Origin of the sequence: Micromonospora sp. NPDC005686 (genome assembly GCF_042871665.1) — a bacterium.
In the GTDB taxonomy this organism is placed as follows: Bacteria; Actinomycetota; Actinomycetes; order Mycobacteriales; family Micromonosporaceae; genus Micromonospora.
This window is the reverse complement of the sequence record NZ_JBIAIY010000018.1, coordinates 1-55,963: the sequence shown is the minus strand read 5'-3', so window position 1 is coordinate 55,963 and position 55,963 is coordinate 1. Positions and strand designations below refer to the sequence as shown.

Here is a 55,963-nt window from a genome sequence, read left to right as displayed (position 1 = left end):
TGCAGGCGCTGGAACGCCCGATCTTCGAGCCGGACCGGTCGCTGCTGGTCCGCGACGGCGGCACGGCCGTGGCGCACGCCACCGCGTTCAGCCGCGAGCTCGCCGTGCCGGGCGCGGACGTGCCGGCCGCGCACGTGACGATGGTCGCGGTGGCGCCGACACACCGGCGGCGCGGCCTGCTCACCATGCTGATGCGCCGCCAGCTGCGCGACGTCCGCGACGCCGGCCGGGAACCGGTCGCGGTGCTCTGGGCCAGCGAGGGACGCATCTACCCCCGGTTCGGCTACGGGTCGGCGGCCCCGCGGTACGTGCTGTCCGCGGACACCACCGGGCTGCGCCTGCCCGCCCCGGCGTCCACCGAGGGCAGGCTACGACTGGACCGTCCGGACGCGTACCGCGACGAGCTGGCCCGGCTGTACGAGCGGGTCCGCGCCGGGCGTCCCGGCTGGTCCCGGCGCGACGAGCGCTGGTGGTCGTACCTGCTGGCGGACCTCAAGGCGCACCGGGGCGGCGCCACCGAGCGCCGGGTGCTGCTGCACGAGGGCGCCGACGGCCCCGACGGGTACGCGCTCTACCGGACGAAGGACAGCTCGACGGCCACCGGACCGCAGGCCGAGGTGCAGGTCGGCGAGGTGGTGGCGGCGACGCCGGAGGCGTACACGGCGCTGTGGCGGCTGCTGCTCTCGGTCGATCTGACCCGCCGGCTGTCGTTCCCGATCGCGGCCCTGGACGAGCCGCTGCTGCGGCTGGTGGACGAGCCCCGTCAGCTCTCCCCGCAGCTCGCCGACGCGCTCTGGGTACGGGTGGTTGACGTGCCGGCCGCGCTGGCCGCCCGGCGCTACGCCACCGACGTCGACGTGGTGATCGAGGTCACCGACGAGCTGCTGGAGAACACCGGCCGCTGGCGGCTGGTCGGCGGACGCGACGGCGCGCAGTGCACGCCCACCACCGCCCCGGCCGGGCTGGCATGTGACGTACGCGCTCTCGGTGAGCTGTACCTCGGCGGCGCGAACCCGTACGCGCTGGCCGCCGCCGGCCGCGTCCAGGAGCTGATCCCCGACACCCTGACCACGCTCACCCCCGCCTTCACCTGGCACCGCACCCCCTCCCCCATGGAGGTCTTCTAACCCTCGCCCCGGCCCTCACCCGGTTCCGCGGGCGGACGCGGTGCGCTCGATCAGGGCGTGGGGGCGGTACGGTCGGGAGATGGGTGAGGCGGAGCGACGGCGACGGCGGCTGCGGCATCACGGCGAGGGCGGCGCCCCGGCTGACGCCCCCGCCCCCGGCACCGCTCCCGGCAGCGGCGACACCGCCGAGGCAACCACTGCCAGCACCGCACCCGTACACGATGAGGTGGCGCCCCGGCCCGCGCGCGGTGGACGGCCGGGCGAGCCGGAGCCCCGCGGTCGCCGCGCCGCGCCCGCCGAGGAGGGCGAGCGCGGGCTGCGCGGGCTGGTCGGCTCCGGCTCGTCGCAGGTGAGCGTGACGGCCGCGCTGCGGGCACGCGACGCCGCCCGCCCCAGCGAGGAGGACCTCGCCGAGGCCGAGCGGCGGGTGGTGCTCATCCGCCGTAACTGGGTGCCGCGCGAGGAACTGCCCCGCAACGGGCGCTGAGCCCGCGGAGGTCCGCTCAGGCAGGCAGCTCGGGCAGCTTGCGGCTCTGCTCGTAGGCGGCCACCTGCTCGATGCGCCGGCTGTGCCGGGGGTTGCCGGAGAACGGCGTGGTCAGGAACGCCTCGACCAGCGCGGTCGCCTCGTCGAGCGTGTGCTGCCGGGCGCCGATCGCGACGACGTTGGCGTCGTTGTGCTCGCGGGCGAGCTGGGCGGTGTCGACGTTCCAGGCGAGCGCGGCCCGGACGCCCGCCACCTTGTTCGAGGCGATCTGCTCGCCGTTGCCGGAGCCGCCGATCACCACGCCGAGGCTGCCCGGGTCACCGGCCACCCGGTCGCCGGTGTGCAGGCAGAACGCCGGGTAGTCGTCGTCCGGGTCGAAGACGTGCGGGCCCACGTCGACCACCTCGTAGCCCTGCTTGGCCAGGTGGTTGGTGAGGTGCACCTTCAACTCGAAACCGGCGTGGTCGGATCCCAGGTAGACGCGCATACCGCGCAGTCTGACAGGCCCGCCTCCGGGCCGGCGCGCGGGCGGCGACCCGGAGGCGGTTCGTCACACGGTCAGTGCGGCAGCTCGGCCACCACCAGGCCGGCCCGCGCCTTCGGGGTGAACCAGGTGCTCTTGCGCGGCATCTTCTCCCGGGCCAGGTTCACCGCGACGAAGTCGTCCACGGTCACCGGCGCGACGAGCACCGCCAGCTCGGCCCGGCCGGCGTCGACCTCACCGACGAGCCAGCTCGCCGGGTAGTCGCCGCCCACGTACGTGATCCGCTTGTCGCCCGGGTCGAGACCCAGGGCCTCGCGCAGCAGCAGGCGCTCGACGAGCGCGTGGTCGAGGTTCTCCAGCCGGCCGGCGCCGACGTGCGGCAGCGTCACCGCGTATCCCCGGCCACCGAGGTGGAGGTGCACGACGCCGCCGGTGGCCGGCACGTCGACCGGCCCGTCCGCCGGGGTGACCTCCGCGCCCGCTGCGCGCAGCCGGTCGAGCAGCTCGTCCGGGGTGGCGGTCAGCTCGCTGACCAGCCGGTTGTAGGGCTGGATGGCGACCGACGCGGGCGTGGTGATCACCGAGAGGAAGCGCGGGAACCCACCGGTCTGCGCGGCCAGGCTGCGGTGGTTGCCGTCCGCCACCACCAGCTCCCCGCCACCGGCCAGCGCGGTCAGCTCGTCCTGTGCCGCACCCGGGCCCAGCAGCCAGATCGCATGGGTACGACCGGACTGGTCGACGTCGGTCGCGGCGGGCGCCCCGGCCGCCTCGGTCGCCGCCGCGAGCGCGGCGTGCAGCTCGTCGCCCCGGCCGGTCTGGAGCAGGAGTACGGGCGAGAGCAGGTGACCGAGCGCCTCGGCCAGGGCGACGCGCTCGCGCACCTTGGCGATGAACACGTCCTCGTTGCGGATCACCAGGCCCGGCTCGTCGGCGCGGGTGGAGATCTGGTCGGTGTCGACCATGGCCCACAGCCCGTACGCGCTCTCCTCGCCCGGCGCGCTGATCCGGTAGAGCACCACCACCTGCTCGGCCGGCGTGTAGCTGCCGTCCGCCTTCGCCTCGGCCAGGCGCGCCACCGCGTCGGGCAGCGCGTCGAGGAAGGACTTCCCGAGGCTGCCGGGCGCCCGGTGGGGCATCTCGATGCCCAGGGCGCTGTGCGGATTCGCCTCGACGATGGAGGTGATCTCCGCGTCGTCGGCGAACTCGTCGTAGTTCTGCGCGCCGGTGCCGCCAGTGGTGATCCAGGCCCGGGCGATCGGATGCACGACCGTCATGTCCGCTGACGCTACCCGGGCCCCGATCGCCGCCGCCGTCCGACTCACCCGCTTACCACCAGGTGACAGCGCCGGGCCCCGGGCCGCTCAGGCGGTGGGGTTGCGGTGCCGGCCCGGAGCGGGACGGCGGGTCGGCGGGGCGGTGCGGGAGCCGGCGTTGAGGCGTACCGTCGTCGCACCGACGGCGGCCGGGTGGGCGGCGGCACCGGGCCGCGACGGCGCGCGGCCGGGGCGGCCGGGCTCGACCGGCGGCGTCATCCGCGAGGTGGCCACGACCCGGGCCACGCCGACCACGATCGGCGGGGCCAGCAGGTCGGCCACCTCCGCCGGGCCGGCCGGCCAGTCGCCTTCGGTCACCGACCAGTACGTCGCACCGGGGTCCTCGGTCGCCTGCTGCGGCGCGTCGTCGGACATGCGGCGGTGCTTGGCCATGGGAACGCCTCCAGGAGCTGCCGTGGTACGGCCCCGCACGGGCCGTCGGCTGGGACACCCGGTGAAACGAGCCCCGCACCGGCCCGGTGACGGGCGGTGCGGGGCTCGGGGCGGATCGCCGCGAGGGCGCGGGGGTTGCCAGAGGGCCCTTGCCCACCCCTCAGTCGAAGACGGGGCCCTGCTCGCGGGTGCGCTTCAGCTCGTAGAAGCCGGGGGTGGCGGAGACCAGCAGCACGCCGTCCCAGAGGCGGCCGGCCGCCTCGCCCTTCGGCGCCGGGGTGATCACCGGGCCGAAGAAGGCGACCTGCCCGCCGTCCGGACCCGGCGCGTGGATCACCGGGGTGCCCACGTCGGTGCCGACCGGCCGCATGCCCGCCTCGTGACTGGCGCGCAGCGCGTCGTCGTACTGGGTGGAATCGGCCGCGTCGGCGAGCGCCGGGTCCAGGCCGACGTCGGTGAGCGCGCCCACGATCATCTCCCGGCCCAGCTCCTCCTGGCGGAGGTGGATGCGGTTGCCCATCGCGGTGTAGAGCTTCGCCAGCGCCTCGGCGCCGTGCGCCTGCTCGACGGCGATGCACACCCGCACCGGGCCCCAGCCCTTGACCATCAGGTCCTGGTACTCCTCCGGCAGTTCCCGGCCGTCGTTGAGCACGGACAGGCTCATCACGTGGAAACGGATGTCCACGTCCCGGACCTGCTCGACCTCCAGCAGCCAACGGGAGGTGATCCACGCCCACGGGCACAGCGGGTCGAACCACATGTCCGCGGTGACACGTTCGGTCACTGTGACTTCCCTTCACGACATCGCCGCGCCGGGACCCGGCGCGATCACCTTCGATCCTCACCCGTACCGCACCGACCGGTACCGGAATGAGAGCGTGACCTCGACCACCGGGAGCGGTCCGTACATGGAAGACTCGGTTCGCAGCGCGCCGTCACGAGCGGCCGGGCGATAACCGGCGCCACGGGGCGCGGCGAGACGAGCGGGATGGAGACGAACAGTGCCGGGAGTGCGCAACCTGACCCAGGTCGAGGCTACCGAGCGGGCCCGCCTGCTCGAGGTGACCGGGTACGACATCAGCCTTGACCTGTCGACCGCGGTGCAGCCCACCGGTCGCACGTTCCGCTCGGTGACCGAGGTCCGGTTCCGCTGCGCCGAGCCGGGAGCGACCACGTTCATCGAGACCGCTGCCGAATCGGTGCGCTCGGCCACGCTCAACGGCGAGCCGGTCGACCTGTCCGGCTGGTCCGCCGAGAAGGGACTCACCCTCAGCGGCCTGGCCGCCGAGAACGTGCTGGTGGTCGACGCCGACTTCGGCTACTCCAACAGCGGGCAGGGCCTGCACCGCACCGTCGACCCGGTGGACGGCGAGACCTACCTCTACAGCCAGTTCGAGACCGCTGACGCGCAGAAGGTCTACGCCTGCTTCGACCAGCCCGACCTGAAGAGCGTCTACACCTGGCACGCCACCGTCCCGGAGCACTGGCGGGTCGTGTCGAACATGCCGGTGGCGCGCGAGGAGGCCGCCGGTGAGGGTCTGAAGACGGTGCACTTCACCGTCTCGGAGCGGATGAGCACCTACATCACCGCGCTCTGCGCCGGGCCGTACCACGAGGTGCGCCGCACCCACGACGGCATCGACATGGGCTACTTCTGCCGGGCCAGCATGGCTCCCCACATGGACGCCGACGACCTGCACCTGATCACCACGCAGGGCTTCGACTTCTTCCAGGAGAAGTTCGGCGTGCGCTACCCGCTGCCCAAGTACGACCAGCTCTGGGTGCCGGACTTCAACGCCGGCGCGATGGAGAACTTCGGCTGCGTCACGCACGCCGAGTCGCACTACATCTTCCGCTCGCAGGTCACCGACTTCGAGTACGAGCAGCGTGCCAACACGATCCTGCACGAGCTGGCGCACATGTGGTTCGGTGACCTGGTCACCATGCGCTGGTGGAACGACCTGTGGCTGAACGAGTCGTTCGCCGAGTGGGCCAGCCACTGGTGCAACACGCACGCCACCCGGTTCAACGACGCGTGGACCACGTTCCTGTCGATCCGCAAGAACTGGGGTTACCGGCAGGACCAGCTCTCCTCCACCCACCCCGTCTACTGCGAGATGCCGGACCTGGAGGCCGTCGAGGTCAACTTCGACGGCATCACGTACGCCAAGGGCGCGAGCGTGCTCAAGCAGCTCGTCGCGTACGTGGGCGAGGAACCGTTCCTGGCCGGCCTGCGCGCCTACTTCGGCAAGTACGCCTGGGGCAACGCCACCTTCGACGACCTGCTGTCCGAGTTGGAGGCGGCCTCCGGCCGGGAGCTGCGCAAGTTCGCCGCCCAGTGGCTGGAGACCGCGCAGGTCAACACGCTGCGCCCGGAGGTGACCATCGGCGCCGACGGCACGTACGAGCGGGTGGTGGTCCGGCAGGAGGCGCCGTCGGGCTACCCGACGCTGCGTACCCACCGCATCGGCGTGGGCCTGTACGACCTGACCGACGGCCGGCTGGTACGCCGGGAGCTGATCGAGACGGACGTGACCGGCGAACTGACCGAGCTGTCCGAGCTGCACGGCAGGCCCGCGGCGGACGTGCTGCTGCTGAACGACGAGGACCACACCTACGCCAAGCTGCGGCTGGACGAGCGGTCCATGGCCACCGTGGTGCAGCACATCGCCGGCTTCGACTCGTCGCTGGCCCGGGCGCTGTGCTGGACCGCCGCCTGGGACATGACCCGCGACGCGGAGCTGTCGGCCCGCGACTACGTGGCGCTGGTGCTGGCCGGGGTGACCGCCGAGACGGACATCAACCTCATCACCGCCACGCTGCGGCAGGCGACCACCGCGCTCACCTTCTACGCCGACCCGGCGTGGGCGCCGACCGGCTGGGCCGACCTGGCCCGTACCGCGCGGACCGCGCTGGCGGCGGCCGAGCCGGGCAGCGGCTTCCAGCTCGCCTGGGCCCGCGCGTACGCCTCCTCGGCCCGCTCCGGCGAGGACCTGGCCACGCTGCGCGGCTGGCTGGACGGCAACGGGGTGCCGGAAGGGCTGACCGTCGACACCGAGCTGCGCTGGACGGTGCTCCAGTCGCTGGTCGCCAACGGCGCGGCGGGCGCCGCCGACGTGGACGCGGAGCTGGCCGGCGACCGTACCGCCAGCGGCGAGCGGGAGGCCGCGTACGCGCACGCGCTGGTGCCGACCGTCGAGAACAAGGCGGCGGTGTGGGCGCTGCTCACCGGCCCGGACGCGCTGCCCAACTGGCGCAACCGGGCGCTGCTGCAGGGCTTCACCCACCCGGCGCAGGTCGAGCTGACCGCGCCTTACCGGGAGCGGTACTTCGCCACGGTGGACCAGGTGTGGGCGCAGCGCGACAGCGAGCCGGCGCAGGAGTTCGTGCAGCTCGCCTACCCGGCGTACCTGGTCGAGGAGGACACCGTCGCGGCCACCGACGCGTGGCTGGCCCAGGACGGGCGGCCGGCGTCGTTGCGGCGGCTGGTGGCCGAGGGCCGCGACGGCGTGGTCCGCGCGCTGACGGCCCGGGAGCGGGACGCGCGCACCGCCTGAGTGAGGCATGCCGGCCGGGGCCGGTGCGGGTGGCAGCCCGCGCCGGCCCCGGCTCGGGACCACGAGAAAGCCCGGCCCTGCGTACGCAGGGCCGGGCTTCGTCGTGTGCGGTGGATCAGCCCTTGCCGGCGTGGCTGGCGAGCTGGTCGAGGCCCTGGATGATGCCGCCGGTCAGGTCGCCGCCGCCGAAGGAGGCCACCATGGAGAGCGCGGCCAGCTTGGCGTACGTGTCCGGGATGCGCTTGCGCGCGTACTTGCCGGTGACGATCTCCAGCTGCCGCTGGTTGGGCGACACCGCGATCAGCACCGAGCGGTCCGGCTCACCGAGCTGCCGGTGCAGCCGCTCGGCGTGCTCCCGGATCGGCTCGTCGAGGCCGCCGACGAACACCGAGAAGACGAGGCCGGTGCCCTTGTCGGCGAGGCGCAGCGCCTCGTCGATACGGAGTAGCTGACGGGTCGAGAACGGGCCGTCCAGCACCGCGGGCGGGGTGGCCGTCCCCGTCGTGGTCCGCGCTTCACCAACGGTCACTTGCGCCTCCGGTTCCAGCGGCCGGCGCCTCCCGGCCGGCCTGCTCCTGCTTGCGGCTGGTCAACGCCGGCGCCTGCGCCCCGGCGGCCAGCGCCGTGCCGGCCGAGTCGGCCAGTTGCTCCGGACGGCTCAGGAACCAGACCGGAGTGAAGTCGAAGGGCCGGCCCGGCCGGTAGCGCTTCGCGCCGCCACCGTTGCCACGGCTGCTGGCGGCCGCCAGGGCGGCGATCAGCAGCACCGCGGCGGCCGGGATGCCGACGAAGACCACCAACGTCTCGGTAACAGACAATCCCAACGCCCCCAGGCGGAAAGAGAGACCAGGAATGGCGGGTCGGTTGGCCGGTCAGGACCGGTCGCGCCCCACCTCGGTTGTGATGTTCACGTTAGCGGAGTCGGCGGCCCGCCAGATTGCGGGGTGCTGATCCCATCCGTCACTCCAGTGCTCCAGCTGCGCGGCAGCCGCAAGCAACGTCGCGTCGTCGCCGTAGCGGCCGGTGAGCAGCACCCCCACCGGAAGCCCGTCGGCGGTCCGTCCGACCGGCAGGGAAACGGACGGATCGCCCGTGACGTTGAAGACCGCACAGTACGGCGAGAAGCGCCGCTGCCCGTCGAAGTCCGCTGCCGGTTCGAGGGCGGCGAACGCCCCCACCGGCGCCTGCGGGGCGGCGAGCGTCGGGCAGAGCAGCAGGTCACAACCGGCGGTACGGCGTACGCCACGGCGTACCTCTGCCTGGAGTTCGCCGAGCGCGGCCATCAGCCGGGCCGCGCCGAGCGCCTCGCCGCGTTCGCGCAGGAACCGGGTCAGCGGCAGCAGGTCACCCGCCCGCCCGGCCGGGACGGGGGTGACCGCCAGCGCGTACCAGACGGTCTCGAACAGCGGCCACGCCTCGGGGCCGAGTGGCGCGGGGACGTCGACCACCTCGTGGCCGGCGTCGGTGAGCAGCGCGGCGGTCCGGTCGACGGCGGCTGTGCAATCCGGGTGGACCGGTTCGTCGGCGAGCATCGGCGTGGTGAAACGGCCGACGCGCAGCCGGCCGGGGCCGGCGAAACGGGCGGCGCGGGTGACGCCGAGGTAGCCACCGACGGGCGCGGCCGGCGGCAGGTACGGCTCGCCGGGCACCGGCCGCGCGAGCACGTCGAGCAGCGCCGCCACGTCGGCGACGGTACGGCCGATCGGCCCGTTCACCGGCAGCCCGAAGCCGCCGAAGCCGAGCGGCCCGCCGGAGACCGTGCCCCGGCTCGGTTTGTAGCCGACCAGGCCGCAGAGCGAGGCCGGGATGCGCAGCGACCCGCCGCCGTCGGAGCCCTGCGCCACCGGGACCAGGCCGGCGGCGACAGCTGCCGCCGCGCCGCCGCTGGATCCACCAGCCGTGTACGCGAGGTTCCACGGGTTGCGGGCCGGTGGCGCCACCAGCCCTTCGGAGTAGAGCGAGCAGCCGAGTTCGGAGGTGGTGGTCTTGCCGAGGCTGACCAGACCGGCGTCGGCCAGGAGGCGGACCACGTCGGCGTCGACAGGTGGGACGAAGTCGGCGAAGGCGGCCGAGCCGAAGGTGGTGCGTACCCCGGCGGTGAGTGTGAGGTCCTTGATCGCGGTCGGCACCCCGTGCAGGGGGCCGCGTTCCTCCGCCGCGACGGCGTCGGCGGCGCGGGCGGCGGTCCGGGCCCGTTCGGCGGTGACTGTGACGAACGCGCCGACCGTGTCGCCGAGCGCTTCGACCCGGCGCAGGTGGTGCTCGACGAGTTCCAGGCTGGACAGCTCACCCCGGCGGATCGCGGCGGCCTGTTCCAGCGCGGTCAGGTCGTGCGGCTCGGCCATGCCGCCCATCCTGCCGGTCCGGCGGCCGGACGGCCGGGCGACACGTCCGACCGGCGGCGGCGGGTCCATATCCGGGGTGGCCCGTTCGCGATCACCCAGACCACCGTCTCCGCGTCGAGCGTCAGCGGCTTCCGCGGCGGCACGATCTACTACCCGACGAGCACCGCCGAGGGCACGTTCGGCGCAACCGGCTGGCGGTGATGGGGCACTCGATGGGACACCTGCCCGCACTCCTGAGCAGCGCCGGGTGCGTCCGTCGGCACTAGGGAGACGACGGACGCACCCGCGCCGGTCTTCAGCGCCGGCCGAGGAACCGCAGCGCGTTGCCGCCGAGCAGCGCGTCCCGCTGCGCGTCGGTGAGGAAGTCCGCCCGGTGCACCACCTGGCCGACCGGCCGCTCCCCCAGCGGGTACGGGTAGTCGCTGCCGAGCAGCACCCGCTCGGCGCCCATGGTGTCCACCAGCAGCCGCAGCGCGGCCGGTTCGAAGACCACCGAATCGACGTGGAACCGGTCGACGTAGGAGCTGGGTGGCGCGCTGGACGCGCCGCGTACCAGGTCGCCGCGGCGGTGCCAGGCGTTGTCGGCGCGGCCCAGCCAGAACGGGAAGCTGCCGCCGCCGTGCGCGAAGCAGATCCGCAGCGTCTCCGGCACCCGGTCGAACACGCCGCCGAGGATCAGCGCGAGCACCGACAGGTGCGTCTCGGCCGGCATCCCGGTCAGCCAGCGGGCCATCCACCGGTCCAGCCGAGGGCCGCCGGGCATGTCCCACGGGTGCACGAACACCGGCGCGCCCACCTCGGCGCAGTGGGTCAGGAACTGCACGATGCCCGCGTCGTCCAGATCCCGGTCGCCGACGTGGTTGCCGATCTCCACTCCGGCGTGCCCGGCCGCCAGGCAGCGGTCCAGCTCGGCGCAGGCCGCGTCCGGGTCCTGCAACGGCACCTGGCAGAACGGCACCAGCCGGTCGCCGCCGGCCGCGGTGACCTCCAGCGTGAGGTCGTTGAAGATCCGGGCCACCTTGACCGCCTGGTCGGCCGGGCGGTCGTAGCTGAAGAACACCGGGGTGGGCGAGACGACCTGCACGTCCACGCCGTCGGCGTCCATGTCGGCGAGCCGGGCCGGCGCGTCCCAGCACTGCCCGCCGATCGGGCGGAACTCCGTTTCCCCCACCATGATCATGGCGGCGCGCTCGGAGTCCACCCGCAGCCAGGGCCAGCCGGACCCGCCGCACGCCGCGGCGAGGTCCGGCCACCCCTTCGGTACGACGTGCGTGTGCACGTCCACGACCGGCACGCGTCAGCCCTTGCCCGGGTGCAGCGCGCCGCAGTTGTCGCAGGTGCGGGCCTTCTCGTCGGCGTAGAACGCGGCGAAGACCGGGGGCAGGTCGGCGGCGATGTCGCGGACCTGCAACTCCACCTCGTGCACCTTGTGGTGGCACTCGGCGCAGTACCACTGGAACTTCTCCAGCGTGCCCTCCTCGCGGACCCGCTCGATCACCATGCCGATCGACCCGGCCTCGGGACGCTGCGGCGAGTGCGGGGTGTTGCGCGGCAGCATCCACATCTGCCCCTCGCGCACGTGCACCGTACGCGGGCCCTCGGGCAGCATCAGGTTGATGTGCATGTTGCCCTTGACCTGGTAGAAGAACTCCTCGTACGGGTCGACGTGGAAGTCCGTGCGCTGGTTCGGGCCGCCGACCACCATGACGATGAAGTCGTCGCTGCCGGGCAGCATCTCCCTGTTGCCCACCGGGGGCTTGAGCAGGTGCTGGTTCTCGCCGATCCAGCCGGAGAAGCTGAACGGCTCGGCGATCTCACTCATGGGAACCTCCCGACGGAAGTAGGGCGACGGCCTGCATCTCGATCAGCAGATGCGGGTGCGGAAGCTGGTGCACGGCGACAGTGGTCCGGGTGGGGCCGGTGGCGTCGAAGAACTCCGCCCACACCTCGTTGTAGCCGCCGAAATCGTTCATGTTGACCAGGTAGCTGGTGACCTGCACCAGGTCGCTCAGCTCGGCGCCGACCGAGCGGAGCAGGTCGCGGATGTTCTCCACCACGGCCCGGGTCTGCTCCCGGATGTCGAGGTCGGTGGTGCCGAGCTCGTCCACCGACACCCCGGCGAACGTGTTGTCCGGCCGGCGCGACGACGTACCGGAGACGAAGACGAACCCGCCGGCCACCTTGACGTGCGGGAACGCTCCCCGCGGCACGGCCTTCCCGGCCACCACGCGGGCGGTCGCCGGGCCGCTTTCCGTTCGCGACTGCGGGGCTCGCAGACCCGGCTCACTCCTCGCGCTCACGAGACAGCCTTCAGGGAGGCGGAACCCAGCTTCTCCACAGTGGCGCGCACGTGCGCCCCCGGACGCAGCGGCACCGCCGCGGTGGCCGCGCCGGCCAGGAACACCCAGCCCTTGCGCAGCCGCACGCCGTGCCGGCCGGCCAGCCGCAGCCCCTCGTCCAGCGCGCGACGCGGGTCGCCGAGGATCGCCGCGGTCGAGCCGACCTGCGCCACCCGACCGTCGATCTCCAGCAGCACGCCGAGGTTGTCCAGCCCGTCCGGCACCGGCGACCACGGCCCGACGACGAACGCGGCGGCCGAGGTGTTGTCGGCGATCACGTCCGGCAGCGAGAAGGTGAAGTTCGCGTACCGGGAGTCGATCAGCTCGATCGCCGGGGCGACCGCGCGCACGGCCCGCGTGAACGAGCCGACCGGTTCGCCCGGGTCGGGCAGCCGGTCCAGCAGGAACGCCACCTCCGGCTCGACCCGGGGGTGGATGAAGTCGCCCACGTCCACCGCGCCGCCGTCCGGCACCCGCATCACGTCGGTCAGCCGGCCCCAGATCACCTCGTCCACGCCGACCTGGGCCATCTTGGCCTTGCTGGTCAGCCCCATCTTGAGCCCGACCAGCCGCTCACCCCGGTCGAGGCGGCGCTTCACCAGCGCGGTCTGCACCGCGTATGCGGCGTCGACGTCGAGCCCGGTCTCGGCCGCGAGCTGCGGGATCGCGGTGGCGTCGTCGGCCGCCGCACCCAGCTTCTCCGCGATACCGGCGATGTCCGGCCCGATCATGCTGTGCCACCTTTCGTTCGCGACTGCGGGGCTCGCAAACCCGGCTCACTCCTCGCGCTCACCGGGTCTCCTTAGCCGCCAGGTCCAGTGCCACGTCCACGATCATGTCCTCCTGGCCGCCGACCATCCGGCGGCGGCCCAGCTCGACCAGGATCGAGCGGACGTCCACGCCGTACTTGGCCGAGGCCCGCTCGGCATGGCGCAGGAAGCTGGAGTAGACGCCCGCGTACCCCAGGGAGAGCGTCTCCCGGTCGACCTGGACCGGCCGGTCCTGCAACGGGCGGACCAGGTCGTCGGCGGCGTCCATCAGCGCGAACACGTCGCAGCCGTGCTTCCAGCCGTGCAGCTCGGCGACCGCGACGAAGACCTCCAGCGGCGCGTTGCCCGCGCCCGCGCCCATGCCGGCCAGCGACGCGTCCACCCGGACGGTCCGCCCGGACGGCGAGCCGAGCGGGCCGTCGCCGAGGATCCGGCCGTGCTCGACCGCCAGCACGCTGTTCGCCACACCCAGCGACAGGTTGTGGTGCGCGTGGATGCCGATCTGCGTCTCCGGTTCCAGCACCTGCCGGTACGCGTCGACGCGCTGCGCCACGTCCGACATCAGCAGCCGCCCGCCGGAGTCGGTGACGTAGACGCAGTGCGCGCCGTACGACTCCATGAGCTTTGCCTGCGCGGCCAGCCCGGCCGGGTCGTTGAGGTGCGACATCATCAGGAACCCGGAGACGTCCATGCCGTTCTCCCGGGCCCAGGCGATGTGCTGGGCGGAGATGTCCGCCTCGGTGCAGTGCGTGGCGATCCGTACGCTCGTCACGCCCAGCGCCTTCGCCGCCTTCAGGTCGGCGATGGTGCCGATGCCCGGCAGCAGCAGCGTGGTGAGCCGCGCGGTGGTCAGCACCTCGGCGGCGGCGGCGATCCAGTCCGCGTCTGCGGCCGCGCCGTGCCCGTAGTTGACGCTGGACCCGGCCAGGCCGTCGCCGTGGGCCACCTCGACCGCTGCCACACCGGCCGCGTCGAGCGCGGCGGCGATGGTACGCACCTCATCGACCGTGTAGCGGTGCCCGATGGCGTGCATGCCGTCGCGCAGCGTCACGTCCTGGATGTAGAGGTCGGTCATCGCGCACTCACCTCCGTCGCGCGCAGCGCCACCAGCCGCTCCGCGGTACGCAGCGCGGCCGACGTCATGATGTCCAGGTTCCCGGCGTACGCGGGCAGGTAGTGCCCGGCGCCGGAGACCTCCAGGAACACCGACACCTGCAGGCCGGTGAAGTGCCGGCCGAGCACCGGCGCGTACGTGTCCACCCGGTCGAACTGCACGTCCTGCTTGAGCCGGTAGCCGGGCACGTACTCCTGCACGGCCTTGACCATGTCGGCCACCGAGGCGGCGATCGCGCCCCGGTCGGCGTCGGCGTCCGGGCACAGGCAGTAGACCGTGTCGCGCATGAGCAGCGGCGGATCGGCCGGGTTCAGCACGATGATGGCCTTGCCGCGCTCGGCGCCGCCGACCACCTCGATGGCGCGGGCGGTGGTCTCGGTGAACTCGTCGATGTTGGCCCGGGTGCCCGGACCGGCCGACTTCGAGGCGATCGAGGCGACGATCTCCCCGTACGCCACCGGGGTGACCCGGCCGACCGCGTGCACGATCGGCACCGTCGCCTGCCCGCCGCAGGTCACCATGTTGACGTTCGGCTCGCCCAGGTGCTCGTCGAGGTTCACCGGCGGCACCACGTACGGGCCGATCGCGGCCGGCGTCAGGTCGACGACGGTGCGGCCGTGTGCCCGCAGCACCTCGTCGTGACGCTTGTGCGCGCCCGCCGAGGTGGCGTCGAAGACCAGCTGGACGTCGGCGAACTCGGGCAGCGCGACGAGGCCGTCGACGCCCTCGGCGGTGGTGGTCACGCCGAGCCGGCGGGCCCGGGCCAGACCGTCCGAGGCCGGGTCGATGCCGGCCATCGCCACCATGCGCAGGCTCTCACTGAGCCGCAGCACCTTGATCATCAGGTCGGTGCCGATGTTGCCCGACCCGAGCACCGCCACTCCGACGCTCATGCCGGCCCTCCGCTGCGCTGCGTGCCGCCATGAGGCTCAACGGCCCTGTATCGATGATTCGCTCGCTGACGCTCGCTCATGCGGTTCCCTCCGAGGAGAAACAGGTACGCACCGAGCCGAGCCCGGAGATGCGCGCCTCGTACGCGGCGCCGGGCGTGACCGGCACCATCGGGCCGAGCGCGCCGGAGAGCACCACGTCGCCCGCGCGCAACGGGTCACCTGCGCGGGCCATCGTGGCGGCCAGCCACTGCAACGCGTGCAGCGGATTGCCCAGGCAGGCCGCGCCCGCGCCGACCGAGACCGGCTCACCGGCGTGCTCCAGCACCATGCCGCACAGCCGCAGGTCCACGTCGGCGAGCCGGCGGGGCGCGGTGCCGAGCACGAACAGCCCGCTGGAGGCGTTGTCCGCCACCGTGTCGACGATGGAGATGTCCCAGTCGGCGATCCGCGAGTCGACGATCTCGATGGCCGGCAGCACGTGATCCACCGACCGGATCAGGTCGACAGTGGTGACCCGCTCGTCCGGCAGGTCCGCGCCGAGCACGAAGGCGATCTCCGCCTCCACCCGCGGCTGGAGCAGCCGGTCGATGGGCACCTCGACGCCGTCGCCGACGGCCATGTCGTCGAAGAGCACCCCGAAGTCGGGCTGGAAGACGCCGAAGCTCTCCTGCACGGTCCGCGAGGTCAGGCCGATCTTCGCGCCGACGCGGCGGTGCCCCTTGCCCAGCCGTTGCCGCGTGTAGACCTGCTGCACCTGGTACGCGGCCTCGATGTCGCCCTCGGGCAGCAGCCGGCCGCGCAGCGGCGGGCAGGGTTTCCCCTCCTGCCGGGCCACTGCGAGTTCCCGGTTGGCGGCCTCGATGTCCACGGTCATGGCGGCTCCTCGCTTACGTCGCTGCGGATTCCGGCCATTCTTCCCACCACGCGCGCTCATTGGAGGTCCACACAGACGTTTGTCAGTTCCGAGTAGAAGTCGAGCGAGTGCACGCCGCCCTCGCGGCCCACTCCCGACGCCTTCACCCCGCCGAACGGGGTACGCAGGTCGCGCAGGAACCAGGTGTTCACCCAGACGATGCCCGCGTCGAGCCGGACGCCGGCCCGGTGCGCCCGGCCCACATCCCGCGTCCACACCGTCGCGGCCAGGCCGTAGGCGGTGCCGTTCGCCAGCGCGTACGCCTCGTCCTCGTCGTCGAACGGCGCGACGTGCACCACCGGCCCGAAGATCTCCTCCTGGTTGGTGCGGGCGTCCGCACCGAGCCCGGTGAGCACAGTCGACTGCACGTACGCCCCGCCGTCGCGGGCGTCGCCGAAGCGCGGCACGCCACCCCCGGCGCGCACCTCGGCGCCCTCGGTGCGGGCCAGCGCGTAGTGACCGAGCACCTTGTCCCGGTGGCCGTGCGAGATGAGCGGCATGTTCGCCGTCGCCTCGTCAGCCGGCCAGCCGTACGCCAACTCGTCGGCTCGCTCGGCCAGCCGCGCGGTGAACTCCTCGAACACCGGCCGCTGCACGTAGATGCGCTCGGTGCACAGGCACACCTGGCCGCCGTTCGTGAAGCTGGACCGCACCGAACCGGCGACCGCCGCGTCCAGGTCGGCGTCGGCGAACACCAGGCCGGCGTTCTTGCCGCCCAGCTCGAAGCTGACCGCCTTCACCCCGTCGGCGGCGGCGCGCATGATCGCGCTGCCGGTGGCCGACTCGCCGGTGAACGTGATCGCGTCCACGCCCGGGTGCCGGGTCAGGTGCTCGCCGGCCGAACCGGGCCCGAAGCCGTGCACCAGGTTGAACACGCCGTCCGGCACGCCCGCCGCGGCCATCACCTCGGCCAGCAGTGTGGCCGAGGCGGGAGTTTCCTCGCTGGGCTTGACCACCACGGCGTTGCCGCAGGCCAGGGCCGGGGCGACCTTCCAGGTGAGCAGCAGCAGCGGCAGGTTCCACGGCACGATGACCGCCACCACGCCGACCGGCTTGCGGACCGCGTAGTTGAGCGCCCGGCCACCGGCCGGGGTGACTGTGGTGAACGACTCGGTCGGCGCTGTCGCCACGATCTCGGCGAACGCCCGGAAGTTGGCCGCGCCGCGCGGGATGTCGAGCGTACGGGCCTGCGAGATGGACTTGCCGGTGTCCGCCACCTCGGCGGCGACCAGGTCGTCGAAGCGCCGTTCCAACTCGTCGGCGACCCGGCGGAGCACCTCGGCGCGTTCCCGCTCGCCCATCCGGCCCCACGGGCCGCGCAGCGCCGCCCGCGCCGCGTCGACCGCGTCGTCCACTGTCGACTGCGACGCCTCGACCACCTCGAACACCGGCTCGCCGGTGACCGGGCTGCGCTTGGTGAACCGGGCGCCGGCGTCGACGAACTCACCGCCGACGAAGTTGCGCAGCAGGCCGGGGCCGTCCGGCGCGTGCCCGGTCATCAGCCGGGGATCCCAGAGCGTCATCGCCGCCGCCCCAGCGCCGCACGGACACCACCGGCAAGCAGCGCGACCGCGCCGGCCGCGACCGCGCCGACCACCGCGTACTGCGCGCGCACCCGGCGGCGCACCTGCGCGTACGGGGTGGTGGAGAAGGAGACCAGCTCGTACTGGGAGACGTAGCGGCCGGGCAGCGCGCGTTCCAGCGCGTGCTCGACCTGCTTGCGGGTGCGGAACACCGGTGAGGCGACCTTGTCCCGCATCTCCACGAAGTTCGCCAGCGCCATCCGGGCGATCGCCTCCGCGTTGTCCTGGCGGCGGTGCTGGAACAGCGGCAGCGCGGCGGCCCACTCGTCGTCGCACTCGTCGAGGCAGCGGTCCAGCTCGACCACGTCCTCGAACGCGCAGTTCGCGCCCTGGCCGTAGAACGGCACGATGGCGTGCGCGGCGTCGCCGATCAGGCCGACCGTCCCGGCCACCTGCCACGGCGTGCAGCGCACCGTGCCGAGCACGCCGACCGGGTTGTGCTGGTAGTCGTCGACCAGGTTCGGCGCGAGCGGGACCAGGTCCGGGTAGTGGGTGGCGAAGAACTGCTCGATCGCCGCCGGGCTGCTCAGCGACGCGAAGCTGCGGGTGCCGTGGGTGGGCCAGAACAGCGTGCAGGTGAAGGAGCGGTCCGGGTTCGGCAGCGCGATCATCATCGAGGTGCCGCGCGGCCAGATGTGCAGCGCACCCGGGTCGAGCGCGAACTCCCCGCCCAGCGGCGGGATGGTCAGCTCCTTGTAGCCGTAGTCGAGGAAGTCCAGGCTCTCGGTCAGGCCGCCGTACGCGAGCAGTTGCCCGCGCACCGCGGAGCCGGCGCCGTCGGCGCCGAGGACGACCGAGGCGGTGGCGGTGACCTTGCCCTGCGGCGTCTCGAACGTCATCTCGCCGCCGAGCGGGTCGAGGCCGACCAGCCGGTGGTCGAACGCGACGCGCACGTTCGGCAGCGCGGCGGCGGCGTCGAGCAGCGCGTTGTTCAGCGCGCCCCGGCTGATCGAGTTGATCGCCCGGTCCCCGGAGCCGCTGTACGACTGGAACTCCGGCTCGCCCTCGACCGGGTGGATCATGCGGCCGCGCATCGGCAGCGCGTCCGCCATCACCTCGTCCTCCAGGCCGATGCGGCGCAGCGCGTCCAGGCCGCGCTCGGACAGCGCCAGGTTGATCGACCGGCCCCGCTCGACAATGCCGGTACGCGGGTCGGGCCGCCGCTCGTAGAGGGCCACCGGGTAGCCGCGCCGGGCCAGGTAGCAGGCCAGCAGGCAGCCGGCCAGCCCGGCGCCGACCACCGCGATCTCGTCGCGCTCCCTCATGCGCCTGCCTTCCGTTCGCGACTGTGGGGCTCCCAGAACCGGCTCACTCCTCGCGCTCACGACCCCTCCTCAAACGTTGCCGCCAGCGCCTCGGCGACCCGCCAGCAGTCGTGGTACGTGGAGTAGAGCGGCACCGGGGCGAACCGGACGATGTCCGGCTCCCGGGCGTCCGCGACCACGCCGTGCTCGTGCCGCAGCCGCTTGGTCAGCTCGTTGGCGCTACCCACGCCGATGCGCACCGAGAGCTGGCAACCACGGCGGGCCGGGTCACGCGGGGTGACCACTGTGAGCGGGCGGCCGGGCGTCACCTCGTCCAGCAGCTGCTCCAGCCAGGCGGTCAGCCGCAGGCTGCGCTCGCGCAGCGCCGGCATGCCGACGGAGTCGAACAGCTCCAGCGAGGTCCGCACCGGGCCCATCGCGAAGATCGGCGGATTGGAGATCTGCCACGCCTCGACGGTGGCCGGCGGGCGGGACACCGGAGTCATCTCGAACCGGGTGGCCGCCGCGGTGCTCCACCAGCCCTCGAAGCGCTGGATCGACGGGTCGCCGAGGTGCCGCTCGTGGACGAAGACGCCACCCAGGGCGCCCGGCCCGGAGTTGAGGTACTTGTACGAGCACCAGGCCGCGAAGTCGACGTCCCAGTCGTGCAGCGCCAGCGGCACGTTGCCGGCGGCGTGCGCCAGGTCCCAGCCGACCACGGCGCCCGCGGCGCGGCCGGCGGCGGTGATGGCCGGGATGTCCATCAGCTCGCCGGTCAGGTAGTTCACGCCGCCGAGCATCAGCAGCGCCACCGTGTGCCCCTCGCGGGCCAGGAAGTCCAGCACGTCCTCGGTGCCGAGCGTGTCGGAGCCGGGGCGCGGCTTGAGGCGTACCACTGTGGTGTCCGGGTCCAGGCCGTGGAAGCGGGCCTGGCTGCGCACCGCGTAGCTGTCCGAGGGGAACGCGCTGTCCTCGATGACGATGCGGGTGCGCTCGCCGGCCGGCCGGTAGAAGCTGACCATCAGCAGGTGCAGGTTGACGGTGAGGGAGTTCATCACCACTGTCTCCGCGGGCAGCGCGCCGACCAGGCGGGCGGCCGGTGCGGTCAGCAGCTCGTGGTACGGCAGCCAGGGCCGCTCCGACTCCAGGTGCCCCTCCACGCCGAGGCGCTGCCAGGCGTCCAGGTCGGCGAGGAGTTCGTCCCGGGTGGCCCGGGGTTGCAGGCCCAGCGAGTTGCCGGCGAGGTACGCGGTGTCGGGGTAGCGCCCGCCGTCGGCCGGCGGGATGTGGAACAGGTGCCGGTGGCCGGGGTCGGCGTCGTCGCGGCGGAGGGCTTCGTTCTCGGGGGTGTGCATGCTGTTCTCTCTCGTCACATCGCGGTGCGGGCCGACCACAGCTCCGGGAAGACCACCCGGGCCATGCTGCGCTGCAACCATGCCAGGCCGGCGGAGCCGCCGCTGCCGACCTTGGCGCCCATGGTGCGCTGGACGGCCTTGACGTGGTTCCACCGCCAGTCGCCGAACTCCTCGGCGATCTCGGTCAGCGCGTCACCGAGCAGGCGCAGGTGGTTGTCCGGGCCGTTGTCGCCGTAGATCCGGACCCAGGCCGCCTCGATCGCGGGGTGCGCCTCGTGCTCGGCGTTCACGTCCCGGGACAGCAGCTCGGCGGGCACGTCGAAGCCCTTGCGGGCCAGCAGCGCCACCACCTCGTCCCAGAGACTCGGGGTGGCCAGCGCGGCGGTCAGCTCGTCGTACACCTCGGTCTGCCGGCGGAACGGGCGGATCAGCGCCCGGTCGCGCAGGCCGAGCAGGAACTCCAGTTGCCGGTACATGGCGGACTGGAAGCCGGAGCCCTCGCCGAGCCGGTCGCGGAAGCGGTTGAAGTCGGCCGGGCTCATCCAGCGCAGGCCGTGCCAGGCGGCGTTGAGGCCCTCCAGGTGCAGGGCGGCGCGGCGCAGCGGGGGCAGGGCCTCCCAGATCCGGTCCTCGCGCAGCTCGCGCTTGGCGTGCCGCAGCTCGTGGCAGGTCAGGCCGAAGTACAGCTCCATGATCTGGCTGATCATCAGGAAGGACATCTCGCCCGGGTCGTCGCTGAGCGGCTCCTGGAGCCGGTGCAGCGTGCTGGCCCGTACGTACGCGTCGTACGGCACGCGGTCGGCGAACTCCAGCGTCGGCTCGCCGCCGTTGCGCGCCGCCCGAGCCGCCCGTTCCTGGGGGGTTACCGGGCGCACCGCCGTCGTCTGTTCCACAGTCATTCTCCGTCCGTGCGCGGGGTAGACGTCATGATCCCGCTGGTGGGCGGCCGAATGGAATGCCTGTTCAACGGCGGTATGGTGGTATCACTTGGCGAACCGAAACCATCTCGCGTCACCCTCTTTACGGAAGGAAGGTCCGCGCGTGGACGACATGGACTGGGCGCTGCTGCGCGAGCTCCAGGCCGACGCCCGGCTGTCGTACAGCGAACTGTCCCGCCGGGTCCACCTGTCGCCGCCCGCAGTCGCCGAACGGGTCCGCCGGCTGGAGGAGGCCGGCGTGATCACCGGCTACCACGCCCACGTCGACCTCACCCGGGCCGGGCGCACGGTGCTCGCGCTGATCCGGATGTCCTGCTATGGCGCGCGCTGCATCCTCAACGCCCCGGACGTCGCGGGCTGGCCGGAGATCATGGAGATCCACCGGATCACCGGGGACGCGTGCAGCATGCTCAAGGTCGCCGCGACCAACATGGGCGAGTTCGAGGAGGTCATCGACCGCCTCGCCCCGTACGGGCAGCCGTCCAGCACGATGGTGCTCTCCACTCCGCTGGCCTGGCACCCCGTGGTCAAGGCGCCCCGTTAGCTTCCCCCGCCTCCCGGGAAAGCAGGCGCCGCTGCCCGTCAGTGGTCCGGCGCACCGTCGCGCCGGGAGGGGGGAACCATGCGAGGGCTCGTGTCACACCGTGCGTTGTCGTCACTGCTGGGCCTGCTCGGCCTGGTCGCGGCGTTCGTCCTGACCACCGCGCCACCGGCCCGGGCCGGGGAGAGCGTGTTCATCGAGGTGACGCCGAACAGCGTCCAGGCCGGTTCCCGGGTCAACCTGCGGGCCGGCTGCGACAACAGCAACAACCGTCAGGCGCAGGTCACCTCGGACGCCTTCGGGCGGGTGACGCTGCGGGCGGACAACGGCTTCCTCACCGGCTCGGTCACCGTGCCCGGCAACAAGGCGCCGGGCGACTACCCGGTGAACCTGGACTGCTCCAACGGCAACACCGCCTCGACCATGCTCACCGTGCTCAACATGGCGCAGCCGAGCAAGGGGCCGGCGACCGGTGGCGGTGGCACCGCGGGTAGCCGGGGCACGGGCTCGCTGCTGCTGGTCGGCGGTCTGGTCGCGGTGGCCGTGGTGGCCGGCGTGAGCGCCCGCCGCAAGACCGGCGGCCGCGTCTGACGGGGCGCCGCAATGGCCCGCTCATCGCGCCGCCGGGACCGTGCCGGCCCGGCGGCGGACCGCACCGGCCGTCGCGCCGCCCGCCGGTCGCCGGAACGCGCCGGACGGATCCGGGCCGCGCTGCGGCTGACCGCCGGGGCCGCGCGCCGGTTCGCCCACGTCGCCGGGCACGCGTTCACGGCCAGCGTCACCACGGCGGATCCGCGGTCGCGGCCGGTTCCGGCCCGCGCGACCGGGACCACCCGCCGGTACGCCGCGGGCCGTGGTCCCGGTGTCCCGGTGCTCGTGGTGGCGAGCGTGATGGCGCTGATCGTGGCCATGCTCGGCGTGGAACGGGTGACCGGCGTCAGCGTGCTGCCCGACCGGATCGTCGCCGGCCTGCGTCCGCCGCCGAAGAAGTTCCCGGTGCTGCCGGCCAGCCCACCGACGGACCTGAGCATCGGCAAGCTGGACCTGCGCGCGCCGGTGCACCGGGTCGGCATCGCGCCGGACGGCAGCATCGCGGTACCGGACGTGGAGCGTGCCGGTGAGGTCGGCTGGTACGACCGGGGCCCCACCCCCGGCCAGTACGGCCCGGCGGTGCTCGTCGGGCACGTCGACACCACCACCGGGCCGGCCGTCTTCCACGGGCTGCGGGAACTGGACGACGGCGACCGGATCGAGGTGACCCGCCAGGACCGCTCGGTGGCGGTGTTCGAGGTGACCTCGATCGAGCGGTACGGCAAGGAGAAGCTGCCGGTGCAGGACGTCTACGGCGACTTCAGCCGGCCCGCCCTGCGGCTGATCACCTGCGGTGGGCGCTGGGTCGGCGGCGAGACCGGGTACGCGGACAACCTGGTCGTCTACGCCTCGCTGGTCAAGGCGCGCTGAGCGCCGGTCAGGCCGCCTCGGGCTCGGGCTCGCGCAGGTCGAGCCAGTCCGCCCAGCGCGGGTCGGGGGCGCGGTGCCCGAGCACCCGCCAGGCGGTCCCTTTGGGCGCGGCGGGCAGGCGGTGCAGCCGCCAGCCCAGCTCGGCCGGCGTCTTGTCGCCCTTCGTGTGGTTGCACCGCGCGCAGGCGGCGACCACGTTCTCCCAGGCGTGCCGGCCGCCCCGGCTGCGCGGGAACACGTGGTCGATGGTCTCGGCCGGCCCCCGGCAGTACGCGCACCGCCACCCGTCGCGGGCGAACACGGCCCGCCGGGACAGCCCGATGTGGGTGCGGTACGGCACCCGGACGTAGCGGGTCAGGCGTACCACGGAGGGCACCGGTAACGCGTTGCGCGCGCTGTGCAGGATGCCCTCGCCGTCGGCGACGCAGACCGCCTTGGCGGAGAGGACGAGGATCGCGGCACGACGCACCGACACGACGCACAGGGGCTCGTAGGTGACGTTGAGAACGAGTGCACCGGAGCCCGCCGTGGGTCGTATGTCAGGCATCGCGCTCACCCTCCCGGTCCAGCCGCTCCCGCCCCTGCGCGCCGGAACGGCCCGCGAACAGCGCGGAACGGCTCCGACGCCGGCTGGATCACCGACGTCCGTTGCGCCAATAGTCCCTGATCGCGCCCGCGATTGCACGTACTAATCCCGGCTAACCCCCGGGGCGGCGCCACTTCGCCGAGGTGGCGATGTCGGCCGCTGCCCGCCCGTGCGGTACGAAAGCACTGTGAACGTCTCCGACCTGATCTCCGCCGTGGTGTCCGCCCTCTCCGACCGGCGCCCGGACTGCCAGGGCAGCAGCTCCTGCGAGTTCCTGTACCGGCTCACCGGCTCCGCCTGGTTCGCCGAGAGCAGCTACTGGATCCTGCTGAAACCGCTGCGGGTCGCGTTGATACTGGTCATCGCGGTGGCCGCCCGGTGGGCCCTGCACCGGACCATCAACCGGCTGGTGCGTACCACCACCGAGGGCGCGGTGCCGACCATGCTCCGCCCGCTGCGCGAGCGGATCCCCAGCGCCACGTTCGAGCCGAACCAGTTCGTGCCGGAGCGGCGGCGGCAGCGGGCCGAGGCGATCGGGTCGGTGCTGCGCAGCATGGTCACCGCATTCGTCTTCGGCATCGCGCTGCTGATGGTGCTCAAGGAGTTCAGCTTCGACCTGGCCCCGCTGCTGGCCAGCGCGGGCATCGCCGGCGTGGCGCTCGGCTTCGGCGCGCAGAGCCTGGTCAAGGACCTCATCGCCGGCCTGTTCATGCTCATCGAGGACCAGTACGGCGTCGGCGACACGGTCGACCTGGGCGAGGCGACGGGCGTGGTCGAGGCGGTGGGCCTGCGGGTCACCACCGTCCGGGACGGCCGCGGCGTGCTCTGGTACATCCGCAACGGCGAGATCATCCGGGTCGGGAACAAGAGCCAGGGCTGGGCGCTGGTGGTGGTCGACCTGCCGATCGGGTTCGCCTCCACCGAGGAGGCCACCGCCGTGCTTCGCACCGCGGCGGCGTCGGTGGCGCTGGACCCGGAGCTGGCGCCGAAGATCGTCGAGGAGCCGGAGGTGCTCGGCGTCGAGCAGATCACTGTCGACGGCGCGGTGATCCGTACCGTCGTCAAGACCACCGCGGACGGGCAGTTCGCGGTCGGCCGTGAGCTGCGCCGCCGCCTCGCAGAGGCGCTGGAGAACTCGGGGATCGTCGCGCAGATCGCGGCCGCCCGGCTGTTCCCGGGCCGGCCGGTCCCGCAGCCGGCGTCGGCCGCCACCGAGGGTACGGGCACCGGCGGACCCACCTGAGTCGCCGGACGAGCCGGACTGTTTCCGGGGGTCGCGCGCCGCGCGGCCCCTCGGGTATCGTCCGTTCGGTTCAGTCGGAGATGCGACGATCAATCCGTTCACCCTAGCCAGTTGTCAGACGATCGGGCAGAATCCGGTGCACACGCTCCACCGGGGAGCGTGCTCGTGTCCTCGCTGATCGGTTGATCTGACGACGGTTCCCGGTCGGGCCATCACAAGTGGTCGGCCAGGAACGATGGAGGCGACGGTGTCCGACGCGCGACCCGGCCAGGAGGGTCCGGCCACCTTTCGGGACGTCTTCGGTCAGTCGGAGTTCCGCGTCATCTTCGCCGCCAACACCCTCTCCTGGGTGGGCGACTATCTGGCCCGCGCCGCGGTCGCCGTGCTCGTGCTGCGTGAGACCAATTCGGTCGCGCTCTCCGCCGCCGCGTTCGCCGCCAGTTACCTTCCGTGGCTGGTCGGCGGCCCACTGCTCTCCGCGCTCGCCGAGCGGCACCACTACCGGCGGGTCATGGTGGTCTGCGACCTCCTCCGGATGGCGCTGATGGCGCTGGTCGCGATGCCCCGGATGCCGACCTGGTCGGTCTTCGCGCTGATCTTTCTGGCCACGCTCGCGAACCCGCCCAGCCAGGCGGCGCGGTCGGCGCTGATGCCGCACATCCTGACCGGGGACCGGCTGGTCGTGGGCCTGTCCGCGTTGACCAGCGCCGGCCAGGCCGCCCAGGTCGTCGGCTACCTGATCGGCGCCACCGTGGCGGCGCTCAACCCGAACATCGCGCTGCTCGTCAACGCCGTCACGTTCGCCGTGTCGGCCGTGCTGGTCCGCTTCGGCCTCCGCGAGCGGCCACCGGCGATGGCCGAGGCGCACCGCAGCCATCTGCTGCGGGAGACCGTCCAGGGCTTCCAGATCGTCTTCGAGCGGCCGGTGCTGCGCGCCATCGCGGTGCTGGTGTTCAGCGCGATGCTCTTCTCGATCGTCCCCGAAGGGCTGGCCGCGGGCTGGGCCGCCGACCGCACCGACGGCCGGATGAACACGGGCACCGCCCAAGGGTTGATCATGGCCGCCGTACCGGTCGGATACATCCTCGGGGGGCTGACCATCAGCCGGCTCGTCGGTCCGACCCGGCGGCTGACGCTGATGCGACCGTTGATGATCATCGCACCGGCGACACTCGTACCCGCGCTGTTCAACCCGCCACCGGCGGTGGTGGCGCTGCTCGCGGCCGGATGCGGTTTCGCCGTCGCCGGGCTCGTCCCGATCGCCAACGGCCTGTTCGTGCAGGCGCTGCCGGACGGATTCCGGGCCCGGGCGTTCGGCGTGATGGCCAGTGGCACACAGATCATCCAGGGCGCCGCGGTGCTGGCCACGGGGGCGCTCGCGGAGCGGTTCTCGGTTCCGACGGTGGTCGGCGCCTGGAGCGCGGCCGGGGTGCTGATCATGACCGTGGCGGCGCTCGCCTGGCCCCGGCCACAGGTGATCAACGACGCCATCGAGACCGCCCGCGCCGAGTCGTCGGCCGGCGGCGCCCACGCGCACTCGCCCGGCCCGGCGCCGGGCGACCGCAACCGCGAGCCCGGCCGGCACCGGCACGCGGTGACGTGATTCGCGCCGCCCGGTGGGCGGGCGCGGGTGCGGGGCCGCACCTGGCAGGATGGAAGCGTGACTTCCCCAGGCGAGTCGATGACCCTCTTCGAGGCGATCGGCGGTGAACCGGCCTTCCGCAAGCTGGTGGACGAGTTCTACGCCGGTATCGCCGACGACCCGCTGCTGCGGCCGATGTACCCGGAGGAGGACCTCGGCCCGGCGGCCGATCGGCTGACCCTGTTCCTCATCCAGTACTGGGGCGGCCCGCACACCTACTCGGAGCAGCGCGGCCACCCGCGACTGCGGATGCGCCACGCGTCGTTCCGGATCGGCGCGGCCGAGCGGGACGCCTGGCTGCACCACATGCGCCGGGCGGTGGACACGCTCGACCTGCCGCCGCAGCTCGCCGCCGCGCTCTGGGACTACCTGGAGCGGGCCGCCTACTTCATGGTGAACGTGATGGAGGACCCGGCCGCGGGCTGAGCCCGGCTCAGAGCAGGGCGCCCTCGTCGTGCAGCCAGTCGACGAACGTGACGGCGACCGCGGCGCCGCAGTCGAGCATCTCGACCAGCAGGGCGTCGTGGGCACCGGCGCCGAGCGGAACCTGCAACTCGGCGTAGATCGGGAGCTGACCGCGCTCGGTCGGGTCGCCGATGTACGCCTTGCAGAAGCGCCGGGTGTGGTTCCACTCGTTCACCACGCGGTAGGCCCGGTCGGCCCAGTCCGGCGGGACCGTCGCGTGCGGGCGGGCCCGCATCACCAGGATCTCGTCCTCCGGGCCCTCCAGCGCGACGAGCACGGCGTGGCGCTCCCACATGGCCAGCAGGTTGCCGTCCCCGTCGGCCAGATAGCGCACGTCGAGCAGGTCGAGCGCGTCGCAGACCCGGCTCAGGGTGACCGGCGCGACGGTGGCCGGCATGTCCGCGAGGGCCGGTCGCTCGGGTGGCGCCACGTCGTCGCCCGGAGGGCGAGGGGCCGGTGGCCCGACCCGGATGGTGTCATCCACTGTGGTCCCGCTTCGAGTCTCCGGCTCCCCGCCAGCGGCGGGACCAGGGCGCCATGACCACCACGGCATCGCTCGCGCACCTCACTCCCCAGCGGATCCGGACGCCTACGGTGCGTTGGATCCGAGGATGGACGGTACCCGGACAGACGGCATGAGGCATCCCCCCAACGACCGCCCCAGGCCGGAAGGACGACGCGGGGTCATCCGTTCGGATGACCTACTGTCGGCTTGAGTGCAAGATCGGCGACAGTCCGCGACCAGACCGCCCCGAACGGGCCGACGAGCCCGACCCATCGGCCCGCGCTGCGCACCTGAACGTCGTCCTCGCCGGCGCCGAGGAAACCCATCCGGACCAGACCCTGCACCAGCCGCTGCGTCACCTCAACCGGGGTGCGCGGCGCCTCGTCCGGGGTCACCACCACTGCGACGTGGTCCAGCAGCGCGTCCCGCAGCACCCGCTGCCCGACCGCGCGGCCCGCCACGCCGTGCACGGCGGCCTCGCGCAGCGTGCCGGCCGCCGCCTCCGCGATCCGCCGCAGCTCGGCGCCGGGCAGCGCCTCCACGGCCCGGCTCGCGGCCGGTGGGAGCTGCCACCGCCAGCCGTCGTCCCGGCGTACCGGAAGGGCCGTCCCCCTGGCGGAGAGTTCGGCCAGCAGCTCCCCCGCGGCGACAGTGACGTCGCCGGGGGCCGTGCCGGGCACGGTACGGACCACGAGCACCCCCCACGGCAGACGCGCCCAGAGGGCGGTACGGCCGGTGCCCGGCACCGGCCGCAGCCGGACCACTGTGGCCGGGTCGAACCGGACCAGCCGGGCCAGGAAGGCCCCAGCGTCGGCCGTCCCGGTCAACCCGTGCCCGGTCATCCGGTCAGCCCCGGCGCGTAGCGGAGCAGGAACGCCCGTTCCTCCGCCGAGATCCGGCGCGGGCGCTGCGCCGTCAGGTCGAACGGCACCAGCAGCGACCGGGCGGTGCCGGCCAGCGTGTCGCCGTCGTACAGCTCGTACGCGACCGAGAAGGAGGCGGCCCGGATCTCGTCCACCCACAGCTCGATCCGTACCGTCGGGGCGGCCTCCGCGCTGGCCCGGCCGAGCGCGTAGTCGACCGGGCGCAGGTAGTCGACCTCGTGCCGGCGGATGACCACGCCGTCGGCGAGCGAGCCCACCCCCCACGCCCGGCCGCCGGCGAACATCATCGCCACCCGCGCCTCCTCGTAGAGCGTGAGGAAGCGGGCGTTGTTGACGTGGCCGTACGCGTCCAGGTCGGACCAGCGCAGCGCGCAGTGGTAGACGAAGCGGTCAGTCACGGGTGAGCTTGCGGTAGGTCACCCGGTGCGGCCGGGCCGCCTCGGCGCCGAGGCGCTCGACCTTGTTCTTCTCGTACGCCTCGAAGTTGCCCTCGAACCAGAACCACTTGGCCGGGTTCTGGTCGTCGCCCTCCCAGGCCAGGATGTGCGTGGCGACCCGGTCCAGGAACATCCGGTCGTGGGAGATCACCACGGCGCAGCCGGGAAACTCCAGCAGCGCGTTCTCCAGGCTGGACAGGGTCTCCACGTCCAGGTCGTTCGTCGGCTCGTCGAGCAGGATCACGTTGCCGCCGATCTTGAGCGTCAGCGCCAGGTTGAGCCGGTTGCGCTCGCCGCCGGAGAGCACCTTCGTCGGCTTCTGCTGGTCCGGCCCCTTGAAGCCGAACGCCGCGATGTACGCCCGGGACGGCATCTCGACCTTGCCCACCATGAGGTGGTCGAGCCCGTCGGAGACGACCTCCCAGACGGTCTTGTCACCGTCCAGGCCCTGCCGGTTCTGGTCGACGTACGACAACGACACCGTCTCGCCGACCCGGACCGAGCCGCTGGTCGGCTGCTCCAGCCCGACGATGGTCTTGAACAGCGTGGTCTTGCCGACGCCGTTGGGGCCGATGATGCCGACGATGCCGTTGCGGGGCAGCGAGAACGACAGGTCCTCGATCAGCACCCGGTCACCGAACGCCTTGGTCAGGTTCTGCGCCTCGATGACCGTGTTGCCCAGGCGCGGGCCCGGCGGGATCTGGATCTCCTCGAAGTCCAGCTTCCGGGTCTTCTCCGCCTCGGCGGCCATCTCGTCGTAGCGGTCCAGACGGGCCTTGGACTTGGTCTGCCGCGCCTTGGCGTTCGAGCGGACCCACTCCAGTTCCTCGGACAGCCGCTTCTTCATCTTGGCGTCGCGGCGCCCCTCGACGGAGAGCCGGGCGGCCTTCTTCTCCAGGTAGGTGGAGTAGTTACCCTCGTACGGGTAGGCCCGGCCGCGGTCCAGCTCCAGGATCCAGTTGGCCACGTTGTCCAGGAAGTACCGGTCGTGGGTGATCGCCAGGACGGTGCCGGCGTACTTGGCCAGGTGCTGCTCCAGCCACTGCACGCTCTCCGCGTCCAGGTGGTTGGTGGGCTCGTCGAGCAGCAGCAGATCCGGCGCCTCCAGCAGCAGCTTGCACAGCGCGACCCGGCGGCGCTCACCACCGGAGAGGGTGGTGACGTCGGCGTCCGGCGGCGGGCAGCGCAGCGCGTCCATCGCGAGTTCGAGCTTGGAGTCGATGTCCCACGCGTCGGCGGCGTCCAGGTCCTCCTGGAGCTTGCCCATCTCCTCCATCAGCTCGTCGGAGTAGTCGGTGGCCATCTGCTCGGCGATGGCGTTGAACCGCTCGAGCTTGGCCTTGGTCTCGGCGACCGCCTCCTCGACGTTGCCGAGGACCGTCTTCTCCTCGTTGAGCGGCGGCTCCTGGGCGAGCATGCCGACGGAGTAGCCGGGCATGAGCCGGGCCTCGCCGTTGCTCGGCCGGTCCAGCCCTGCCATGATCTTGAGGAGGCTGGACTTACCGGCGCCGTTCGGACCGACCACCCCGATCTTGACACCCGGCAGGAAGTTCAGCGTCACGTTGTCGAGCACGACCTTGTCGCCGTGCGCCTTGCGCGCCTTGTCCAGGACGTAGATGAACTGGGCCACGGTGCGGGCTACCTCCGTCGGTTGCGATCGCGGGCTTGTCGGGTGCGGGGCGCGGGCGTCGATCTGCGCCTGCCGCCGCCGGCCGGGGGCCGGCCACACGCACGCCGCCGTCAATCCTGACAGGTACGGACCTCGACGCCCACATCACCCCACCCCAGGGGTACGGCGGCGAGCCTGGACCTCGCCCAGGTGGCGCTGGAGACCACCCGGGCCACCATCGGCCTCTGAACCGCCGTGTCGACAAGATCACGCGGTGATTCGGCGGTTCTGGGACGGGTAGGTAACTCCGGCACGGGGGATCAGAGGCCGCGGCTACGCTCAGTACGCTCATCGCGGTGGACCCGTCAGTACCCGGAGGTAGCAGATCGTGACCGTCCGTAGCTCCTTTGTCGTAGTGGCCAACCGCCTGCCGGTCGACGAGGTGAGCACACCCGAGGGGCGGCAGTGGCGGCGCAGCCCCGGCGGGCTGGTGACCGCACTGCACCCGGTCCTCGCCGAGCACCAGGGCACCTGGGTGGGGTGGGCCGGCGGCACCGGCGCCGCGCCCGAGCCGTTCGACCTGGAGGGCATCCGACTGCACCCGGTGCCGCTGAGCGCCGAGGAACTGGAGCGCTACTACGAGGGCCAGTCGAACGCGACGATCTGGCCGCTCTACCACGACGCGGTGGAGACGCCCGCCTACAAGCGACGCTGGCGCGAGGCGTACCGCCTGGTCAATGCCCGGTTCGCGGAGGCCGCCGCGGACGTGGCCGCCGAGGGCGCCACGGTCTGGGTCCAGGACTACCAGCTCCAGCTCGTGCCGGCGATGCTCCGCGAGCTGCGGCCGGACCTGCGGATCGGCTTCTTCCTGCACATCCCGTTCCCGCCGATCGAGCTGTTCATGCAGATGCCGTTCCGGGCCGAGATCCTGCGTGGGCTGCTCGGCGCGGACCTGATCGGCTTCCAGCAGCGGTTGGCGGCGCAGAACTTCGTCCGGCTGGCCCGGCACCTGCTCGGCCTGCGCTACGAGGGCCAGATGATCCAGGTCGACGGCCGGCAGGTGAAGGCGGGCGCGTTCCCCATCTCGATCGACACGAAGGAGATGGAGCGGCTGGCCGAGGACCCGGCGATCCAGGCCCGCGCGAAGCAGATTCGCGAGGAGCTGGGCAACCCGAAGACGATCATCCTGGGGGTCGACCGGCTCGACTACACCAAGGGCATCGAACTCCGCCTCAAGGCCTTCCGCGAACTCCTTGCTGACGGAAAGTTGACAGTTCCCGACGCGGTTATGGTGCAGGTCGCCACGCCCAGCCGCGAGCGGGTGGAGCATTACCAGGCACTTCGGGTGAAGGTGGAACGCGAGGTAGGCCGGATCAATGGTGAATTCGGCCGAGTCGGCGTGCCTGCAGTGCATTACCTGCATCAGTCGTACAGTCGCTCCGAACTGGCCGCGATGTACGTCGCGGCCGACGTCATGATGGTGACCCCGCTGCGAGACGGAATGAATCTGGTGGCCAAGGAGTACGTCGCATCGCGCGCCGACCAGGGCGGCGCGCTCGTGCTCAGTGAGTTCGCCGGCGCTGCCACAGAGCTGCGCCAGGCGTTCCTGTGTAATCCGCACGACCCGGACGCGGTGAAGGACGCGTTGCTGCGGGCCGTGCATGTCGAAAAGCCCGAAGCCCGCCGCCGGATGCGCGTCATGCAGCGCCATCTGCGCAGCCACGACGTGGGCCACTGGGCCAAGTCGTTCCTCAGCGAGCTCGGCGTCCCCGATACGGAGGCTGCGTGACCTCGCCCGCCCTCGCCGCCGCCCACGGCGGCGTGCTGGATCCCGAACTGCGTGCCGCGATCGGCCGCATCGCCCGGGTTCCGCAGCTTCTGGTCGCCTGCGACTACGACGGCACGCTCGCGCCGATCGTCGAGGACCCGAGCAGAGCCGTGCCGCTGCCGGAGTCGGTGGCCGCGGTACGCGCCCTGGCCGCGCTGCCGCAGACCAGCGTCGCGGTCGTCTCCGGCCGCGCGCTGCGCGACCTGGCCACGCTCTCCCGGCTGCCCAGCGAGGTGCACCTCGTCGGCAGCCACGGCTCGGAGTTCGACATCGGATTCGTCGAACGCCTCACACCCGAGCTGATCGCGGTCCGGCACCGGCTCCGCGAGGCGCTGCGGGAGATCGCCGCCGAGCACCCGGGCATCCGCCTGGAGCGCAAGCCGGCCAGCGTGGCGGTGCACACCCGCGGCGTCGACCCGCACGTCGCCGCCCGGGCCGTCGAGGCGGTCCGCAGCGGCCCCGCGACCTGGGAGGGCGTGACTGTCACCCAGGGCAAGGAGGTCATCGAGCTGTCGGTGGTGGTCACGAACAAGGGCACCGCCGTCGACCAGCTCCGCACCCAGCTCGCCGCGAGCGCGGTCCTGTTCATCGGCGACGACGTCACCGACGAGAACGCCTTCGGCAACCTGGCCGGGCCGGACGTCGGCATCAAGATCGGCCCCGGGGAGACCCGCGCCGACTACCGGGTGGCCGAGCCGATCGAGGCGGCCCGCGCGCTGGGGCTGCTGCTGGAGACGCGGCGGCACTGGCTGTTCGGCGAGCGGGCGGTGCCGATCGAGCGGCACTCGATGCTCGCCAACGGCCGTACGGTCGCGCTGGTCACACCGGAAGCCAAGATCACCTGGCTGTGCCACCCGAAGCCCGACTCGGCGGCGATCTTCGCCGACCTGGTCGGCGGCAGCCCGGCCGGGCACTTCACGGTCGGCCCGGAGCGCGGCGGCATCCCGCTGGGGCAGCGCTACCGCAGCAACACGATGACAGTCGAGACCCGCTGGTCCGGCCTCACCGTGACCGACTGGCTCGACCTGCCGGCGCGGGAGACCACGCCGGACGACCCGGCCGTGGTCAGCGGCGACTCGACACTGGTCCGGGTCCTCAGCGGCACCGGGCGGGCCCGGATCGAGTTCTCGCCGCGTCCCGAGTTCGGTCAGGTGGCGGTGCAGCTCCAGCCGCTCGACGACGGGCTGCTGGTGCTCGGCTCCAACGAGCCGGTGGCGCTGCACGCCCCCGGCGTCGAGTGGGAGGTCACGAGCGACGCCGGGTACGAGACCGCGAAGGCGGTGGTCGACCTGTCGGCGGCCGGCGGCCAGGTGGTGCTGGAGCTGCGCTTCGGCACGCAGAGCCTGGAGCCGCACCGGCTGCCGGTGCACGAGCGGCAGGCCGCCGCCGAGCAGCCCTGGAAGGACTGGGTGGCCTCGCTGCGGCTGCCGGCCACCGCCCGGGACCTGGTCGCCCGCAGCGCGCTGACGCTGCGCGGGCTCTGCCACGAGCCGACCGGCTCGATCCTGGCCGCGGCCACCACGTCGCTGCCGGAGGAGCTGGGCGGTGTCCGCAACTGGGACTACCGCTACTGCTGGCTGCGCGACGCCGCGATGACCGCCCGCGCACTCGTCGACCTCGGCTCGACCGAGGAGGCCGAAGGGCTGCTGCGCTGGATCGACGGCGTGGTCGAGCGCACCGGCGGGCACCCGGAGCGGCTGCACCCGCTCTACACGGTGGACGGCTACGAGCTGGGCGCCGAGGCGGTCATCGACACGCTGCCCGGGTACGCCGGCTCCCGGCCGGTACGGGTCGGCAACCTCGCCAACCACCAGCTCCAGCTCGACGTCTTCGGCCCGGTCGCGGACCTGATCGCGGCGGTGGCCGACGCCCGGGGCTCGATCCGCGACGACGAGTGGCGGGTGCTGGAGAACATGGTCGAGGCGGTACGCCGCCGCTGGCACGAGCCCGACCACGGCATCTGGGAGGCCCGCCTCCCCCCGCGGCACCACGTCTTCTCCAAGGTCATGCTCTGGATGACAGTGGACCGGGCGCTGCACGTGGTACGCCGGCACGGCGGCGAGGACCGACCGGAGTGGGTCGAGCTGCGCGACCGGATCGCCTCGAACGTGCTGGAGCACGGCTGGCACCCGGAGGCCGAGGCGTACAGCGTCGCCTACGGCTACGAGGAGATGGACGCCTCGTCGCTGTGGATCGGCATCTCCGGGCTGCTCGCCGGCGACGACCCGCGCTTCCTCTCCACCGTGCTCAAGATCGAGGCGGAGTTGCGCAGCGGTCCGGTCGTCTACCGGTACCACTGGGACGACGGCCTGCCCGGCCGGGAGGGCGGCTTCCACATCTGCACGTCGTGGCTGATCGAGGCGTACCTGCGCACCGGCCGCCGTACCGACGCCGAGGAGCTGTTCACCCAGATGGTCGACACGGCCGGCCCCACCGGCCTGCTCCCCGAGCAGTACGACCCGCTGGCCGAACGCGGGCTGGGCAACCACCCGCAGGCGTACAGCCACCTCGGCCTGATCCGCTGCGCGCTGCTGCTGGACAACATGCTCAAGCAGTGACCTGACCGAAACGCCCGGACGGCGGCGGGAGACCCGACGGTCCCCCGCCGCCGTCCCCGTTCCACCCCGACCCCGCCCGCCGCCGATCTTGCACTTGCCGCCCCGGCAAAGAGGGCGGTAACGGGCACCTGGCGGGCGCCAAGTGCAAGATCGACGCTGTCAGGCGGGGGCGGTGGGAGTCAGGGCGTGGACGACGTCGCCCAGCACCACGATCGCGGGCGGGCGCAGGGCCGCGGCCTCGACGTCGGCGGCGACGGTGGCGAGCGTGGCGCGCAGTGTCCGCTGGGCGGCGGTGGTGCCCTCCTGGATCACCGCGGCCGGGGTGTCCCCCGGCTTGCCGTGCGCGATCAGGGTGGCGCTGATCGCGGCGAGGTTCTTCAGCCCCATCAGGATCACCAGCGTGCCGCGCAGCCCGGCCAGTGCGTCCCAGCGCACCAGCGACGCCGACGAGTCGGGCGCGACGTGTCCGGAGACCACTGTGAACTCGTGCGCCACACCCCGATGGGTCACCGGCACCCCGGCCACCTCCGGCACCGCGATCGCGCTCGTCACGCCGGGCACCACTGTCACCGGCACGCCCGCCTCGGCGCAGGCCAGCAGTTCCTCGCCGCCGCGACCGAAGACGTACGGGTCGCCGCCCTTGAGCCGCACCACCACCTTGCCGGCCCGGGCCCGGTCCACCAGGATCCGGTTGATCTCCTCCTGGGCGCGCGACGGCCCGTACGGGATCTTGGAGGCGTCGACCAGCTCCACGTCCGGGCGCAGCTCGTCCAGGAGCAGGCCGGGCACGAGCCGGTCGGCGACGACCACCTCGGCCTCGGTGAGCAGCCGCCACCCCTTCACGGTGATCAGCTCCGGGTCGCCCGGCCCGGCACCCACCAGCGCGACGCGCCCGCCCGTGTCAGGCGGGGCCCCTTCCGCTGCCGCAGGCGTTGACAGAGGGCCCTTCCTTCCCAGCAGCTCGCGCACGGCGTCGCGGGTCGCCATCGCGCGGCGGGGGTCGCCGCCGCCGAGGACCGCCACGGTGACCGGGCCGTGCCGGGTCACCGCCGGGGTCCACGCGCTCGCCGCCGTCCGGTCGTCGGCGCGGACGCAGAAGATCCGCCGCTCGGCCGCGGCGGCGCTGACCGACGCGGCAGCGGCCCGGTCGTCCACCGCCACCTGGACCAGCCACGCGCCGTCCAGGTCGCCGGGGACGAACCGGCGCGCCTCCCAGTGCAGCCGCCCGGCGTCCACCTGCGCGCGCAGCGCCGGGGTCAGCGCGGGCGACACCAGCAGCACGTCCGCGCCGGCGTCCAGCAGCGCCGGCACCCGCCGGGTGGCGACCGCTCCCCCGCCCACGACGACCACGCGCCGCCCGGCCAGCCGCAACCCCAGCGGGTACGGGCTGGGTGGCGTCGGCCCGGCCGGCCCGGTCACTTCTCCGCCACCCCGGCGGAGTCGAACGTCGCCACCTCGTGCAGCACCCGGACCGCGCCGGTGACCACCGGCAGGGCGAGCAGCGCCCCGGTGCCCTCGCCGAGCCGCAGCCCCAGGTCGATCAGTGGCTCCAGCCCGAGGTGCCGCAGCGCGGCCGTGGCGCCCGGCTCGGCGCTGCGGTGCCCGGCGACCATGGCGCCCACGGCGTCCGGCGCGAACGCGGCGGCGGCGAGCGCGGCGCTCACCGCGATCACGCCGTCGAGCAGCACCGGCACCCGCCGCGCGGCGGCGCCGAGGATCAGGCCGGCCAGCGCGGCGTGCTCCAGCCCGCCGACCGCCGCGAGCACGCCCAGCGGGTCCGCCGGGTCGGGCTCGTGCCGGGCCAGCGCGGCCCGCACCACAGCCACCTTGCGGGCGTACGTCTCGTCGTCGACCCCGGTGCCCCGACCGGTGGCCGCCTCCGCATCCGCACCGGAGAACGCGGCGATGAGCGTGGCGGACGGGGTGGTGTTGCCGATGCCCATGTCACCGGTGAGCAGGATGCCCGCCCCGGCGTCGATCAGCTCACCGGCGACCCGGATGCCCGTCTCGACGGCGGTACGGGCCTCGTCCCGGCTCAGCGCCGCGGTGAGCGTCATGTCCCGGGTGCCGGGGCGGACGTTCGCGGACACCAGGCGCGGCCCGGCCGGGTCGGCGGACTCGGCGCCGGGGATCGGGGTGGCCACGCCGACGTCCACCACCGTGACCGAGGCGCCGGCCTGCCGGGCGAACGCGTTCACCACCGCGCCGCCGGCCAGGAAGTTGGCGATCATCTGGGCGGTGACCTCCTGCGGCCACGGGGTCACCCCCTGGGCGTGCACGCCGTGGTCACCCGCGAAGATCGCCACCGCGGCGGGCTCGGGCAGCGGCGGCGGGCAGGCACCGGCCAGCCCGGCGAGGCGTACCGAGAGCGGTTCCAGGGCGCCGAGCGAGCCGGCGGGCTTGGTCAGCCGCCCGTGCAGCTCGCGGGCCGCCACCATGGCGGCCTCGTCCAGCGGCCGGATCGCCGCGACTGTGGACTCCAGCATCATGCCTCCAGGATCCGTGCCAGCGTCTCGATGAACGCGTCGGTGGTGCCCCGGTCGCGCACGGCGATCCGGAGCCAGTCCGGGCCGAGCCCGGGGAAGGTGTCGCCCCGGCGTACCGCCCAGCCGTGCGCGCGCAGCCGCTCGCGTACCTCGGCGGCGCCGGCCACGTGGATCAGCACGAAGGCGGCGGCCGGGCGGCCCGCCACGCGTACCCCCGGCAGGCCGGACAGGCGGGCCACCAGGTGGTCGCGGTCGGCGGCGAGTTCGGCGGCGATGGCGCGTTCGGCAGCGACCGCGGCCGGTGCGGCGCAGGCGGTGGCGGCGGCGAGCGCCGGGGTGGAGACCGCCCAGAGTGGCTGCGCGGCGGCGAGCCGGGCCAGCAGCGCGGCGTCGCCGAGCAGGTAGCCGATCCGCAGCCCGGCCAGACCCCAGGTCTTGGTGAGGCTGCGCACCACCACGAGGCCGGGCAGGTCACGGCGGGCCGCGAGCGACTCGGGCTCGCCGTCGACACCGGGTGCGGCCGTCGTGTCGGCGAACGCCTCGTCGACCACGAGCACCCGGCCGGGGCGGGCCAGCGCGGCGATCGCACCCGCCGGGTGCAGTACCGAGGTCGGGTTCGTGGGGTTGCCGATCATGACCAGGTCGGCGTCCTCCGGGACGCGGGCCGGATCCAGTCGGAAGCCGTCGGCCGGGTCGAGCAGCACCCGGTCCACCCGGTGCCCGGCGGCCCGCAGCGCGGCCTCCGGCTCGGTGAACTGCGGGTGCACCACCACCGGGTGGCGGACGCCGGACAGGGCGCGGGCGATCAGGACGAAGCCCTCGGCGGCCCCGGCGGTGAGGAGGACCTCCTCCGGGGGTCGCCCGTGCCGGTGAGCGACGGCGGCGCGGGCGGGCACCGGATCCGGATACGCGGCCAGGTCGCCCAGGGCCGCGGTGATCGGGTCGGCCAGCCAGTCCGGCATCGCGGCGCGGCGCACGTTCACCGCGAGGTCCACCAGGCCGGGAGTGGCCTCGGCGTCCCCGTGGTGGCCCAGGTCGGGCTCGTCGAGCGCGGCGGCGCTCCCGGTCGCTGGTGCGGACATGTCCGCGATCCTGCCGGGTAGCCGCAGCCCGGGACAGCTCATCCCGGCGTGGGTCGCGTCACGGTCCGCCGGTTTATGAGTTCTTCTCATTTTCGAATCGGAAATGTCATAGCTTGACCCCGTGAGCAGTCGTCCCCTTGCTTCCGCAGGTCGTCTCGTTCCCCTACTCCGCGCCGGGCTGATCGCCGGCATCGTGGTCGCCGCCGCCCTGTACCCGCTGGCCGCCGTCACCGGCCTCGGGGCCAAGGCCACCGCGCACGCGGTGGAACAGAAGACGAACATCCTCAAGACCGCGTTGCCGGCCGAGACCTCGTACGTGTACGCGCCGGACGGCAAGACGGTGCTGACCATGTTCTACGAGGAGTACCGGCAGTACACCAAGATCGAGAACATGTCGCCGAACGTCCAGCAGGCGATCGTCGCCGCCGAGGACAACCGCTTCTACCAGCACCACGGCGTCGACCCGAAGGGCGTGGCACGCGCCTTCGTCTCCAACGCCCAGTCCGGCGGCGTGTCCCAGGGCGCGTCGACGATCACCATGCAGTACGTCCGGATGGCGCTGCGGGACAGCGCGACCACGCCCGAGGAGGTTCAGGAGGCGACCCAGCAGACCAGCCTGCGCAAGGTCAAGGAGATGCGCATGGCGCTGGACATCGAGAAGCAGCTGAGCAAGGAGAAGATCCTGGAGCGCTACCTCAACTCGGCCTACTTCGGGCACCGCGCGTACGGGATCTACGCCGCCTCGCAGATCTTCTTCTCCAAGACCCCGGCCACGCTCAGCCCCGTCGAGGCGGCCACGCTGGCCGGGCTGGTGAAGTCGCCGTCGGAGTACGACCCGATCACCTCGGACCAGAAGGACGCCACCGGCCGGCGCAACTACGTGCTGGACAACATGGCCCGCCTCGGCTACCTGTCGCCGGACGCCGCCGCCGCGGCCAAGAGCCAGCCGATCAAGCTGAAACTGACCGACCCGCCAAACGACTGCGCCGCGATCGACGGCGGCCACCGCAGCTGGGGCTTCTACTGCGACTACCTCAAGAACTGGTGGAGCGCCCAGCCCGCGTTCGGCGAGAACCGGCTGGAACGGATGGACAAGCTGCGTCGCGGCGGCTACCGGATCGTGCTCGCGCTCGACCCGAAGACCCAGGCGTCGGCGGAGAAGAACGTCGGCGCCGAGGACAACACCGGCAGCCCGTTCGCCAACGGCATCGTGGTCGCCGAGCCCGGCACCGGGCGGATCAAGGCGATGGCCGTGAACCGGAACTACTCGCTCGACCTGGCCGAGAACCCGAACAGCTCGAACCCGGAGGCCGGGCCGAAGGTGAAGGCGAACTATCCCAACACGGTGGCGCCGCTGCTCGGCGGCGGGACGCTCCCGGGCTACCAGGCCGGTTCGACGTTCAAGATGTTCCCGATGCTCGCCGCGCTCAACGCCGGAATGCCGCTGTCCACCGCGTACGACTCGCCGTACCGGTACAAGTCGGCCGTCTACGACGGGTGGGCGCCGTCGAACGCCAGCGGCGCGATGACCGGGCGGCAGACCATGTGGTCCGGCTTCGGCAAGTCGGTGAACACGTACTTCGTCCAACTGGAGGAGAAGGTCGGCGCGGACGCCGGGGTGCGCCTGGCCGAGCAACTGGGGCTGCGCTGGCGTACCGACGTGGACAAGGACCAGGCGTCGCCGGGCAAGGCGAAGAAGTGGGGCGCGTTCACGCTCGGCGTCTCCGACGCCACCCCGCTGGAGATGGCGAACGCGTACGCGGCCATCGCCGCCGACGGGCGCTACTGCGAGGCCATCCCGGTCAACGCGATCATGAACCGCGACGGCACGCCGGCCACGTACACCACGCCGGGCGGGGTGCGGCGGGAGGTGGCCAAACCGCGGTGCCGGCAGGTGGTGAACGCCGACGCGGCCCGGGCCGCCACCGACGCGGCGCGCTGCCCGACCGGCGACACCCCGGCGAAGGGGAGCTGCGGCGGCTGGTCGACTGCCGACAGCGTCCGGCGCACCGTCGGCCGCCCGGTCGCCGGCAAGACGGGTACGACCGACAGCACCCGGTCGGCGTGGTTCGTCGGCTACACGCCGGAGCTGGCGGCGGCGAGCTTCATCGCCGATCCGGACAACCCGTTCAACGCGGTGGGCGACGGGCAGTCCCAGATCCCGGTGAACGCGGTGGCGCAGACCCTGCGGGACTCCCTGAAGGGCCAGCCCACCCGCCAGTTCACGCCACCCTCAGACCAGATAGTCGGCTGACCGCCGGCCCACCCACCCATCCCACCCTGATCCGCCCGGGGGTGCGCCCGGGTAGTCGATCAAGGAGTTTGCGTCAGGGATCGCCCGATCAGCCGACGCGAACTCCTTGATCGACGTTGGGAAGGGAGGGCGGACCGCCACCTGCCCGATCAGGCCGACGCCCCCTCCGGGGCCGGCGCGGCGGCCACCAGCCGGGCCGCGATTCCCGGATGCGCGGCCCAGTGCGGCACGAGTTGCGAGGCGTGCACCGCCTGCCGGACGAAGCCCTCCGGGTTGCCGCCCTCCCACCGCCACGCCGGCCGGTCACCGGCACGCGGGGTCAGCACGGCGGCGTGCTGCTTGTGCCCGGTCACCGTCGTACCGGCCGCCGCCACCACGCTGTCGGTGACCGCGGTGGCCGTGCGGTAGCCGACCACCAGGCCCTCCCGGACCGTGCCGACCGCGTCGAGCACCCCGCACATGGGCAGGCCGTCCAGTTCCCGGGCCAGCCAGAGCAGACCGGCCCCCTCGGCGATCACCGGGCGGCCGGAGCGGGCCAGTTCGGCGACCGCGATGCAGAGGCGGCGGTTGGCGGAGAGCTCCTCCGCGTACGTCTCGGGCAGCCCGCCGCCGACGACCAGCGCGCGGGTCCCGGCGGGCAGCGCCTCGTCGCGCAGCGGATCGAACGTGACCACCTCGGCGCCGGCGGCGCGCAGCAGCTCAGCGGTCTCGGGGTAGCTGTAGGCGCCGGCCGGTCCGCCGGCCAGCGCCACCACCGGGCGCTCCCCCGGCGAGGACGGGCCGTCAGCCGGCTCCGGCGACCACGGCTCGACGGTGAGCGCGGGGGCGGAACGGGCCAGCGCCAGCAGCCGGTCGAGGTCGACTGTCGCGGCCACCGCCTCGCCGAGGCGGCGTACGCCGCGTTCGGCGTCGGCGTCGGCGCGCACCACCGGCCCGGTGCCGTACCGGCGGGCGGGCAGCACCGGGGGCAGCTCGTGCCGGCGCAACGCCCCGTAGACCGGGACGCCCACGTCGTCGAGCGCCTCGCGCAGCAGCACCTCGTGCCGGGGCGAGGCCACCCGGTTGAGGATCACGCCGCCCAGCCACAGCTCGTCGTCGTACGCCCGGAAGCCGTGCACCAGAGCGGCCACCGACTGGCCCATCGCGGCCACGTCCACCACCAGCACCACCGGGCTGCGCAGCGCGGTGGCGACGGCCGCCGTCGACTCGCTCTCCGGCCGCCCGGCGACCGAGTCGTAGAGGCCCATCGTGCCCTGCACCAGCGCGAACTCGGCCCCGGCGGCGCCGTACGCGAACAGGGGTGCGATCCGCTCCGGACCGGCCAGCCGCGGGTCCAGCGTGCGCCCCGCGCGGCCGGCGGCGAGCCCCAGGTACGCCGCGTCCACCTGGTCCGGCCCGACCTTGAACCCGGCCACCGGAAGCCCCCGGTCGGTGAGCGCCGCGAGCAGGCCGAGGGATACGGCGCCGGTGCCGTGCCCCGAGGAGGGCGCACTCAGCACGACGCGCGGCACGTCAGTCATCATCGACTCCTGATGTGGGTGGTTTCCGCCGCGTGACCATACCCGTCCGGTCCGGCGCGCGAGAGCCGCGCACACCACCCTTTCTCCCTGGCTGCGGCGAGTGGTTCCGCTCATACGAGTAGCCTTGGCCAACGTGTACCGGTTCCTGCTGACCCCGCGCTGGCTCGGCTACCTCGCGCTCACGCTCGTCGCCGCGACGGTGATGGTGTTCCTGGGCAACTGGCAGCTCGACCGCTACCGGGGCCGGACGGCGGTCAACGAGCGGATCGACGCCGGGGCCACCATGACGCCCGCGCCGCTGCGCGACGCGCTCCCCGCGCCCAGCGGCGGCGCCGGTGACGTCGGTCCCGCCCCGTCCGAGCAGGTCACCTGGAGCCGGGTCACCGCCACCGGCCGGTACGACACCGCGAACGTCGTCCTGATCCGCGGCCGGACCGTCGACAACAAGGTCGGCTTCGAGGTGCTCACCCCGCTGGTGCTGGCCGACGGCAGCGCGGTCCTCGTCGACCGCGGCTGGATCCCGCCCGCCCCGGGCGCCGCGGCGACCGTCCAGCCGCAGGTGCCGGCGGCGCCGACCGGCGAGGTGACGGTGACCGGCCGGGTGGTCGGCAGCGAGAGCGGCGGCGGCGCGGTCACCCGGCGCGACGGCAGGCTGGAGGCCCGGCGCATCGAGATCTCGCGCCTGGCCGAGCAGCTTCCCTACCCGGTGAGCGGCGGCTACGTGCTGCTCGACGGGCAGACGCCGGCCGCCGACCCGGCCTTCCAGGCGGTCCAGATCGGGCACACGAACAACTGGCAGAACTTCGGCTACGTCTGGCAGTGGTGGATCTTCGCGGTGATGAGCCTGTTCGGCTACGGCTGGGTCGCCCGCCGGGAGGCCCGCCGCCTCGCCGGCCTGGACAAGCCGGGCGAGCCGGTGGACCGGGCCGCCGAGCCGGCCACCCCCACCTCCGCCTGAGTACGCCCGCCCTCCCGGTGGGCACACCGGGCGGGTGGGACGTTGTAGGGTCCGCGGATGATCGTCAATCGTGGGGGTCGCGGTGACCTCTGACTCCACGACGCCCCCGGCCGCCGAGCCGCCCGCGTACGATCCCTGGTCGGCCATGCCGCCGGCCGTCGCACCGCCCACCGAGCAGTTCCCGGTGGTGGCCGTGCCGGACGCACCGGTCACCCCCGCGCCCTTCCCCGCAGCGCCGGCCCTTCCGGCGCCGCCGCCGTTCTCCGCGCCGCCCGCCACCGCGCAGTTCCCGGCCGCGCCGCCGTTCTCCGCGCCACCGGCCCAGTTCTCCGCGCCGCCGGGGCCGCCGGCCGGGGCGGTCGCACCGCACCACGGGCCGTACCCGCCGGCCGGACCGGTGCCGCCCGCGCAGTCGGCGGTCGCCGTGCAGATCGCCGAGATCGTGGTGACGCCGCCGGTCATCCGTACCCCGGCCGGTGTGCTCCCGCTCGCCGGCGCCTCCTGGTACGTGACCGACTACTGGCAGCGGGAGGAGAAGATCGCCCCCTGGGCCATCGTCGCCGCGATCCTCGGCTTCTTCTGCCTGACCGTGTTCAGCCTCCTGTTCCTGCTGATCAAGGAGACGCGGCACTACGGCACCGTGCAGGTGACGGTGAGCAGCGGCGGTCACCAGTACGTCGCGCGGATCCCGGTGACCGACCAGTTCCAGGTGCACCAGATCAACAACCAGGTCAACTACGCCCGGTCGCTGTCGGCCGGCTGAGCCGTCAGCCGGTGACCCGGCCGGCGTGGATGGCGCGGACCGCGTCGATGGTGTCCGCCTCGGCGGCGGTCTTGTCGTCGCGGTAACGCAGCACGCGGGCGAAGCGCAACGCCATGCCGCCCGGGTACCGGCTGCTGGTCTGCACCCCGTCGAACGCGATCTCGACGACCTGCTCCGGCCGTACCCGCACCACCCAGTCGCCCTTCTCCACCGCGAGCGACAGGAACCGCTCGGTCTGCCAGCGCAACAGCTCGTCGGTGAGGCCCTTGAACGTCTTGCCGAGCATGACGAACTCGCCGGTACGCGGATCGCGTGCGCCCAGGTGCAGGTTGGACAGCCACCCCTCCCGCCGGCCGCTGCCCCACTCGACAGCGAGGACCACCAGGTCGAGCGTGTGCCGCGGCTTGACCTTGACCCAGGCCGAGCCCCGCCGGCCCGCGTCGTAGGGCGCGGCCGGATCCTTCACCACCACGCCCTCCTGACCGGCGTCGACCGCCGCGGCGAACGCGGTGGCGGCCTGCGTCGCGTCGTCCACCTCGACCCGGCCGACCAGCAGCGAGGCGTCGACCGCACCGGCCAGGGCCGCCCACCGCTCCCGGCCGGGCGCGTCGATCAGGTCGTCGCCGTCGATGTGCAGCAGGTCGAAGAAGTACGGCGTGAGCACCGGCTCGCCGGCGCTCACGGCTGCGGCCACCACCGCCGGCGCGACAGGCACCTGCCCGGTGGTGCTGGGCGTGGTGCGCCGGGCCGCCCGGCTGGACGTCTCCTGGAACGGCAGCGGCCGGCCGGCGGCGTCCAGCCCGATCGCCTCGCCGTCGAGCACCAGCTCGCGGGCGGGCAGCGCGCGGACGGCGGCCACCACCTGCGGCAGTCGGCCGGTGATCTCGTCCAGGCTGCGGGTGAAGACGGCGATGTCCGGGCCGGAGCGGTGCACCTGGATGCGGATGCCGTCGAGCTTGACGTCCACCACCGCCGGCACGCCGGTGGCGGTGAGCGCCTCGTCGACCGAGGGCGCGCTCTGCGCGAGCATCGGCGCGAGCGGCCGGCCCACCTGGAGCCCGAACCCGGCCAGCGCGTCGGCGCCGCCGGTGAGCGCCGCGACCGCCACCGCCCGCAGGTCACCGGCGAGCAGCAGGGCCCGCCGGACGGCCGTGACCGGTACGTCGGCGGCGCGCGCGACCGCGTCGGCCAGCAGCCCGGCCTGCGCGCCCTGGCGCAGCTCGCCCCGGAACAGCCCGGTCAGCAGGCGCTGCTCGTCGGCGGTGGCGGCGGCGAAGAGACGGCCGACAAGTTCCCGCCGCCGGGCCTGCGAGCCGGCACCGGTGACGCGGGAGATCTCCTCGATCGCCGCGTCCACGGCGGCGACGGTGAGCGTCGGCTCGGCGGCCGGTGGGGGCAGGTCACGCAGGCCCGCCCAGCCGACACCGGTCTGGCGCTGGCGCAGCTCACCGGCGAGGTAGCCGGCGCCGGCCGGGATCTCGCCCGGCTCCAGCCCGCGCAGGGCGGCGGCCAGCAGCTCCACCTTGGCCCGACGGCCGCTGGTGGCGCCGACCGCGGCCGAGGTGGCCGCCAGCTCCGCGAAACGCACGTCCACATCCTGCCAGCCGCCTGTGACATCGGGGCGAATCCGGCGACCTGGCACACCGCACGGGTGCGTCAGGCCACCGGATCGCCGGGCGGCCAATCCGACGTGTCGCTCGTCCGACGTGTCGCCGGGCCGGGGGTCAGGCCGAGACGGGTTCCTCGATGCGCAGACCGCGCCCGCGCACGCCCTCGGCGACCCGGGTGAGCAGCGCGTCGAGCGTGACCAGGGCGGCGGAGAGCTCGCCGATCTGTTCGTTGAGCGTGGCCTCGGACCACGCGGAGACGTCGACGTCCCCCAGAGCACGGACGGCGGCCTGAAGCCGCTCCATCTCGTTGTTCGTACGCATGTTCGAAAGGCTATAACACCCCGCCCGCCGACACACCACAAACTCTGACATCGGCCCCGAAGTTACGGTTTCGACACCTCAGGAGCGGTTTCCGACCTCGGCCACCCGGGCCAGCAGCAGCGCCTCGGCCAGGCAGACCCGGGCGAACTCGCCGAGGTGCAGGCTCTCGTTCGGCCCGTGCGCCCGCGCGTGCGGATCCTCCACACCGGTCACCAGGATCGCGGCCTGCGGGAACATCTCCTGGAACGTGGCGATGAACGGGATCGACCCGCCCACCCCGATGTCGACCGGGTCGGTGCCGTCCCAGGCCGTCCGGAACGCCGACCGGGCCGCGTCGAACATCGGCCCGGAGGCGTCGATGACGCAGGGTGCGCCGTCGTGCTCGAACGTCACCGACACCTGCGCGCCCCAGGGCGCGTGCCGCTCCAGGTGCGCGGTCAGCGCCGCGTACGCCTTCTTCGGGTCGTCGCCCGGCGCCAGCCGTACGCTCAGCTTCGCCTTCGCGGACGGCACCAGCGCGTTCGGCGCCTCGCCGGTGGCCGGCGCGTCCACGCCGAGGATCGCCAGCGCGGGCTTGGTCCAGAGCCGGTCGGTGATCCGGCCGGTGCCGAGCAGCTTCGCGCCGTCGACCAGGCCGGCCTCGGCGCGGAACCGGTCCTCCGGGTAGTCCACGCTGGCGCCCTCGCGGCCGATCAGCCCGTCCACCGCGACGTCGCCGGCCTCGTCGTGCAGCGTGCCGAGCAGCTTCACCAGCGCGGTGAGCGCGTCCGGCACGGCGCCGCCGAACATGCCGCTGTGCACCGCATGGTCGAGCGTGCGCACCTCCACGAAGCAGTTGACGATGCCGCGCAGTGAGGTGGTCAGCGCCGGCACGCCGACGTCCCAGTTGGTGGAGTCGGCGATGACGATGACGTCCGAGGCCAGGTCGTCACGGTGCTCGGCGAGCAGCCGCTCCAGCGAGTCCGAGCCGTACTCCTCCTCGCCCTCGATGAACAGCACCACACCGACCGGGAGCCGGTCGCCGAACGCGCGCAGCGCGGCGACGTGCGCCATGATGCCGGCCTTGTCGTCGGCGGCGCCCCGGCCGTAGAGGCGGCCGTCGCGCTCCACCGGCTCGAACGGGTCCGACTCCCACAGCGACAGGTCGCCGACCGGCTGCACGTCGTGGTGCGCGTACATGAGCACCGTGGGTGCGCCGGGCGGGGCCGCCCTGGTGCCGATCACGGCCGGCTGGCCGCCGGACCGGACGATCCGCGTGTCGAGGCCGCAGCCGCGCAGCAGCTCCGCCACCGCCTCGGCGGAACGCTCCACGTGCGAGTGGTCGAAGCCCTCGAAGGCGATGCCCGGGATGCGGACGAGTCGCTCGAGGTCGGCGCGGACGCCCGGCAGTTCCCGCTCGACGGCGGCCCGCACCTCGGGCTCGGAGAGGATCGGAGTGGTCATGACCGGAATCGTATGCTGGCCTTACCCCCTCACGTCGCCCGAGCCCGATCGCCGGCCCACCCGCACGTAGTAGCGGTCCGCGTCGTGCGGCAGGCCGGGAGCGCCGTCGACGACCAGGTCCACCGCCGCCGCAGTGCCGTCGGCGGCGAAGTGCGCCCGCTCCCCCGCGTGCCAGCGCCGCAGCTCCGGCAGGATCTGCGCGCCGTCGCGGGCCAGCGCCCGCCGCAACCGCAGTTCGGCCGGCGCGGTGACCAGCACCGACAGCGTCAGCTCGGGACGTACCACGGCGCGGGCGGCGCTCACCCCCTCGACGATCAGCACCGGTGCGGCCGGCACCGGGACCACCCGGTCCAGGAAGCGGCGCCGCACCCAGCTGTAGCGGCGGTAGCCACCCGCCCGGCCGGCCCGCACCGGGCCGAGCACCTGCTCCTCCAGCCGGGTCCAGAACGTGAGCTGGTCGTCCCAGCCGTCGAGCAGGTCGTCGGTGTGCACGAGCGGCGGGCGCACACCGCCCGCCGACGCCGCGAGGGCGTCCGCGAGGCGCGTCGCGAACCGGCTCTTGCCCGCGCCGCTGGGCCCGTCGACGGCCACCAGCCGGGTACGCCCCAACCGCGCCGGACCGGCCAGCACCTGGCGGGCCAAACCGGTGTACGCCTCGATCACGGCCACGTTCACCCGACCGACGCTAACGTTCCCCCGTCCGCTGGAAACTGCGACCCGGACGGACCGTTTCGTCGAACGGCGACGCGCCGCGCTGGGCATCATCTGAGGGTGCTCCATGACGTGATGTGTCCGGGCGTCGACGCCCTTCTGGAACAGGCCCGCGCCGGTCTCCGCCGGCTCACTCCGCACGAGACCGTCGAGGCGGTCCGTGGCGGCGCGCTGCTTATCGACACGCGTACCGAGGCGCAGCGCCGCGAAGAGGGTGAGCTGCCCGGCGCGATCGTCATCGACCGCACGGTGCTGGAGTGGCGGCTCGACCCGGCCAGCGCGTGGCGCATCCCGGAGGCGACCGGGTACGACCGCGAGATCATCGTGGTGTGCCGGGAGGGGTACAGCTCCAGCCTGGCCGCCGCCAGCCTTCAGACGCTCGGGTTGCGGCAGGCAACCGACATGGTCGGCGGGGTGCAGGGCTGGCGGGAGGCCGGGCTGCCGATGTCCGACCGCCCGGCCGACGTGCGTTACTGACCCGGTGGCGCGCCGGGTGGCACGAACGGCAGTCCCGGCGGTGGCCCGGACTCGATCAGCCGCCACACCGCGTCCGTGTCCAGGTGCTCCTCCACCAGGTCGCCGAGCAGGTCCAGGGTCCGCTCCCGGGCGGCCTCGAAGGACGTGTCCGGCGCGACCTTGAACCCGGTCCGCCCGGCCGCATCCGCGACCTCGGTCAGGAACCGGCGGCGGAACGCGTCGGACGAGAAGGCGCCGTGCCAGTGCGTGCCGTACACGGCGCCGAGGCGCGCGCCCTCGCCGGTGCCGTCGGCGTAGCGCAGCAGCGGCGCCAGGCCCGGGTCGGCGGCCGAGACCCGGCCGTGGTGGATCTCGTAGCCGTGCACCGGCACGTCTCCGGAGGCGGTGCCCTCGGCCCGGCGTACCGTCTTGCGCGGCTCGAAGGTGATCTCGACCGGCAGCAACCCGAGGCCGGGAACCGTGCCCCGGCGGCTCTCCACCTGATCGTGGACCGCCCGGCCCAGCATCTGGAAGCCGCCGCAGATGCCGAGCAGCGGCCGTCCGGCGGCGGCGTGCGCCCGCACCGCGTCGGCCAGTCCGGTCTCCCGCAGCCAGGCCAGGTCGGCCACCGTCGACTTGGTGCCGGGAAGCACCACCAGGTCGGCGGCGGCCAGTTCGGCCGGCTCGACGGTGAGGCGTACCCGCACGCCCGGCTCGGTCGCGAGGGCCTCCACGTCGGTGGCGTTGCTGATCCGGGGCAGCCGGACCACTGCGACGTCGAGCCAGTCGGTGCCCCGGGGCGCGGGTGGGCGGCCGAGCACCCGCCCGTACGCGAGCGAGTCCTCCGCGTCCAGCCACAGGTCCAGCGCCCAGGGCACCACACCGTACGTCGGGCGGCCGGTGACCCGGCGCAGCATGTCCAGCCCGGGCTGGAGCAGGCCACGGTCGCCGCGGAACTTGTTCACCACGAACCCGGCCACGAGCGCCTGATCGGCCGCGTCGAGCAACGCGACGGTGCCGAACATCGAGGCGAACACCCCACCCCGGTCGATGTCGCCGACCACGATCGCGGGCAGGCCGGCCTGCCGCGCCAGCCCCATGTTGACGTAGTCGCCGTCGCGCAGGTTGATCTCGGCAGGGCTGCCCGCGCCCTCGCAGATCACCACGTCGTACTCGGCCCGCAGCTCGGCCAGCGCCGCGTACGCCGTGGTGGCCAGCCGGGTCCGCACCTCGTGGTAGTTGCCGGCGGTGACCGTGTCGACCGCCTCGCCGAGCAGCACCACCTGGCTGGCGTGGTCGCTGCCCGGCTTGAGCAGCACCGGGTTGAAGCGCAGGTCGGCGTCGAGTCCGCAGGCGGCGGCCTGCATCGCCTGGGCCCGGCCCAGTTCTCCGCCGCGACCGTCCGGGCCGACCACCACCGCGGAGTTGTTCGACATGTTCTGCGCCTTGAACGGTGCGACCCGGACGCCCCGGCGACGCAGCCAGCGGCAGATGCCGGCGGTGAGCACGCTCTTGCCGGCGTCGGAGGTGGTGCCGGCGACCAACAGCCCGCCGCTCACCGCCCGCTTCCCCGCCGGGCCGCGCCGAGAGCGCCCAGCGTGGCCCGCCCGGCGGCACCGGCCAGCCGGCCGACTGTCACCGGGTAGAGCGCGGCCAGGCCGAGCGCGGCCGCACCCACCGCGCCGGAGATCCGAGCGGCCCGCTTCAGGTGCCGCGCGTCGGGTCGTGGCCCGTCACCGAGGAACGGGCGGGTCTCGGCGCGGCCGAAGTAGACGTTGCGTCCGCCGAGCCGTACGCCGAGCGCGCCCGCCATGGCCGCCTCGCACTGGCCGGCGTTCGGGCTCGGGTGGTCGGCCCGGTCCCGCCGCCACACGTGCCAGGCGGTGGCGCGACTTCCGTTCGCCACCGGCGCGACGGCCACCGTGAGCAACCCGGTCAGCCGGGACGGCACCAGGTTCAGCGCGTCATCCAGCCGGGCGGCCGGGGTGCCGAAGCGGGCGTACCGGGGCGAGCGGTGCCCGACCATCGCGTCGAGCGTGTTCGCCGCCCGATACCCGAGCAGCCCCGGCAGGCCCGCGACCGCACCCCAGACCAGCGGGGCGACCACGGCGTCCGAGGTGTTCTCGGCGACCGACTCGACTGTGGCGCGGGCGAGATCGGGCTCGTCGAGAGCGGACGGGTCACGCCCGCAGAGGTTGCCGAGGCGGGCCCGGGCGGCGGGCAGGTCGGCCCGGCCCAGCGCCCGCGCCATCACCCGGGACTCGTGCCGCAGGGTGCGCCCGCCGAGCACCGTCCAGGTGCCGGCAGCCACCAGCGCGGCCCGCGCGATCGGATGGCGCCGGGTCGCCAGCGCGGCGGCGGCGCCGAGCAGGACGGGCCCGCCGACCGCCAGCGCGGTGAACGCGGTGCCGGCCGCCCGGTCGGGGCGGTAGAGCCGCCGTTCCAGCGCGCCGGCCGCCCGACCGAATCCGGCCACCGGATGCCACCGGCGGGGGTCACCGATCAGGGCGTCGAGCGCGTAGCCCGCCACCAACCCGGTCGCGTTCGCCATGGCGGTCGCCTGCCGCACCCGTCACCACCTCCGGCCGGCCAGCCTAGTCGTACCGCGGGGTGGTGACGCCGCTGTCACCACCCCGCGCCCCCGTCGGACGGAGGGTCAGGCGGGCACCGGGGTACGCCGCCGTCCGCGACGCCCCGGGGTGCTCCCGCCGGCGCCGCCCGGACCGTCGCCGGTCGGCTCGTCCCCGCCCGGTCCGGAACCACCTGGTGCGTCGATGTCCGGCGGTGCGACAGCGCCCAGCTCGTCGTCGTCGGCCGTGACCGGGTCGTCGTCCTCCACGTCGCCCAGCTCGTCCTCCTCCTCCGCGACCGGGCCGCCCGGCCCCGGGTCGAAGCCGGTGGCCCGCACGTGGGGCCGGGCGTCGAACGGGTCGGGCTCACCCACCCGCTCGCCGGCGGGCCCGCCCCGGCCGCCCCCGTACTCCGGCGGCGGGAAGTCGTCGTCGAAGGGCCGGTCGTCGAACGTCGCGGGGGCCTGTGCGTCCGGCACCGGCTCGGTCGCCTCGCCGTGCACCCGCTGCTCGGCCTGCGCGTCCTCGACTGTGCTGGTGGCCGCGCGGGGCTGGTTGCGCAGGAAGCGGGCGCGGCCGCGGGACAGGTCGTGCCCGACGGCGACCGCCTCCAGCTCGTAGAGCGTGCGGTGGGTGCCGGACTCGTCGGTCCAGTCCCGGGTGTAGAGGCGGCCGGCGACGATCACCGGATCACCCACCGCCACCGAGGCGGCCACTCCCTCGGCGAGGCGGCGCCAGCAATTGACGCGTACCCGAAGGCTGTTGCCGTCGACCCAGCGGCCGCTGTCGCGGTCGAGGCGGCGGGCGGTCGAGGCGACCTTGAAGTTGGCCACCAGCGTTCCACTCTGCGTGGTACGGCGCCACTCCGGCGCGGTGAGCACGTTGCCGACGACCGTCACGTACGTATCGAACATCGCCCCTCCCAGGGATCGACTTGTCCCGGTGAGCGTCGGCCGAATGCCCCGCCCGGACCACCCGCCGGCCCGGACCTGTGGATGACGAGCGGCCCTGTGGACAACCACCTGATCAAGGTCCCGATCTGCTAGGCCAACTGGCCCTACGGTCCTGACCTGCGACGACGCATGATCGAAAGAGCCGGCAGGCAGGCGTTCCGGAATCACGCCGGTTGGGTAAGTGGTCGATCAACCGAGAGAAAGGGAGCTCCCATGCTTCTCCGAGACGTCCGCGAGGCAGCGCGATGAGCGCCGTGGCGAACCCCGCGACCGTGGCCGAGTGCCTGCGGGTCGGCGCCGGGTTCTCCCAGGGCGACCGCAACTGGATCGCCGAGCAGTTCGCTACCCTGGACTCCCGGCTCGCCGGCTTCCACGCCGACGCCACCGAGCTGGAGGTGACAGTCAAGGATCGCGAGGCCCGGGGCCAGAAGGTGACCCTGGAGTGCTGGATCGCCGGACGGCAGAAGATCGTTACGACCTCGACCGAGGAGGATCTGCACGCCGCGCTCAACGACGTCCGGGACGACCTGCGCCGCAAGCTCAACGACGCGAAGACCCGGCAGGAGCCGCGCAACAACAAGCACCTGCGCGCCGTCGACCAGCCCGAGGTCACCCCGTTGCAGGACGCCGAGCGCGAGGACGCCGAGACCGCCTGAATCCCGGCACGGCCCGCCCGCCCGGTGCCGGCGGGCGGGCCGTCCCCGCGCTGGGGCGGTCCGCCGTTGCGAACAAGGGCCCCTCCCTACGCCCACCCCTACCGCCGGGTAGCGCGGCGGCGTACCGTCGCGGTCGTGGAACCGGACGTGCTGGGCGCCCCCTACGAGCGGCGGACGATCGAGCTGGGCACCGACGACGAGGGGCCGGTGGTCGCGACACTGGTGCGGCGGCGGGCCGACCGCCCGACCGGCCGCGCCGTGCTCTACGTGCACGGCTTCGTCGACTACTTCTTCCAGACCCACGTGGCCGACTTCTTCGCCGAGCGCGGCTGGGACTTCTACGCGGTCGACCTGCGCAAGTACGGCCGCAGCCTGCTCCCGCACCAGACCCCGAACTTCTGCCGCGACCTGAGCGACTACTTCCCCGAGCTGGACGCCGCCGCGGAGATCATCCGCACCGAGGAGGGCCACGACACCCTGCTCGCCATGGGCCACTCGACCGGCGGCCTGATCATCTCGCTCTGGGCGCACGACCGCCGCGACGCCGGCCTGGTCGACGGCATCGTGCTCAACAGCCCCTTCTTCGACATCAACGCGCCCTGGATGGTGCGCCGGCCCCTCGCGGCCGCCGTCTCCCGCCTGGGCCGCAGGGCGCCGCAGCGTGTCCTGCCGTTCGGCCTGGGCACGGTGTACGGCGAGAGCCTGCACGCCGACCACCGGGGCGAGTGGCGGTACGACCTGAACTGGAAGCCGCTCGCCGGGTTCCCGGTGCGGGCCGGCTGGATCAACGCGATCCGCGCCGGTCAGCGCCGCCTGCGGGCAGGGCTGGACATCCCGGTGCCGGTGCTGCTCGCCTGCTCCACGCGTAGTTTCCGGGGCACCAAGTGGCACGACAGCGCCACCGGCGCCGACGCGGTGCTGGACGTCGAGCACATGGTGCGCTGGGCGCCACGCCTCGGCCGGCACGTCACGCTCGCCCGCTTCGACGGCGGGCTGCACGACCTCACGCTGTCCAGTCCCGGCGTACGCGAGAAGGTCTTCGTGGAGGTCGGACGGTGGGCGGAGGGATTCCTGCGGGCCGGGCCGACCGAGCCGGAGCCCACGACGCCGCCGGCCCCGCGGCGGCCGGCCGACGCGACCTCCGAGGGCTGAGCCCGGTCGCCCTCCCCGCCCGGCGGCCTCGTTCCCGCGAGCCGGGGTGGCCGGTTCAGTCGGCGGCGACCGCCGCGAGCGCGACGCGGATCCGGTCGAACGTCGCGATCGGATGACCGCCCGACCGCGGCGGCAGCACCACGCCCAGGCAGCGCAGCGCCGGTCCGCCGTCCGGCCCGGCCTCGACCGCGAACACCGGCGCGCCCACGTAGCCTGCGGGCAGCTCCGTCGTGACCCGCACCTCGCCGCCGTCCCGGGCGACCCGCTCCACCACCGCCTCCAACGGCCGCGACCCGCCGTCGCCGACGCCCAGGGCCAGCACGAACGCCGAGGCGGGCGCCGCGCTGATCCGGGCGACCGCGTCGGCCGGCGCGGCCACGGCCTCGGTGACCTGCTGGGTACGCCAGCGCCAGCCCCTGTCGTCGGCCCAGCCGTGCAGGCCGCCGGTCGGCATCGCGGCGAGCCCCAGTTCCGGCAGGTGCAGCCAGTGGTCGGCGAAACCGGGCAGGTCGATCGGCTCGTCCGCCCCCTCGGCCGGGTCGGTGACGCTCGGCCGCAACCCGATCTCGCCGTACGCCCGATCGGTGAGCGCGTCGGCGGTGAGCAGCCACTCGTGCGCGATCTCGCCGTCGTCGGTGGCGCCGACCAGCTCGCTGTAGAAGAAGGCGGTGCCGACGACGCCCACCGGGGCACCCGGCGCATCCGATCCGGTGAGGGGCAGGATGGCCCGCCCGAGGAGCCGGCACAGCTCGAAGACGGTCTCGTTCTCGGTTTCCTGGTCGAGCAGCATCCGACGAGGGTACGGATCGCGTCCCGCCCGGACGGCGCCGGACCCACCGGAACTGTGGTGCCGGTCCGGGCCCCGGCATGGGACGCTGACGGCGGAACGGACGCGCCGACCCGTACCCCCGGCCACGCGGAGACCGGCGGTACCCTCTTGGCGCGACGATCGTCGGCGCGCGCCCGTAGCTCAGCGGATAGAGCAGGGGACTTCTAATCCCAAGGCCGCAGGTTCGAATCCTGCCGGGCGCACAGGCACTTTCCCGGTCCGGCCGGTTTGCCGGTGCTGATATCGACCGCCGCATCGAAGTAGGTTGGTGGTCATGAATGCGAGGCTGTCGCCGGCGGTCGTTCGCGGCGCGGCGGCTGCGCTGCTGGCCGTTGTCCTGCTGCTCGCCGGCCAGGCGTGCGCCGTAGCCGATCGGCTGCGGGCCGAGCCGTGCGACCCTGCGGTCCCCGTCGCGTCGTGGGTGACCCGTCTGCCGGGCGCCGGCGAGCCGGTGCTCGGTGGGGTGACCGTGCCGACCGGTGCCGCCCTGATCGGTCGGGCGTTCGCCGACGGCAGGGGCCACACGGAAGCGTTGTTGCTGGTGACCGGGTGCGACCCGGTCGGCACGTTTCGGGACCTGGTCGCACGCATCGAGCGGGCCCGCTTCGACGTGACCTCGACAAGTCCTGACGGGCACCTGTGTCTTCTGAGAATCGTCGAACCTTCCCAGACGTTGACGGATCTGCCCGGAGACAGCACCGTGCCGTCCGGTGCGCGACTGAGTGCTCTGGACTGTAGAGCGAGCGGGCAGCGGTCTGCCGCCGACAGCGGATCCCAAGACGAGAGGTCGGTGGAGGCCCGCCTCTTCATCCCGGCAGAGAGTCCTGACAGCCTATGGCCCATGATCAGGCTGGTGAGCCCGTCGAAAGAGCAGGGCCGACCCGCGACCACAGACGTGAAGGTACCCTCGCCGGTCGTCGCGTTGCCGCTGAACCAACCGCCGACGTCAGTACCCGGCGAAGGGGAAAAGGCCGACAAGGTCAGGGTGGTCACCGGCAGCCGGGCCATCGCGCCGCCGCTCGACCCCAACTACGGGGCGCACGTCGGCGGGTGCGACGGTGGTTCGCTCACGGTGCTGCAGGTGAGCGGGGACGCGGAGAAGATCCACCGGGAGTATGTCCGTCAGGCTCTGAACGTCTACCGCGAGAATCCTGAGGACACGACCTTCCGCAGCGGACCCGTCACGGTTCTTCGGTTCCGGGTCCACGGTAGACGCGCCGCGATGTACATCGAGACATTTGTCGAGCCGGGGCGTCCTACGTACACGCGGATCGAGCGCTGCACGGACTGAGGTGATCTCAGCGACTTTTCGGTAGGTATTTGCACTCGAAGTGGGTCAGGTGTAGCGCGGCAGCGACGATGTCGCCGATTCGGCGTGGGCTGATGTTTGTATGGCGTAGCGTTTTCCAGCGTCCGACCAGGATCGCGAAGCCGCGTTCTCCTTGCCAGCGCAGGCCGCGTAGCAGTCGGTTGTAGGCGCGGTTGTCGGGCAGGGCCCCGGCAAAGTCGTCAGGTGACGCCGAGGAGTGCCAGTGGGCGGGTGCTGTCGCGGGCGTGATGGCGGGTGCCGGCGGCGATGTTGGTG

General features: G+C 73.3%; 52 protein-coding genes, 1 tRNA gene and 3 pseudogenes (1 of these 56 cut by a window edge). 20 read left to right on the top strand and 36 right to left on the bottom strand.

Going from position 1 to position 55,963, the window contains the following annotated elements:
• Both ACFYON_RS28250 and ACFYON_RS28245 read left to right on the top strand, forming a co-directional pair.
• Positions 1-1,127: the 3' portion of a GNAT family N-acetyltransferase gene (locus ACFYON_RS28250; RefSeq protein WP_354870857.1), read on the top strand. The gene continues 91 nt to the left of window position 1, outside the view; 1,127 of the gene's 1,218 nt are visible here — the last part of the coding sequence; its start codon lies beyond the left edge, outside the window; it ends in the stop codon at positions 1,125-1,127.
• A gap of 79 nt (positions 1,128-1,206) precedes the next feature.
• A complete protein-coding gene (locus ACFYON_RS28245) occupies positions 1,207-1,614 on the top strand; it encodes a hypothetical protein (RefSeq protein ID WP_354870860.1) in 408 nt (135 codons plus the stop codon).
• A 16-nt stretch (positions 1,615-1,630) separates the two neighbouring features.
• Here the strand turns inward: ACFYON_RS28245 and ACFYON_RS28240 are convergent, their stop codons facing one another.
• From ACFYON_RS28240 to ACFYON_RS28225, 4 genes are all read right to left on the bottom strand, one after another.
• Complete coding sequence (locus tag ACFYON_RS28240) at positions 1,631-2,101, bottom strand: ribose-5-phosphate isomerase (protein ID WP_354870862.1); 471 nt, start codon at positions 2,099-2,101, stop codon at positions 1,631-1,633.
• Positions 2,102-2,172: 71 nt separating this feature from the next.
• Positions 2,173-3,372, bottom strand: a complete 1,200-nt coding sequence (locus ACFYON_RS28235) for a DUF1015 family protein (protein ID WP_354870865.1) — start codon at positions 3,370-3,372, stop codon at positions 2,173-2,175.
• An 87-nt stretch (positions 3,373-3,459) separates the two neighbouring features.
• On the bottom strand, positions 3,460-3,786 hold the full coding sequence (locus tag ACFYON_RS28230) for a hypothetical protein (protein ID WP_355015049.1): 327 nt from the start codon (positions 3,784-3,786) through the stop codon (positions 3,460-3,462).
• A 178-nt stretch (positions 3,787-3,964) separates the two neighbouring features.
• Complete coding sequence (locus ACFYON_RS28225) at positions 3,965-4,588, bottom strand: disulfide bond formation protein DsbA (protein WP_354870870.1); 624 nt, start codon at positions 4,586-4,588, stop codon at positions 3,965-3,967.
• A 226-nt stretch (positions 4,589-4,814) separates the two neighbouring features.
• Here ACFYON_RS28225 and pepN point away from each other — a divergent pair, with 226 nt between their 5' ends.
• Positions 4,815-7,361: an aminopeptidase N gene (gene pepN / locus ACFYON_RS28220; protein WP_354870872.1), complete on the top strand. Its 2,547-nt coding sequence runs from the start codon at positions 4,815-4,817 to the stop codon at positions 7,359-7,361.
• A 115-nt stretch (positions 7,362-7,476) separates the two neighbouring features.
• Here the strand turns inward: pepN and ACFYON_RS28215 are convergent, their stop codons facing one another.
• The 3 genes from ACFYON_RS28215 to ACFYON_RS28205 form a co-directional block, all read right to left on the bottom strand.
• Positions 7,477-7,890, bottom strand: coding sequence for a DUF5130 family protein (locus ACFYON_RS28215; RefSeq protein WP_354870874.1), 414 nt, complete (start codon positions 7,888-7,890; stop codon positions 7,477-7,479).
• On the bottom strand, positions 7,877-8,161 hold the full coding sequence (locus tag ACFYON_RS28210; RefSeq protein ID WP_354871245.1) for a hypothetical protein: 285 nt from the start codon (positions 8,159-8,161) through the stop codon (positions 7,877-7,879). The genes ACFYON_RS28215 and ACFYON_RS28210 overlap by 14 nt, the downstream gene beginning before the upstream one ends.
• A gap of 72 nt (positions 8,162-8,233) precedes the next feature.
• On the bottom strand, positions 8,234-9,706 hold the full coding sequence (locus tag ACFYON_RS28205; protein ID WP_354870876.1) for an amidase: 1,473 nt from the start codon (positions 9,704-9,706) through the stop codon (positions 8,234-8,236).
• Here ACFYON_RS28205 and ACFYON_RS28200 point away from each other — a divergent pair.
• Positions 9,671-9,892: pseudogene (locus ACFYON_RS28200) on the top strand (hypothetical protein); the annotation flags it as partial. The gene ACFYON_RS28205 and the pseudogene ACFYON_RS28200 sit on opposite strands and share 36 nt — an antisense overlap.
• 109 nt (positions 9,893-10,001) lie before the next feature.
• Here ACFYON_RS28200 and ACFYON_RS28195 read toward each other — a convergent pair.
• The 11 genes from ACFYON_RS28195 to ACFYON_RS28145 all read right to left on the bottom strand — a co-directional run bounded on the left by ACFYON_RS28195 (position 10,002) and on the right by ACFYON_RS28145 (position 20,816).
• Positions 10,002-11,000, bottom strand: a complete 999-nt coding sequence (locus ACFYON_RS28195; protein ID WP_354870879.1) for an amidohydrolase family protein — start codon at positions 10,998-11,000, stop codon at positions 10,002-10,004.
• A gap of 3 nt (positions 11,001-11,003) precedes the next feature.
• Positions 11,004-11,528 carry a 3-hydroxyanthranilate 3,4-dioxygenase gene (locus tag ACFYON_RS28190; RefSeq protein WP_354870882.1) on the bottom strand — a complete coding sequence of 175 codons (525 nt, stop codon included), beginning with the start codon at positions 11,526-11,528 and terminating at the stop codon, positions 11,004-11,006.
• Positions 11,521-11,982 carry a RidA family protein gene (locus ACFYON_RS28185; protein WP_354871248.1) on the bottom strand — a complete coding sequence of 154 codons (462 nt, stop codon included), beginning with the start codon at positions 11,980-11,982 and terminating at the stop codon, positions 11,521-11,523. Before ACFYON_RS28185 ends, ACFYON_RS28190 begins: the two co-directional genes overlap by 8 nt.
• A gap of 20 nt (positions 11,983-12,002) precedes the next feature.
• Positions 12,003-12,776: a 4-oxalocrotonate decarboxylase gene (locus tag ACFYON_RS28180; RefSeq protein ID WP_354870884.1), complete on the bottom strand. Its 774-nt coding sequence runs from the start codon at positions 12,774-12,776 to the stop codon at positions 12,003-12,005.
• A 58-nt stretch (positions 12,777-12,834) separates the two neighbouring features.
• Positions 12,835-13,890 carry a 4-hydroxy-2-oxovalerate aldolase gene (gene dmpG, locus ACFYON_RS28175; protein ID WP_354870886.1) on the bottom strand — a complete coding sequence of 352 codons (1,056 nt, stop codon included), beginning with the start codon at positions 13,888-13,890 and terminating at the stop codon, positions 12,835-12,837.
• Complete coding sequence (locus tag ACFYON_RS28170; RefSeq protein WP_354870887.1) at positions 13,887-14,822, bottom strand: acetaldehyde dehydrogenase (acetylating); 936 nt, start codon at positions 14,820-14,822, stop codon at positions 13,887-13,889. The genes dmpG and ACFYON_RS28170 overlap by 4 nt, the downstream gene beginning before the upstream one ends.
• Before the next feature lie 76 nt (positions 14,823-14,898).
• Positions 14,899-15,696: a fumarylacetoacetate hydrolase family protein gene (locus tag ACFYON_RS28165; protein WP_357709820.1), complete on the bottom strand. Its 798-nt coding sequence runs from the start codon at positions 15,694-15,696 to the stop codon at positions 14,899-14,901.
• A gap of 56 nt (positions 15,697-15,752) precedes the next feature.
• A complete protein-coding gene (locus ACFYON_RS28160; protein ID WP_354871251.1) occupies positions 15,753-17,234 on the bottom strand; it encodes a 2-hydroxymuconic semialdehyde dehydrogenase in 1,482 nt (493 codons plus the stop codon).
• A 20-nt stretch (positions 17,235-17,254) separates the two neighbouring features.
• The gene (locus ACFYON_RS28155) at positions 17,255-18,583 is read right to left on the bottom strand and encodes an NAD(P)/FAD-dependent oxidoreductase (protein WP_354870893.1); all 1,329 of its coding nucleotides are present in this window, start codon (positions 18,581-18,583) and stop codon (positions 17,255-17,257) included.
• Positions 18,584-18,639: 56 nt separating this feature from the next.
• Positions 18,640-19,917: a kynureninase gene (kynU, locus tag ACFYON_RS28150; RefSeq protein ID WP_354870895.1), complete on the bottom strand. Its 1,278-nt coding sequence runs from the start codon at positions 19,915-19,917 to the stop codon at positions 18,640-18,642.
• A gap of 14 nt (positions 19,918-19,931) precedes the next feature.
• Positions 19,932-20,816: a tryptophan 2,3-dioxygenase family protein gene (locus tag ACFYON_RS28145; protein ID WP_354870898.1), complete on the bottom strand. Its 885-nt coding sequence runs from the start codon at positions 20,814-20,816 to the stop codon at positions 19,932-19,934.
• 142 nt (positions 20,817-20,958) lie between these two features.
• On the opposite strand from ACFYON_RS28145, the gene ACFYON_RS28140 reads away from it, so the two are divergent.
• From ACFYON_RS28140 to ACFYON_RS28130, 3 genes are all read left to right on the top strand, one after another.
• Positions 20,959-21,399 (top strand): Lrp/AsnC family transcriptional regulator, encoded by a 441-nt coding sequence (locus ACFYON_RS28140; RefSeq protein ID WP_354870901.1) that lies wholly within the window; start codon positions 20,959-20,961, stop codon positions 21,397-21,399.
• A gap of 78 nt (positions 21,400-21,477) precedes the next feature.
• The gene (locus ACFYON_RS28135; RefSeq protein ID WP_354870904.1) at positions 21,478-21,987 is read left to right on the top strand and encodes a hypothetical protein; all 510 of its coding nucleotides are present in this window, start codon (positions 21,478-21,480) and stop codon (positions 21,985-21,987) included.
• A gap of 12 nt (positions 21,988-21,999) precedes the next feature.
• Positions 22,000-22,857, top strand: a complete 858-nt coding sequence (locus ACFYON_RS28130; protein ID WP_357709813.1) for a class F sortase — start codon at positions 22,000-22,002, stop codon at positions 22,855-22,857.
• A gap of 7 nt (positions 22,858-22,864) precedes the next feature.
• On the opposite strand, the gene ACFYON_RS28125 is transcribed toward ACFYON_RS28130, so the two are convergent.
• A complete protein-coding gene (locus ACFYON_RS28125; protein ID WP_354870908.1) occupies positions 22,865-23,404 on the bottom strand; it encodes an HNH endonuclease in 540 nt (179 codons plus the stop codon).
• A gap of 253 nt (positions 23,405-23,657) precedes the next feature.
• On the opposite strand from ACFYON_RS28125, the gene ACFYON_RS28120 reads away from it, so the two are divergent.
• From ACFYON_RS28120 to ACFYON_RS28110, 3 genes are all read left to right on the top strand, one after another.
• Positions 23,658-24,686 carry a mechanosensitive ion channel family protein gene (locus tag ACFYON_RS28120; RefSeq protein ID WP_354871254.1) on the top strand — a complete coding sequence of 343 codons (1,029 nt, stop codon included), beginning with the start codon at positions 23,658-23,660 and terminating at the stop codon, positions 24,684-24,686.
• Between the two features lie 235 nt (positions 24,687-24,921).
• Positions 24,922-26,289, top strand: a complete 1,368-nt coding sequence (locus tag ACFYON_RS28115; protein WP_354870910.1) for an MFS transporter — start codon at positions 24,922-24,924, stop codon at positions 26,287-26,289.
• Between the two features lie 78 nt (positions 26,290-26,367).
• Positions 26,368-26,754: a globin gene (locus tag ACFYON_RS28110; RefSeq protein WP_354871257.1), complete on the top strand. Its 387-nt coding sequence runs from the start codon at positions 26,368-26,370 to the stop codon at positions 26,752-26,754.
• 7 nt (positions 26,755-26,761) lie between these two features.
• Here the strand turns inward: ACFYON_RS28110 and ACFYON_RS28105 are convergent, their stop codons facing one another.
• From ACFYON_RS28105 to ettA, 4 genes are all read right to left on the bottom strand, one after another.
• Complete coding sequence (locus ACFYON_RS28105; RefSeq protein WP_354870913.1) at positions 26,762-27,346, bottom strand: YbjN domain-containing protein; 585 nt, start codon at positions 27,344-27,346, stop codon at positions 26,762-26,764.
• 131 nt (positions 27,347-27,477) lie between these two features.
• Positions 27,478-28,140, bottom strand: a complete 663-nt coding sequence (locus tag ACFYON_RS28100; protein WP_354870916.1) for a hypothetical protein — start codon at positions 28,138-28,140, stop codon at positions 27,478-27,480.
• A complete protein-coding gene (locus ACFYON_RS28095; protein ID WP_354870918.1) occupies positions 28,137-28,580 on the bottom strand; it encodes a thioesterase family protein in 444 nt (147 codons plus the stop codon). The genes ACFYON_RS28100 and ACFYON_RS28095 overlap by 4 nt, the downstream gene beginning before the upstream one ends.
• Positions 28,573-30,249, bottom strand: a complete 1,677-nt coding sequence (gene ettA, locus ACFYON_RS28090) for an energy-dependent translational throttle protein EttA (RefSeq protein ID WP_354870920.1) — start codon at positions 30,247-30,249, stop codon at positions 28,573-28,575. The genes ACFYON_RS28095 and ettA overlap by 8 nt, the downstream gene beginning before the upstream one ends.
• A 367-nt stretch (positions 30,250-30,616) precedes the next feature.
• On the opposite strand from ettA, the gene ACFYON_RS28085 reads away from it, so the two are divergent.
• A complete protein-coding gene (locus ACFYON_RS28085; RefSeq protein ID WP_354870923.1) occupies positions 30,617-32,017 on the top strand; it encodes a trehalose-6-phosphate synthase in 1,401 nt (466 codons plus the stop codon).
• Positions 32,014-34,614: a trehalose-phosphatase gene (gene otsB / locus ACFYON_RS28080; RefSeq protein ID WP_354870925.1), complete on the top strand. Its 2,601-nt coding sequence runs from the start codon at positions 32,014-32,016 to the stop codon at positions 34,612-34,614. The genes ACFYON_RS28085 and otsB overlap by 4 nt, the downstream gene beginning before the upstream one ends.
• Positions 34,615-34,773: 159 nt before the next feature.
• Here the strand turns inward: otsB and cobA are convergent, their stop codons facing one another.
• The 3 genes from cobA to cobC are packed head-to-tail and all read right to left on the bottom strand — an operon-like array spanning position 34,774 to position 38,182.
• Positions 34,774-36,033: a uroporphyrinogen-III C-methyltransferase gene (gene cobA / locus ACFYON_RS28075; RefSeq protein ID WP_354870927.1), complete on the bottom strand. Its 1,260-nt coding sequence runs from the start codon at positions 36,031-36,033 to the stop codon at positions 34,774-34,776.
• Positions 36,030-37,100 carry a nicotinate-nucleotide--dimethylbenzimidazole phosphoribosyltransferase gene (cobT, locus tag ACFYON_RS28070; RefSeq protein WP_354871260.1) on the bottom strand — a complete coding sequence of 357 codons (1,071 nt, stop codon included), beginning with the start codon at positions 37,098-37,100 and terminating at the stop codon, positions 36,030-36,032. The genes cobA and cobT overlap by 4 nt, the downstream gene beginning before the upstream one ends.
• Entirely contained in the window at positions 37,100-38,182 is a 1,083-nt protein-coding gene (cobC, locus tag ACFYON_RS28065) for an Rv2231c family pyridoxal phosphate-dependent protein CobC (protein WP_355047225.1), read from the bottom strand. Before cobC ends, cobT begins: the two co-directional genes overlap by 1 nt.
• Positions 38,183-38,303: 121 nt before the next feature.
• Between cobC and ACFYON_RS28060 the strand changes: the two genes are divergently transcribed.
• Positions 38,304-40,436, top strand: a complete 2,133-nt coding sequence (locus ACFYON_RS28060) for a transglycosylase domain-containing protein (protein ID WP_355047224.1) — start codon at positions 38,304-38,306, stop codon at positions 40,434-40,436.
• Positions 40,437-40,585: 149 nt separating this feature from the next.
• Here the strand turns inward: ACFYON_RS28060 and ACFYON_RS28055 are convergent, their stop codons facing one another.
• Entirely contained in the window at positions 40,586-41,956 is a 1,371-nt protein-coding gene (locus tag ACFYON_RS28055; RefSeq protein WP_355047223.1) for a cobyrinate a,c-diamide synthase, read from the bottom strand.
• A gap of 133 nt (positions 41,957-42,089) precedes the next feature.
• Between ACFYON_RS28055 and ACFYON_RS28050 the strand changes: the two genes are divergently transcribed.
• Complete coding sequence (locus tag ACFYON_RS28050; RefSeq protein WP_354871263.1) at positions 42,090-42,914, top strand: SURF1 family protein; 825 nt, start codon at positions 42,090-42,092, stop codon at positions 42,912-42,914.
• An 82-nt stretch (positions 42,915-42,996) separates the two neighbouring features.
• Positions 42,997-43,677 carry a hypothetical protein gene (locus tag ACFYON_RS28045; protein ID WP_354870935.1) on the top strand — a complete coding sequence of 227 codons (681 nt, stop codon included), beginning with the start codon at positions 42,997-42,999 and terminating at the stop codon, positions 43,675-43,677.
• A 4-nt stretch (positions 43,678-43,681) separates the two neighbouring features.
• Here ACFYON_RS28045 and ACFYON_RS28040 read toward each other — a convergent pair whose 3' ends face one another.
• The 4 genes and pseudogenes from ACFYON_RS28040 to ACFYON_RS28025 all read right to left on the bottom strand — a co-directional run.
• Positions 43,682-45,265, bottom strand: a complete 1,584-nt coding sequence (locus ACFYON_RS28040; RefSeq protein WP_354870937.1) for an ATP-dependent DNA ligase — start codon at positions 45,263-45,265, stop codon at positions 43,682-43,684.
• A gap of 136 nt (positions 45,266-45,401) precedes the next feature.
• Positions 45,402-45,608, bottom strand: a complete 207-nt coding sequence (locus ACFYON_RS28035; RefSeq protein ID WP_354870940.1) for a hypothetical protein — start codon at positions 45,606-45,608, stop codon at positions 45,402-45,404.
• Positions 45,609-45,686: 78 nt separating this feature from the next.
• Positions 45,687-47,051, bottom strand: coding sequence for a dipeptidase (locus ACFYON_RS28030; protein ID WP_354870943.1), 1,365 nt, complete (start codon positions 47,049-47,051; stop codon positions 45,687-45,689).
• A pseudogene (locus ACFYON_RS28025) lies at positions 47,026-47,726 on the bottom strand (uridine kinase); the annotation flags it as partial. The gene ACFYON_RS28030 and the pseudogene ACFYON_RS28025, both read right to left, overlap by 26 nt.
• Positions 47,727-47,837: 111 nt before the next feature.
• Between ACFYON_RS28025 and ACFYON_RS28020 the strand changes: the two are divergent.
• A complete protein-coding gene (locus ACFYON_RS28020) occupies positions 47,838-48,239 on the top strand; it encodes a rhodanese-like domain-containing protein (RefSeq protein ID WP_354871265.1) in 402 nt (133 codons plus the stop codon).
• Here the strand turns inward: ACFYON_RS28020 and ACFYON_RS28015 are convergent.
• The 3 genes from ACFYON_RS28015 to ssb all read right to left on the bottom strand — a co-directional run bounded on the left by ACFYON_RS28015 (position 48,233) and on the right by ssb (position 51,702).
• Entirely contained in the window at positions 48,233-49,777 is a 1,545-nt protein-coding gene (locus ACFYON_RS28015; RefSeq protein WP_355094906.1) for a cobyric acid synthase, read from the bottom strand. The genes ACFYON_RS28020 and ACFYON_RS28015 overlap by 7 nt on opposite strands.
• The gene (locus tag ACFYON_RS28010) at positions 49,774-50,787 is read right to left on the bottom strand and encodes a cobalamin biosynthesis protein (RefSeq protein WP_387188722.1); all 1,014 of its coding nucleotides are present in this window, start codon (positions 50,785-50,787) and stop codon (positions 49,774-49,776) included. Before ACFYON_RS28010 ends, ACFYON_RS28015 begins: the two co-directional genes overlap by 4 nt.
• 87 nt (positions 50,788-50,874) lie before the next feature.
• Positions 50,875-51,702 carry a single-stranded DNA-binding protein gene (ssb, locus tag ACFYON_RS28005; RefSeq protein WP_387190606.1) on the bottom strand — a complete coding sequence of 276 codons (828 nt, stop codon included), beginning with the start codon at positions 51,700-51,702 and terminating at the stop codon, positions 50,875-50,877.
• A gap of 284 nt (positions 51,703-51,986) precedes the next feature.
• Here ssb and ACFYON_RS28000 point away from each other — a divergent pair, with 284 nt between their 5' ends.
• Together ACFYON_RS28000 and ACFYON_RS27995 are read left to right on the top strand one after the other, a co-directional pair.
• The gene (locus ACFYON_RS28000; RefSeq protein WP_354870949.1) at positions 51,987-52,397 is read left to right on the top strand and encodes an HPF/RaiA family ribosome-associated protein; all 411 of its coding nucleotides are present in this window, start codon (positions 51,987-51,989) and stop codon (positions 52,395-52,397) included.
• Positions 52,398-52,532: 135 nt separating this feature from the next.
• Positions 52,533-53,549, top strand: a complete 1,017-nt coding sequence (locus ACFYON_RS27995; RefSeq protein WP_354870951.1) for an alpha/beta hydrolase — start codon at positions 52,533-52,535, stop codon at positions 53,547-53,549.
• A 55-nt stretch (positions 53,550-53,604) separates the two neighbouring features.
• On the opposite strand, the gene ACFYON_RS27990 is transcribed toward ACFYON_RS27995, so the two are convergent.
• The gene (locus ACFYON_RS27990) at positions 53,605-54,339 is read right to left on the bottom strand and encodes a hypothetical protein (protein ID WP_354870953.1); all 735 of its coding nucleotides are present in this window, start codon (positions 54,337-54,339) and stop codon (positions 53,605-53,607) included.
• A gap of 169 nt (positions 54,340-54,508) precedes the next feature.
• On the opposite strand from ACFYON_RS27990, the gene ACFYON_RS27985 reads away from it, so the two are divergent.
• Positions 54,509-54,581 (top strand) — tRNA-Arg (locus tag ACFYON_RS27985).
• 71 nt (positions 54,582-54,652) lie between these two features.
• Positions 54,653-55,669: a hypothetical protein gene (locus ACFYON_RS27980; RefSeq protein ID WP_355094650.1), complete on the top strand. Its 1,017-nt coding sequence runs from the start codon at positions 54,653-54,655 to the stop codon at positions 55,667-55,669.
• Positions 55,670-55,676: 7 nt separating this feature from the next.
• On the opposite strand, the pseudogene ACFYON_RS27975 reads toward ACFYON_RS27980, so the two are convergent.
• Positions 55,677-55,963, bottom strand: a pseudogene (locus ACFYON_RS27975) (hypothetical protein); the annotation flags it as partial.

Bases quoted from the DNA above. Each gene is read 5' to 3' on its own strand.
- ACFYON_RS28245 (WP_354870860.1), top strand. From the start codon at position 1,207: ATGGGTGAGGCGGAGCGACGGCGACGGCGGCTGCGGCATCACGGCGAG.
- ACFYON_RS28240 (WP_354870862.1), bottom strand. From the start codon at position 2,101: ATGCGCGTCTACCTGGGATCCGACCACGCCGGTTTCGAGTTGAAGGTG.
- ACFYON_RS28235 (WP_354870865.1), bottom strand. From the start codon at position 3,372: ATGACGGTCGTGCATCCGATCGCCCGGGCCTGGATCACCACTGGCGGC.
- ACFYON_RS28230 (WP_355015049.1), bottom strand. From the start codon at position 3,786: ATGTCCGACGACGCGCCGCAGCAGGCGACCGAGGACCCCGGTGCGACG.
- ACFYON_RS28205 (WP_354870876.1), bottom strand. From the start codon at position 9,706: ATGGCCGAGCCGCACGACCTGACCGCGCTGGAACAGGCCGCCGCGATC.
- ACFYON_RS28190 (WP_354870882.1), bottom strand. From the start codon at position 11,528: ATGAGTGAGATCGCCGAGCCGTTCAGCTTCTCCGGCTGGATCGGCGAG.
- ACFYON_RS28180 (WP_354870884.1), bottom strand. From the start codon at position 12,776: ATGATCGGGCCGGACATCGCCGGTATCGCGGAGAAGCTGGGTGCGGCG.
- dmpG (WP_354870886.1), bottom strand. From the start codon at position 13,890: ATGACCGACCTCTACATCCAGGACGTGACGCTGCGCGACGGCATGCAC.
- ACFYON_RS28170 (WP_354870887.1), bottom strand. From the start codon at position 14,822: ATGAGCGTCGGAGTGGCGGTGCTCGGGTCGGGCAACATCGGCACCGAC.
- ACFYON_RS28165 (WP_357709820.1), bottom strand. From the start codon at position 15,696: ATGACCGTGGACATCGAGGCCGCCAACCGGGAACTCGCAGTGGCCCGG.
- ACFYON_RS28160 (WP_354871251.1), bottom strand. From the start codon at position 17,234: ATGACCGGGCACGCGCCGGACGGCCCCGGCCTGCTGCGCAACTTCGTC.
- ACFYON_RS28155 (WP_354870893.1), bottom strand. From the start codon at position 18,583: ATGAGGGAGCGCGACGAGATCGCGGTGGTCGGCGCCGGGCTGGCCGGC.
- kynU (WP_354870895.1), bottom strand. From the start codon at position 19,917: ATGCACACCCCCGAGAACGAAGCCCTCCGCCGCGACGACGCCGACCCC.
- ACFYON_RS28145 (WP_354870898.1), bottom strand. From the start codon at position 20,816: ATGACTGTGGAACAGACGACGGCGGTGCGCCCGGTAACCCCCCAGGAA.
- ACFYON_RS28135 (WP_354870904.1), top strand. From the start codon at position 21,478: ATGCGAGGGCTCGTGTCACACCGTGCGTTGTCGTCACTGCTGGGCCTG.
- ACFYON_RS28130 (WP_357709813.1), top strand. From the start codon at position 22,000: ATGGCCCGCTCATCGCGCCGCCGGGACCGTGCCGGCCCGGCGGCGGAC.
- ACFYON_RS28125 (WP_354870908.1), bottom strand. From the start codon at position 23,404: ATGCCTGACATACGACCCACGGCGGGCTCCGGTGCACTCGTTCTCAAC.
- ACFYON_RS28115 (WP_354870910.1), top strand. From the start codon at position 24,922: ATGGAGGCGACGGTGTCCGACGCGCGACCCGGCCAGGAGGGTCCGGCC.
- ACFYON_RS28110 (WP_354871257.1), top strand. From the start codon at position 26,368: ATGACCCTCTTCGAGGCGATCGGCGGTGAACCGGCCTTCCGCAAGCTG.
- ACFYON_RS28105 (WP_354870913.1), bottom strand. From the start codon at position 27,346: ATGCCGTGGTGGTCATGGCGCCCTGGTCCCGCCGCTGGCGGGGAGCCG.
- ACFYON_RS28100 (WP_354870916.1), bottom strand. From the start codon at position 28,140: ATGACCGGGCACGGGTTGACCGGGACGGCCGACGCTGGGGCCTTCCTG.
- cobT (WP_354871260.1), bottom strand. From the start codon at position 37,100: ATGCTGGAGTCCACAGTCGCGGCGATCCGGCCGCTGGACGAGGCCGCC.
- cobC (WP_355047225.1), bottom strand. From the start codon at position 38,182: ATGTCCGCACCAGCGACCGGGAGCGCCGCCGCGCTCGACGAGCCCGAC.
- ACFYON_RS28055 (WP_355047223.1), bottom strand. From the start codon at position 41,956: ATGACTGACGTGCCGCGCGTCGTGCTGAGTGCGCCCTCCTCGGGGCAC.
- ACFYON_RS28035 (WP_354870940.1), bottom strand. From the start codon at position 45,608: ATGCGTACGAACAACGAGATGGAGCGGCTTCAGGCCGCCGTCCGTGCT.
- ACFYON_RS28030 (WP_354870943.1), bottom strand. From the start codon at position 47,051: ATGACCACTCCGATCCTCTCCGAGCCCGAGGTGCGGGCCGCCGTCGAG.
- ACFYON_RS28020 (WP_354871265.1), top strand. From the start codon at position 47,838: ATGTGTCCGGGCGTCGACGCCCTTCTGGAACAGGCCCGCGCCGGTCTC.
- ssb (WP_387190606.1), bottom strand. From the start codon at position 51,702: ATGTTCGATACGTACGTGACGGTCGTCGGCAACGTGCTCACCGCGCCG.
- ACFYON_RS28000 (WP_354870949.1), top strand. From the start codon at position 51,987: ATGAGCGCCGTGGCGAACCCCGCGACCGTGGCCGAGTGCCTGCGGGTC.
- ACFYON_RS27990 (WP_354870953.1), bottom strand. From the start codon at position 54,339: ATGCTGCTCGACCAGGAAACCGAGAACGAGACCGTCTTCGAGCTGTGC.
- ACFYON_RS27980 (WP_355094650.1), top strand. From the start codon at position 54,653: ATGAATGCGAGGCTGTCGCCGGCGGTCGTTCGCGGCGCGGCGGCTGCG.